The sequence below is a fragment of the Simplicispira piscis genome (genome assembly GCF_054783455.1).
The window spans coordinates 222,037-278,226 of record NZ_BAAGQN010000007.1 but is presented as its reverse complement, the minus strand read 5'-3'; the positions used below and the strand labels follow the sequence as shown (position 1 = coordinate 278,226).

At 60.6% G+C, this 56,190-nt stretch carries 58 protein-coding genes and 1 pseudogene (2 of these 59 cut by a window edge); 9 read left to right on the top strand and 50 right to left on the bottom strand.

Annotated features, from left to right (window positions below; genetic code table 11):
• The 4 genes from ACYVOC_RS04715 to ACYVOC_RS04700 all read right to left on the bottom strand — a co-directional run.
• Positions 1-170, bottom strand: the 5' end (the start) of a protein-coding gene (locus ACYVOC_RS04715) for a response regulator (RefSeq protein ID WP_116002686.1). Its footprint begins 529 nt before the window's first position; 170 of the gene's 699 nt are visible here — the first part of the coding sequence; the start codon lies at positions 168-170; its stop codon lies off the left edge, out of view.
• Positions 171-362: 192 nt separating this feature from the next.
• Complete coding sequence (argB, locus tag ACYVOC_RS04710; protein WP_116002684.1) at positions 363-1,256, bottom strand: acetylglutamate kinase; 894 nt, start codon at positions 1,254-1,256, stop codon at positions 363-365.
• Between the two features lie 69 nt (positions 1,257-1,325).
• Positions 1,326-1,592, bottom strand: coding sequence for a cytochrome C oxidase subunit IV family protein (locus ACYVOC_RS04705; RefSeq protein ID WP_116002682.1), 267 nt, complete (start codon positions 1,590-1,592; stop codon positions 1,326-1,328).
• 12 nt (positions 1,593-1,604) lie between these two features.
• A complete protein-coding gene (locus ACYVOC_RS04700) occupies positions 1,605-2,222 on the bottom strand; it encodes a cytochrome c oxidase subunit 3 family protein (protein WP_461161027.1) in 618 nt (205 codons plus the stop codon).
• A 194-nt stretch (positions 2,223-2,416) separates the two neighbouring features.
• Here ACYVOC_RS04700 and ACYVOC_RS04695 point away from each other — a divergent pair, with 194 nt between their 5' ends.
• The 5 genes from ACYVOC_RS04695 to ACYVOC_RS04675 are packed head-to-tail and all read left to right on the top strand — an operon-like array spanning position 2,417 to position 8,093.
• Positions 2,417-2,842 (top strand): c-type cytochrome, encoded by a 426-nt coding sequence (locus ACYVOC_RS04695; RefSeq protein WP_116002678.1) that lies wholly within the window; start codon positions 2,417-2,419, stop codon positions 2,840-2,842.
• A 47-nt stretch (positions 2,843-2,889) separates the two neighbouring features.
• On the top strand, positions 2,890-4,323 hold the full coding sequence (locus ACYVOC_RS04690; RefSeq protein WP_461161026.1) for a cbb3-type cytochrome c oxidase subunit I: 1,434 nt from the start codon (positions 2,890-2,892) through the stop codon (positions 4,321-4,323).
• Positions 4,324-4,325: 2 nt separating this feature from the next.
• Positions 4,326-5,174 (top strand): CbbQ/NirQ/NorQ/GpvN family protein, encoded by an 849-nt coding sequence (locus ACYVOC_RS04685; protein ID WP_116002674.1) that lies wholly within the window; start codon positions 4,326-4,328, stop codon positions 5,172-5,174.
• On the top strand, positions 5,128-6,246 hold the full coding sequence (locus ACYVOC_RS04680; RefSeq protein WP_233521051.1) for a 4Fe-4S binding protein: 1,119 nt from the start codon (positions 5,128-5,130) through the stop codon (positions 6,244-6,246). The genes ACYVOC_RS04685 and ACYVOC_RS04680 overlap by 47 nt, the downstream gene beginning before the upstream one ends.
• Positions 6,246-8,093 (top strand): nitric oxide reductase activation protein NorD, encoded by a 1,848-nt coding sequence (locus tag ACYVOC_RS04675; RefSeq protein ID WP_461161025.1) that lies wholly within the window; start codon positions 6,246-6,248, stop codon positions 8,091-8,093. Before ACYVOC_RS04680 ends, ACYVOC_RS04675 begins: the two co-directional genes overlap by 1 nt.
• A gap of 78 nt (positions 8,094-8,171) precedes the next feature.
• Here the strand turns inward: ACYVOC_RS04675 and ACYVOC_RS04670 are convergent, their stop codons facing one another.
• The 32 genes from ACYVOC_RS04670 to ACYVOC_RS04515 all read right to left on the bottom strand — a co-directional run bounded on the left by ACYVOC_RS04670 (position 8,172) and on the right by ACYVOC_RS04515 (position 39,570).
• Positions 8,172-9,272, bottom strand: coding sequence for an MraY family glycosyltransferase (locus ACYVOC_RS04670; protein ID WP_461161024.1), 1,101 nt, complete (start codon positions 9,270-9,272; stop codon positions 8,172-8,174).
• Between the two features lie 84 nt (positions 9,273-9,356).
• Positions 9,357-9,974, bottom strand: coding sequence for a lytic transglycosylase domain-containing protein (locus ACYVOC_RS04665; protein WP_461161023.1), 618 nt, complete (start codon positions 9,972-9,974; stop codon positions 9,357-9,359).
• An 82-nt stretch (positions 9,975-10,056) separates the two neighbouring features.
• Complete coding sequence (locus ACYVOC_RS04660) at positions 10,057-10,596, bottom strand: acyltransferase (protein WP_461161022.1); 540 nt, start codon at positions 10,594-10,596, stop codon at positions 10,057-10,059.
• Between the two features lie 110 nt (positions 10,597-10,706).
• Positions 10,707-11,675 carry a methyltransferase domain-containing protein gene (locus ACYVOC_RS04655; protein ID WP_461161021.1) on the bottom strand — a complete coding sequence of 323 codons (969 nt, stop codon included), beginning with the start codon at positions 11,673-11,675 and terminating at the stop codon, positions 10,707-10,709.
• Positions 11,662-12,576, bottom strand: coding sequence for a lysophospholipid acyltransferase family protein (locus ACYVOC_RS04650; RefSeq protein WP_461161020.1), 915 nt, complete (start codon positions 12,574-12,576; stop codon positions 11,662-11,664). Before ACYVOC_RS04650 ends, ACYVOC_RS04655 begins: the two co-directional genes overlap by 14 nt.
• Complete coding sequence (locus tag ACYVOC_RS04645) at positions 12,558-13,781, bottom strand: ABC transporter ATP-binding protein (RefSeq protein ID WP_461161019.1); 1,224 nt, start codon at positions 13,779-13,781, stop codon at positions 12,558-12,560. Before ACYVOC_RS04645 ends, ACYVOC_RS04650 begins: the two co-directional genes overlap by 19 nt.
• A gap of 3 nt (positions 13,782-13,784) precedes the next feature.
• On the bottom strand, positions 13,785-14,609 hold the full coding sequence (locus ACYVOC_RS04640; protein ID WP_461161018.1) for an ABC transporter permease: 825 nt from the start codon (positions 14,607-14,609) through the stop codon (positions 13,785-13,787).
• A complete protein-coding gene (locus ACYVOC_RS04635; protein ID WP_461161017.1) occupies positions 14,606-15,529 on the bottom strand; it encodes an NAD-dependent epimerase/dehydratase family protein in 924 nt (307 codons plus the stop codon). The genes ACYVOC_RS04640 and ACYVOC_RS04635 overlap by 4 nt, the downstream gene beginning before the upstream one ends.
• Complete coding sequence (locus ACYVOC_RS04630; RefSeq protein WP_461161016.1) at positions 15,517-16,476, bottom strand: glycosyltransferase family 4 protein; 960 nt, start codon at positions 16,474-16,476, stop codon at positions 15,517-15,519. Before ACYVOC_RS04630 ends, ACYVOC_RS04635 begins: the two co-directional genes overlap by 13 nt.
• Positions 16,477-16,763: 287 nt before the next feature.
• Complete coding sequence (locus tag ACYVOC_RS04625; protein WP_461161015.1) at positions 16,764-17,741, bottom strand: glycosyltransferase family 2 protein; 978 nt, start codon at positions 17,739-17,741, stop codon at positions 16,764-16,766.
• Between the two features lie 137 nt (positions 17,742-17,878).
• A complete protein-coding gene (locus ACYVOC_RS04620; RefSeq protein ID WP_461161174.1) occupies positions 17,879-18,751 on the bottom strand; it encodes a peptidyl-prolyl cis-trans isomerase in 873 nt (290 codons plus the stop codon).
• Between the two features lie 25 nt (positions 18,752-18,776).
• On the bottom strand, positions 18,777-19,880 hold the full coding sequence (locus ACYVOC_RS04615; RefSeq protein ID WP_461161014.1) for an FG-GAP repeat domain-containing protein: 1,104 nt from the start codon (positions 19,878-19,880) through the stop codon (positions 18,777-18,779).
• A gap of 126 nt (positions 19,881-20,006) precedes the next feature.
• Positions 20,007-20,888: a hypothetical protein gene (locus ACYVOC_RS04610; protein WP_461161013.1), complete on the bottom strand. Its 882-nt coding sequence runs from the start codon at positions 20,886-20,888 to the stop codon at positions 20,007-20,009.
• A 170-nt stretch (positions 20,889-21,058) separates the two neighbouring features.
• Positions 21,059-21,508, bottom strand: a complete 450-nt coding sequence (locus tag ACYVOC_RS04605; protein ID WP_461161012.1) for a hypothetical protein — start codon at positions 21,506-21,508, stop codon at positions 21,059-21,061.
• A 59-nt stretch (positions 21,509-21,567) separates the two neighbouring features.
• Positions 21,568-23,913 (bottom strand): type II secretion system secretin GspD, encoded by a 2,346-nt coding sequence (gene gspD, locus ACYVOC_RS04600; protein ID WP_461161011.1) that lies wholly within the window; start codon positions 23,911-23,913, stop codon positions 21,568-21,570.
• 26 nt (positions 23,914-23,939) lie between these two features.
• On the bottom strand, positions 23,940-24,440 hold the full coding sequence (locus ACYVOC_RS04595) for a hypothetical protein (RefSeq protein WP_461161010.1): 501 nt from the start codon (positions 24,438-24,440) through the stop codon (positions 23,940-23,942).
• The gene (locus ACYVOC_RS04590; protein ID WP_461161009.1) at positions 24,437-24,979 is read right to left on the bottom strand and encodes a GspMb/PilO family protein; all 543 of its coding nucleotides are present in this window, start codon (positions 24,977-24,979) and stop codon (positions 24,437-24,439) included. The genes ACYVOC_RS04595 and ACYVOC_RS04590 overlap by 4 nt, the downstream gene beginning before the upstream one ends.
• Entirely contained in the window at positions 24,976-25,722 is a 747-nt protein-coding gene (locus tag ACYVOC_RS04585) for a PilN domain-containing protein (protein ID WP_461161008.1), read from the bottom strand. Before ACYVOC_RS04585 ends, ACYVOC_RS04590 begins: the two co-directional genes overlap by 4 nt.
• Positions 25,723-25,973: 251 nt before the next feature.
• Positions 25,974-26,885, bottom strand: a complete 912-nt coding sequence (locus ACYVOC_RS04580) for a type II secretion system minor pseudopilin (RefSeq protein ID WP_461161007.1) — start codon at positions 26,883-26,885, stop codon at positions 25,974-25,976.
• Complete coding sequence (locus ACYVOC_RS04575) at positions 26,882-27,493, bottom strand: prepilin-type N-terminal cleavage/methylation domain-containing protein (protein ID WP_461161006.1); 612 nt, start codon at positions 27,491-27,493, stop codon at positions 26,882-26,884. Before ACYVOC_RS04575 ends, ACYVOC_RS04580 begins: the two co-directional genes overlap by 4 nt.
• A complete protein-coding gene (locus tag ACYVOC_RS04570) occupies positions 27,490-27,918 on the bottom strand; it encodes a prepilin-type N-terminal cleavage/methylation domain-containing protein (RefSeq protein WP_461161005.1) in 429 nt (142 codons plus the stop codon). The genes ACYVOC_RS04575 and ACYVOC_RS04570 overlap by 4 nt, the downstream gene beginning before the upstream one ends.
• Positions 27,915-28,400: a prepilin-type N-terminal cleavage/methylation domain-containing protein gene (locus ACYVOC_RS04565; RefSeq protein ID WP_461161004.1), complete on the bottom strand. Its 486-nt coding sequence runs from the start codon at positions 28,398-28,400 to the stop codon at positions 27,915-27,917. Before ACYVOC_RS04565 ends, ACYVOC_RS04570 begins: the two co-directional genes overlap by 4 nt.
• A gap of 41 nt (positions 28,401-28,441) precedes the next feature.
• Positions 28,442-28,891 (bottom strand): type II secretion system major pseudopilin GspG, encoded by a 450-nt coding sequence (gene gspG, locus ACYVOC_RS04560; RefSeq protein ID WP_461161003.1) that lies wholly within the window; start codon positions 28,889-28,891, stop codon positions 28,442-28,444.
• 24 nt (positions 28,892-28,915) lie between these two features.
• Positions 28,916-30,124: a type II secretion system F family protein gene (locus ACYVOC_RS04555; protein WP_461161002.1), complete on the bottom strand. Its 1,209-nt coding sequence runs from the start codon at positions 30,122-30,124 to the stop codon at positions 28,916-28,918.
• Positions 30,117-31,835, bottom strand: a complete 1,719-nt coding sequence (locus ACYVOC_RS04550) for a GspE/PulE family protein (protein WP_461161001.1) — start codon at positions 31,833-31,835, stop codon at positions 30,117-30,119. The genes ACYVOC_RS04555 and ACYVOC_RS04550 overlap by 8 nt, the downstream gene beginning before the upstream one ends.
• A gap of 63 nt (positions 31,836-31,898) precedes the next feature.
• Positions 31,899-32,852 carry a glycosyltransferase family 2 protein gene (locus tag ACYVOC_RS04545; protein WP_461161000.1) on the bottom strand — a complete coding sequence of 318 codons (954 nt, stop codon included), beginning with the start codon at positions 32,850-32,852 and terminating at the stop codon, positions 31,899-31,901.
• Between the two features lie 37 nt (positions 32,853-32,889).
• Positions 32,890-34,023 carry a DUF1972 domain-containing protein gene (locus ACYVOC_RS04540; RefSeq protein WP_461160999.1) on the bottom strand — a complete coding sequence of 378 codons (1,134 nt, stop codon included), beginning with the start codon at positions 34,021-34,023 and terminating at the stop codon, positions 32,890-32,892.
• 50 nt (positions 34,024-34,073) lie between these two features.
• The gene (rfbC, locus tag ACYVOC_RS04535) at positions 34,074-34,616 is read right to left on the bottom strand and encodes a dTDP-4-dehydrorhamnose 3,5-epimerase (RefSeq protein WP_461160998.1); all 543 of its coding nucleotides are present in this window, start codon (positions 34,614-34,616) and stop codon (positions 34,074-34,076) included.
• 8 nt (positions 34,617-34,624) lie between these two features.
• Entirely contained in the window at positions 34,625-35,521 is an 897-nt protein-coding gene (gene rfbA / locus ACYVOC_RS04530) for a glucose-1-phosphate thymidylyltransferase RfbA (RefSeq protein ID WP_461160997.1), read from the bottom strand.
• A 10-nt stretch (positions 35,522-35,531) separates the two neighbouring features.
• On the bottom strand, positions 35,532-36,422 hold the full coding sequence (rfbD, locus tag ACYVOC_RS04525) for a dTDP-4-dehydrorhamnose reductase (protein ID WP_461160996.1): 891 nt from the start codon (positions 36,420-36,422) through the stop codon (positions 35,532-35,534).
• Positions 36,419-37,486, bottom strand: coding sequence for a dTDP-glucose 4,6-dehydratase (rfbB, locus tag ACYVOC_RS04520; protein WP_461160995.1), 1,068 nt, complete (start codon positions 37,484-37,486; stop codon positions 36,419-36,421). The genes rfbD and rfbB overlap by 4 nt, the downstream gene beginning before the upstream one ends.
• Positions 37,487-37,584: 98 nt before the next feature.
• Positions 37,585-39,570, bottom strand: a complete 1,986-nt coding sequence (locus tag ACYVOC_RS04515) for an SDR family oxidoreductase (RefSeq protein WP_461160994.1) — start codon at positions 39,568-39,570, stop codon at positions 37,585-37,587.
• A gap of 227 nt (positions 39,571-39,797) precedes the next feature.
• Between ACYVOC_RS04515 and ACYVOC_RS04510 the strand changes: the two genes are divergently transcribed.
• The 3 genes from ACYVOC_RS04510 (at position 39,798) to ACYVOC_RS04500 (ending at position 42,127) form a co-directional block, all read left to right on the top strand.
• A complete protein-coding gene (locus ACYVOC_RS04510; RefSeq protein ID WP_461160993.1) occupies positions 39,798-40,472 on the top strand; it encodes a phasin family protein in 675 nt (224 codons plus the stop codon).
• Between the two features lie 185 nt (positions 40,473-40,657).
• Positions 40,658-41,317 (top strand): TetR/AcrR family transcriptional regulator, encoded by a 660-nt coding sequence (locus ACYVOC_RS04505; RefSeq protein WP_116005881.1) that lies wholly within the window; start codon positions 40,658-40,660, stop codon positions 41,315-41,317.
• 36 nt (positions 41,318-41,353) lie between these two features.
• Positions 41,354-42,127, top strand: a complete 774-nt coding sequence (locus ACYVOC_RS04500; protein ID WP_461160992.1) for a tetratricopeptide repeat protein — start codon at positions 41,354-41,356, stop codon at positions 42,125-42,127.
• A gap of 135 nt (positions 42,128-42,262) precedes the next feature.
• On the opposite strand, the gene ACYVOC_RS04495 is transcribed toward ACYVOC_RS04500, so the two are convergent.
• Positions 42,263-43,030 (bottom strand): type III pantothenate kinase, encoded by a 768-nt coding sequence (locus ACYVOC_RS04495; RefSeq protein WP_116005879.1) that lies wholly within the window; start codon positions 43,028-43,030, stop codon positions 42,263-42,265.
• Between the two features lie 122 nt (positions 43,031-43,152).
• On the opposite strand from ACYVOC_RS04495, the gene lysM reads away from it, so the two are divergent.
• Complete coding sequence (lysM, locus tag ACYVOC_RS04490; protein WP_116005878.1) at positions 43,153-43,656, top strand: peptidoglycan-binding protein LysM; 504 nt, start codon at positions 43,153-43,155, stop codon at positions 43,654-43,656.
• Positions 43,657-43,825: 169 nt separating this feature from the next.
• On the opposite strand, the gene ACYVOC_RS04485 is transcribed toward lysM, so the two are convergent.
• The 13 genes and pseudogenes from ACYVOC_RS04485 to ACYVOC_RS04425 all read right to left on the bottom strand — a co-directional run.
• Positions 43,826-44,299 carry a rhodanese-like domain-containing protein gene (locus ACYVOC_RS04485; protein ID WP_233521270.1) on the bottom strand — a complete coding sequence of 158 codons (474 nt, stop codon included), beginning with the start codon at positions 44,297-44,299 and terminating at the stop codon, positions 43,826-43,828.
• Between the two features lie 138 nt (positions 44,300-44,437).
• Positions 44,438-44,938 (bottom strand): annotated as a pseudogene (locus ACYVOC_RS04480) (MBL fold metallo-hydrolase); the annotation flags it as partial.
• Positions 44,939-45,019: 81 nt separating this feature from the next.
• Complete coding sequence (locus ACYVOC_RS04475) at positions 45,020-45,943, bottom strand: M48 family metallopeptidase (protein WP_461160991.1); 924 nt, start codon at positions 45,941-45,943, stop codon at positions 45,020-45,022.
• A gap of 15 nt (positions 45,944-45,958) precedes the next feature.
• Positions 45,959-46,531: a D-glycero-beta-D-manno-heptose 1,7-bisphosphate 7-phosphatase gene (gene gmhB, locus ACYVOC_RS04470; protein ID WP_461160990.1), complete on the bottom strand. Its 573-nt coding sequence runs from the start codon at positions 46,529-46,531 to the stop codon at positions 45,959-45,961.
• A 10-nt stretch (positions 46,532-46,541) separates the two neighbouring features.
• Positions 46,542-47,186 (bottom strand): hypothetical protein, encoded by a 645-nt coding sequence (locus ACYVOC_RS04465; RefSeq protein WP_461160989.1) that lies wholly within the window; start codon positions 47,184-47,186, stop codon positions 46,542-46,544.
• A gap of 30 nt (positions 47,187-47,216) precedes the next feature.
• A complete protein-coding gene (gene glyS / locus ACYVOC_RS04460) occupies positions 47,217-49,472 on the bottom strand; it encodes a glycine--tRNA ligase subunit beta (protein WP_461160988.1) in 2,256 nt (751 codons plus the stop codon).
• Between the two features lie 191 nt (positions 49,473-49,663).
• Positions 49,664-50,569 carry a glycine--tRNA ligase subunit alpha gene (gene glyQ, locus ACYVOC_RS04455; RefSeq protein WP_461161173.1) on the bottom strand — a complete coding sequence of 302 codons (906 nt, stop codon included), beginning with the start codon at positions 50,567-50,569 and terminating at the stop codon, positions 49,664-49,666.
• 182 nt (positions 50,570-50,751) lie between these two features.
• On the bottom strand, positions 50,752-51,969 hold the full coding sequence (fabB, locus tag ACYVOC_RS04450) for a beta-ketoacyl-ACP synthase I (RefSeq protein ID WP_461160987.1): 1,218 nt from the start codon (positions 51,967-51,969) through the stop codon (positions 50,752-50,754).
• Positions 51,966-52,490 (bottom strand): bifunctional 3-hydroxydecanoyl-ACP dehydratase/trans-2-decenoyl-ACP isomerase, encoded by a 525-nt coding sequence (gene fabA, locus ACYVOC_RS04445; RefSeq protein ID WP_461160986.1) that lies wholly within the window; start codon positions 52,488-52,490, stop codon positions 51,966-51,968. Before fabA ends, fabB begins: the two co-directional genes overlap by 4 nt.
• 82 nt (positions 52,491-52,572) lie before the next feature.
• Positions 52,573-54,162, bottom strand: coding sequence for an apolipoprotein N-acyltransferase (gene lnt, locus ACYVOC_RS04440; RefSeq protein WP_116005869.1), 1,590 nt, complete (start codon positions 54,160-54,162; stop codon positions 52,573-52,575).
• Positions 54,162-55,040, bottom strand: a complete 879-nt coding sequence (locus tag ACYVOC_RS04435; RefSeq protein ID WP_116005868.1) for an HlyC/CorC family transporter — start codon at positions 55,038-55,040, stop codon at positions 54,162-54,164. The genes lnt and ACYVOC_RS04435 overlap by 1 nt, the downstream gene beginning before the upstream one ends.
• An 88-nt stretch (positions 55,041-55,128) precedes the next feature.
• Positions 55,129-55,824, bottom strand: coding sequence for a GNAT family N-acetyltransferase (locus ACYVOC_RS04430; protein ID WP_461160985.1), 696 nt, complete (start codon positions 55,822-55,824; stop codon positions 55,129-55,131).
• A gap of 125 nt (positions 55,825-55,949) precedes the next feature.
• On the bottom strand, positions 55,950-56,190 hold the 3' end of the coding sequence (locus tag ACYVOC_RS04425; RefSeq protein ID WP_461160984.1) for an Lrp/AsnC family transcriptional regulator. The gene runs 242 nt beyond the window's last position; the window shows 241 of its 483 coding nt (coding positions 243-483); its start codon lies off the right edge, out of view — the gene reads right to left on this strand; the stop codon is at positions 55,950-55,952.

The window sequence follows — 56,190 nt, the reverse complement described above, 5'->3', positions numbered from 1 at the left end:
ATGCCAGGCAGACCGATATCCACCACCGCCACATCAAAAGTCTCCCGCTGGAGCACTTCTTCGGCCCGCTCACCGCTGCCCACCCAGTCCACCGCGTAACCGGCGTCGGTCAAGCCCAGCTTGATGCCGCTGGCGACCATGATGTCATCTTCGACCAAAAGGAGGCGCATGGTTCATCCCCTGCGTTTAATGAGGCGCATTGATGTGGCCCATGCAACAGGTACAGCGCTTGCATTGCGCGCGGCCCAGGCCAGCAACCGCCGCGCAAGGGCCGCCCCGCCGCGCTGGCGGTGTCCCCCCTCCGCATTGCGCAGCAATGCAAGAGAGGGGGGAAGGCGCGCAGCGACTCAGGGGGGTGCTCATCAATGGCTTCGGATCATGGTGCCGTAGGCCTGATCGGTCAGGATTTCCAGCAGCATGGCATGCGGCACGCGGCCGTCGATGATGTGCACCGCGTTCACCCCGGCCTTGGCGGCGTCCAGCGCGCCCGCGATCTTGGGCAGCATGCCGCCCGAGATCGTGCCGTCGGCGAACAGCTCGTCGATACGGCGCGCCGTCAGGTCGGTCAGCAGGTTGCCCGCCTTGTCCAGCACGCCCGGGGTGTTGGTCAGCAGCATGAGCTTTTCGGCCTTGAGCACCTCGGCCAGCTTGCTCGCCACCACGTCGGCGTTGATGTTGTAGCTCTCGTTGTTCTCGCCAAAGCCGATGGGGCTGATGACGGGGATGAAGGCATCGTCCTGCAGCGCCTTGACCACGCTCGGGTCGATCGACACGATGTCGCCCACCTGGCCCACGTCGTGTTCGACCTCGGGGTTCTTGTTGTCGAGCATCTTGAGCTTGCGCGCCCGGATCATGCCGCCGTCACGGCCCGTCAGACCCACGGCCTTGCCGCCGGCCTGGTTGATCAGGCCCACGATGTCCTGCTGCACCTCGCCGGCCAGCACCCATTCGACCACCTCCATGGTCTCGGCATCGGTCACGCGCATGCCCTGGATGAATTCGCCTTTCTTGCCCAGGCGCTTGAGGGCCGTCTCAATCTGCGGCCCACCGCCGTGCACCACCACCGGGTTCATGCCCACGAGCTTGAGCAGCACGACGTCCTCGGCAAAATCCTGCTGCAGGGCCGGGTCCGTCATGGCATTGCCACCATATTTGATGACCATGGTCTTGCCATGGAACTTGCGGATATAGGGCAGCGCCTGGGCCAGGATTTCGGCCTTGTCGCGTGGAGCAATCGAATGAAGGGTGTCGGTCATGGCACAAGGGCGTGAGCAGTAATGCGCAAATTGTGCCGTATTCCCCCGGTGGGCCTCAGGCGCGCAGGTTCATGGCAGGCCCAGCGCATACGCCAGCACAATCAAACCCAGCACCAGCACCAGCCAGCCAGCAATCAGCCAGCGCCAGAGCGCGGGCGCTTCGCGCAACTCCAGAAACTCCAGCGCTACCACCAGGCCCTTGACGAAGGCCTGCCCCAGCACCGCCAGTGCCACCGCCAGGCTGCCCACCGAAGACCCGCTCTCGCCCATCCAGAAGGTCACACCCGTGATGGCCAGCAGCAGCAGCCAGGCGCGGTTCAGTCGTGATTCATGCATATTCAGACCCTTTCAGCGCAGCACATAGACCAGCGGGAACAGCACGATCCACAACAGATCGACCATGTGCCAGAAGGCCGCGCCGGTCTCCAGGGCATGGCAGTCGTGGCGACCGTAGGCGCCGCGCCGGGTGCGCCACCACAGGTAGGCGATGGCCAGCATACCGACCACCACGTGCAGGAAGTGGAAGCCCGTGAGGATGAAATACAGCATATAAAAAGTGTCGTCGTCACCCATGTCCGCCCAGGCCTGCGCCTTGCCCGCGTATTCGGCCAACTTGACCACCACAAAGCCAGCGCCACAGACCAGGGAACCCACCAGCCAACGCGCCCCGGCCTGCACGGCATCGCGCCGCACCGCCTGCACGGCGCGCGCCACACACCAGCTGCCCGTGATCAGCAACACCGTGTTGAGCGCGCCCGAATGCAGGTCCAGCGTGGCCTGCCCCGCCTGGAACAGGGCAGGCTCGCGGTTGCGCGCAAAGGCGTAGGCAACGAACAGGATGGCGAAAGTCAGCAGTTCCAGCAGGATGACAAACCACACGCCCAGGTCACCGCGCAGTCGCGGGCCTGCGATGGTGTCGGTTTTAAGCAACAGATGATCGGAAGTCGAAGAAACAGTAGAAGTCATGGTTTCAGTGCCGTGCAACCTACAAACGGCCATGGGGCCTACCTGCAGGAGATTGTGCGACGCAACAACTGTGGCGAGCGAGGCGTCGCTAAAAAGAGTCACGTAAAATTCATCTTATTGATTATAGTCAACCACACCGAGGGTTATCCCGGTAATGTTCAACCTGTATTCATCGCAACTCCATAAGGAACCCCATGAGCCAAGGCTTCACCAGCCAGATGGCGCGCAATATCTTCTACGGCGGCACGATGTTCTTCGTACTGCTGTTTGCCGCGCTGATCTTCCACACCGAAACCAAGATTCCCGAGCGCTCGAAGTCGGGTGAGATCACAGAGTCCGTCGTGCGCGGCAAACACCTGTGGGAAACGCGCAACTGCATCGGCTGCCACACGCTGCTGGGCGAAGGTGCGTATTTCGCTCCTGAACTGGGCAACGTATACGAACGCCGCGGTCCCGATTTCATCAAGGGCTGGATCAAGGCCATGCCGTCCAACACGCCCGGCCGCCGCCAGATGCCCAACTTCGACTTCAGCGACGCGCAACTTGACGACCTGGTCGAGTTCCTGCGCTGGACAAACGGCATCAACACCGAGAAGTGGCCACCCAACATTGAAGGTTGAGCGCGGCTATCCCACCCGCCGCCCACCCTCCCTTCAAGGATTCAAACATGAATATTCCAACGCTTAAATACCAGTCGCAAGCGGTCTCCAAGCTGTACTTCATTGCGGCCCTGTGCCTCTTTACGGGCCAGATCCTCTTCGGCATCACGCTGGGCCTGCAGTACGTCATTGGCGATCTGTTCTTCCCCTACATCCCGTTCAACATCGCGCGGATGGTGCATACCAACCTGCTGATCGTCTGGCTGCTGTTCGGCTTCATGGGCGCCGCCTACTTCATGGTGCCCGAAGAGAGCGAAACCGAGCTCTGGAGCCCGCTCTTCGCCAAGATCCTGTTCTGGGTGTTCCTCGCCGCCGGCGTGGCAACCATCCTGGGCTATCTGTTGGTGCCCTACGCATCGCTGGCCGAATGGACCGGCAACGACCTGCTGGCCACCATGGGCCGCGAGTTCCTGGAGCAACCCCTGCCGACCAAAATTGGCATCGTGGTGGTCTGCCTGGGCTTTCTGTTCAACATCAGCATGACCGTGCTCAAGGGCCGCAAGACCGCCATCAGCCTGGTGCTGCTGCTCGGCCTGTGGGGCCTGGCGCTGATGTTCCTGTTCAGCTTTGTCAACCCCAGCAACCTGGTGCGCGACAAGATGTACTGGTGGTTCGTGGTGCACCTGTGGGTGGAAGGCACCTGGGAACTCATCATGGCCTCGCTGCTGGCCTTCGTGCTCATCAAGACGACCGGTGTGGACCGTGAAGTGATCGACAAATGGATGTACATGATCGTCGCCTTCGCGCTGATCTCGGGCATCCTGGGTACCGGTCACCACTTCTACTTCATCGGCCTGCCAGGCTACTGGCACTGGGTGGGCGGCGTGTTCTCTGCGCTCGAACCCATCCCGTTCTTCATGATGACGCTGTTCGCGTTCAACATGGTGCAGCGCCGCCGCCGCGAACACCCCAACCAGGCCGCCGTACTGTGGGCCGTGGGTACTGCCGTCATCGCCTTCCTGGGCGCCGGCGTCTGGGGCTTCATCCATACCCTGAGCTGGGTCAACTACTACACGCACGGTTCGCAAGTCACTGCAGCGCACGGCCACCTGGCCTTCTACGGTGCCTACGTGCTGGTGGTGCTCGCCATCATCAGCTACGCAATGCCGTTGATGCGCGGTCGCGAAGCCAACCCCATGCGCGCCCAGCGCTTCGAAATGTGGAGCTTCTGGATCATGAGCATCGGCATGGCCGTCATGGTGCTGGCCCTGAGCGGCGCAGGCATCTTGCAGGTCTGGTTGCAACGCATGCCTGCTTCTGGCACGGCGATGTCCTTCATGGCCACGCAGGACCAGCTGGTGTTCTTCTACTGGGTGCGCGTGTTCGGTGGCGTGATGTTCCTTGTGGGCCTGGTCACCTATCTGTCGAGCTTCTTCATTGGCCCTGCCGCCAATGAGCAAGAAGTGGCTGCCATCCCCGGCAGCCGCATGCAAAGGGCCTGAACATGAACAGCGCCGAACAAGCCTTCGTGTCGGCGCCTGCCGCCCCCCAACGGGTGGCAGGCGGGGCCTCGGTGCCCTGGTATGCCGCACAGGCGGGTGAGTGCGCGCTGTTCGAGCACTGCTTCGCCCAGCAGCTCCCGCTGCTGATCAAGGGCCCCACGGGCTGCGGTAAAACGCGGTTCGTGGAGCACATGGCGGCGCGCCTGGCGCGCCCGCTCATCACCGTTTCCTGCCATGACGATCTGAGCGCAGCCGACCTGGTCGGACGCCATCTGATCGGCCATGGCAATACCGTCTGGGCCGATGGCCCGCTGACACGCGCCGTGCGGGAAGGCGCCATTCTTTACCTGGACGAGGTGGTAGAAGCGCGCAAGGACACCACCGTGGTGCTGCACCCGCTGGCCGACGACCGGCGCGTACTGCCCATTGAGCGCACAGGCGAACTCATCGCCGCGCCGCCAGAGTTCATGCTCGTCATCTCGTACAACCCGGGCTACCAGAACCTGCTCAAGGGTCTCAAGCCCAGCACGCGCCAGCGCTTCATCGCGCTCACGCTGGATTACCCCGAACCCACGGTCGAGCGCGCCATCCTCGAGCGCGAAGGCCGCGCCACGCCCGAGATTGCCGCCCGCCTGGTGCAACTGGCCCAGGCGCTGCGCCGCCTCACCGACCACGACCTCGAAGAAACGGCCAGTACCCGCTTGCTGGTGATGGCCGCGCGCCTCGTGGCGTCGGGCCTCCCTCTGGTTGACGCCTGCCGCGCCGCCGTGGTCGATGCCCTGAGCGACGATCACGATACGCTGCGTGCGCTCGACGAAGTGGTACGCGCCGTGGTGGGTGATGGGGACTGATTGCTCCAGCTGCGCCAGTGCCGCCGCATGCGGCACGGGCAATGCAGCGCAGGCCCCCCTGGCACACACCCAGGTGCTGCAGCGCCGTCGCCGGTGGTTACAGCTGTCGTTTTTTGCTGTTTTCCTGCTCGCGCCGGCACTCAACCTGCTGCGCTTTGATTTGAATGAAACTCAGCTGTGGGTGCTCGGTTTCCGCTGGTCGCTGGGCATCGACGCCTTTGTGCGTGGCGAGGCCACCGCAGCACAGACCGCCTGGTCCATTGTCTGGCGCGGCATCCTGCCCGTGTTATCGCTGGTCATCGGCTTCCTGGCGGTGGCGTACCACTACGGGCGCCTGTACTGCGGCTGGCTGTGCCCCCATTTTTCGCTCGTTGAGACCCTCAACGACCTGCTGCACCGCGCCACCGGCAAGCTCAGCGTGTGGGACAAATCCCCCACGCCCCGCCCGGGCCGCAGCGCCGACAAACGCTGGTGGCCCGTCTTCCTGGCCGCATGCCTGGTGTTTGGCTTCGTCTGGGCCATCACGCTGCTCACCTACCTGCTGCCTCCCGCCGAGATTTGGGGCAACCTGGTGCACGGCACTTTGAGCCCCAACCAGGCGCGCTTTCTCGGTGTGGGAACGCTCGTCTTCACCCTCGAATTCACCCTGGCACGGCATCTGTTCTGCCGCTACGGCTGCGCTGTGGGCCTGTTCCAAAGCCTGGCCTGGATGGCCAACCCCAAAGCCATGGTGGTGTCGTTCACCCGCAGCCGCGCGCGCGAATGCAAGACCTGTGAAGTCATGCCCACCAGCCGCTCGAAAACGCTGTCCGCGGAAACGCCACGCGCGCAACCCCATCCTCTCGGTCAACGGCCGGTGCCCAGCGGCAGCGCCTGCGACCATGCCTGCCCCATGCGCCTGAACCCACGCAACATCAAACGCATGATGTTTGCCTGCGTGCAGTGCGGCCAGTGCCTTGACGCCTGCGACGCCACCCAGACCGATCAGGGGCGCACCCCCACGCTGGAGTGGAAAGTGGGCCTGGACGCCGTGCGTGAAACCCTGCGCCAAAAACGCGAGGGGATTCACTGATGGAAGAATGGGTAGGCCAGTGGTGGCACAAGGCCATCACCCGCATCGCAGCCGCACCGCCCAACGCCGAGCGTGTATTGCTGGCCGATATGCAGCGCAGCATCGCCCTGCTCTACCGCGCAGGCGGCGGCGACCCTGCGGTGCGCGTAGCGCCCGCTGCAGCCTCGCGCCATGGCGGCGCGCGGCGCTTCCTGGAGCGCGTCGCCGGCAGCAACCAGCGCAGCGCACAAAGCCGCCTCGATCCCGAGGTGCTGGCGCTACCGCCCGAAATCGGCGTATTCAACCAGCACGCACTCAACCACGACCTTTATTTGTGGCTGGCGGCACTGGCCGCCGTGTTTGAACCCACGGGCGACTGGATTGCCGACAACCGCGCCGCCAGCAGCCGCGCCCTGCAACGCTTTGCCGGCCTGCGCAGCCGCCACGCCGCACTGGTAACAGCCCACCTGGCACAGCGCCCGGCGCTTTCCAGCCTGCGCGCTGCGGCTGTACCGTTTGAAGCCGCGGTACAAGCCGCCCTGCGCGGAGAAGACCACGGCGCCCTGTTCGTGCAGCCTGGGCAAGTGGCGCCTGTGTGGCTCTGGCTGGCCGCTGACGCACCGGCACAGATCGAAGCCACGCCCATTTCAACCAGCACAGCAAGCGACGGCCCAGACCCCGACATCGAGCAAGACCCCACCGCGCAGGACGAGGCCAGCAAGCGCCGCCGCCGCGCCAAGCGTGCCGACACGGGTGAGGAGCGCAACCCCCTGCTCGTGGCACCCAAAACAGAATCCATCACCACCTGGAGCGAATTCGTTCGCCTGGCACGCGGCAGCGACGACGAACCCGACCCCAACGCCCAGGCCGCCGCTGACGATATGGATACGCTCACGCTGGCGCGCGGCAAGCAAACCACGGCCTCGCGCGTCAAGTTCGACCTTGACCTGCCCAGCGCCAGCGCCGACGACCGCCCCCTCGGCCCCGGTCGCAAAACCCCTGAATGGGACTGGCGCCGCCGCGCCCTGCTGCCCGACCACTGCGCGGTGCAATGCCTGGTCACCCAGCCGCAAGCGCCTTTCGTGCCATCGCCGCACCTGCGCGCCACGGCCCACCGCGTGCGCCGCCGCCTTGAAGTGCTGCGCGCCGCACCGCGCAACATCAAGGCCCAGCACAGCGGCGACGAACTCGACCTGGACGCCTGGGTGCGCTTCCAGACAGAGGCGCGCGGCGGTGTGCAGCACAGCGACGCACCGCCCATCTACACCCGCCGCGAGCGCGGCGAGCGCAGCCTGGCGACCTTGCTGCTGGCCGACCTGTCGCTCTCCACCGACGCCTACGCCACGTCAGACGCCCGCGTGATCGACGTCATCCGTGATGCGCTGTATGTGTTTGGTGAGGCGCTTGCAGCCACTGGCGATGCGTTTGAAATGCTGGGATTCAGCTCGGTGCGCCGCCAGCACGTGCGCATCCAGCACATCAAGGGGTTTGGCGAGCGCTGGGGCGAGCCGGTGCGCGCACGGGTTGGCGCCCTCAAGCCCGGCTTCTACACCCGCATGGGCGCGGCCGTGCGCGATGCCACCCGGCGCCTCGCCGCCCGCCCCGAGCGCCAGCGCCTGCTGCTGGTGCTGACCGACGGCAAACCCAACGACCTCGACATTTACGAAGGCCGCTATGGCCTGGAAGACACCCGCCACGCCATCCAGGAGGCGCGTGACGCAGGCCTTACGCCGTTCTGCGTCACCATCGACCACGAAGCGCACGATTACCTGCCCATGCTGTTCGGCAGCAACGGTTACGCCCTGGTGCGCCAGCCACAAGAGCTGACACGCAGGCTCACGCAGGCCTGGATCACGTTGGCGCGTTAAACCAAAATGCTACCAAATAAATAGCTTGCAGCGCTTACTGGATAATCGCTAGAGGCCAAAAACACTTAATTTTTATCTTTAGCGGCGCAACCAGGTCGGCACCTTGAAACGCACAATGGCCAGGTACGCCGCCACATAGCTCACCACAAACAGCGCGCAAAACACCATCAGCACGGGTGTGTTGTTCCAGAAGAGCACCGCCGGCACGACGGTGAGCAAGGTAAAGCCCCACAGATAAGGCGAGGTGCGGTTATTGCGCATCAGCATGCGGCGCGACTCGTCGTCATGGAACACGCTGCGCACGATACGCCGGTAGATCAGCTGGTGGAAATGCAGCGCATCGGCCACGCCCGGCGACACGCCACGCGCCAACTTGCGGTAGATGGAAAACACGGTCTCCCAGACCGGGTAGATCAGCAACAGCAGCGGAAACCAGGGCGACACCAGCACATTGCGCTGCACCAGCGAAACACTGGCCAACGCAATTACCACGCCCCAAACGTAGGCTCCACCATCCCCGGCAAACAACATGCCACGCGGGTAATTCCACACCAAAAACCCCGCCGTGGCCGCCGCCGTGGACACCAGCAGCGCCGCCAGCGCCCGGTCGCCCACCTGCAATGCCACATGGGCCAGCGCCAGGCACACAATCAGCGCCACCATGCCCGCCAGCCCGTTGTAGCCATCAATGATGTTGAATGCATGGGGCAGCCCCGCCACCGCCAGCAGTGCAATGGCAAACCCGATCCAGGGCACATTCGCCAGCAGCATATCGAGCCAGGGCAGATCCAGCCGCGGCACTGCCAAACCCAGCAAAGCCACGGCCAGCACCCCCGAAGCCGCCGTGAAGGCCAGCCGGTAGCGCACCGTCAGGCGCTGCGTCATGTCCTCGGCAATGCCCCCAGCCGCCGAGGGCAGCAGCACCAGCAGCCACGCCCCCACCCACGCCCCCAGCCCCAGCGACGCCGGATCGCCTTGCCAGGTCTGCACCATGCCCAATGTCCAGCTCGCCCCCAGGCCCAGCAGCACCGCCGCACCGCCGAGCCGGGGCACATCCCCAAAATGGAACCGCTGCGGCATGCTGTTGCCATACGCAGCAGCATGGCTGCGCATCCACCGCACGATGAACCCCGCAGCCAGCGCTGCTACGAAAAACGCCACCACGGACAACAGAATCATGAGACGCCGATGGTACCTTCAAGACACCGCAATCCAGTACAAACCGCTGGCTCAGAATGCTGGTTGCTGTCCACAAGCATCACATCACCGGGCAAGCGTGCGGTAAAACCGCATCACTCGCTCCACATACTGCTGGGTCTCAGGATAGGGAGGGATTCGCTTGCCGTACTTCATCACAGCCCCCTCTCCGGCGTTGTATGCCGCCAGTGCCAGTTCCTTGTCCCCATCGAACAGGCGCAGTAAATCCGCCAGATAACGGCTGCCAATCTGCGCATTCACCTTGGGTTCCATCATCGCCCTGCGGCCTTCCGCAGTAGAGTGGGCGGCAACCCCATAGCGCTCGGCAGTGGCCGGCATCACCTGCATGAGCCCCAAGGCCCCCTTGCGCGATACGGCCTCGGTGTTGAATGCAGATTCTGCTGCAGCCACCGCAATGACCAGCGCAGGATCAATCGCCGCAGACAGCGCCGCCGCTTCCAGATGGGGCTTCGCATCCTTGTAACCAGGCAACCTGAGCGCACCCACGCCCCGCTCTGGCGCCTGGCCCGCTCGTGCCAGCGGCAGCTGACCAATCCAGACCAGTCCCCTGGACTGCGGTGGTGCGGCGTTGCCCATGTGCACCACGCCGTCGCGGTCCACAAACTGCCAGACAGCATCGGCCAATGCAGCTTGCGGGCTGCATAGAGCGAGGCAAAGAAACATCCGTCCATGCCGATTCGCAACCCGTCGCCGCAACGCCAGCCACCATGGAGCAACCTCAAAACTGCGCATTGGTACTTTCATCTCATGGTTGTCGCAAACTGTGCCAAGCGTCCTTTAAACGAACCGCCCAGCCTCTCTTTTGCAGCACCTTCGGTTCCATGTCCTCTCCCATCATGCGCCGCGACCGGATGATGCGGGCCGGTATGCCAACTGCAACCATGCCTTGCGGCACATCCTGGCGCACCACGGCCCCCGCAGCCACTACTGCACCGCGCCCAATGCGCACGCCCTCCAAGACCGTCGCACCCGCGCCAATCCACGCACCATCTTCCACCACAATCCGGCCGCGGGAAATGGCGTTGCGTGCAATCACAAGGTCTCCGCCGTCGATGGCATGCCCGGCAGACAGAAGTTTGGCATGCGCTCCAATCAGCACATCGTTCCCAATGCTCAAACCACCTTCACCCGACAAATAAGAACCTACGTTGATGATGGTACGGGAACCAATCTCGATACCGACGGCAGGATCGGCTGCCACATCCCCCAGCACCAGACGCACATACCCATAGATGCTGACCTCGTCAGCCAGACACAGCCGTTCCGTCGGCGGGCCAAAGCGCATTACAGACACCGTTGGGTCAACGCGGCACCGTACACCAAGGCGGTCAATGCCCTCGTGCGAGGGCGTGAAATCAGGGACTCCAAGCAGCATAGCGAGGCAACGCCAACAAACTATCCGAGCCGCCGCCGAAGCCTGTCCCGCCACGTCGGCGGCGCAGGAGGGGGAGCCGCCAGCACCGCCAGCGCCTCCTTCTCGGCCTGCAGCTTTTCTACTCCTGATTGCAGCGCCTTCAAATCCGCCTGCTGCGATGCAATGATCTCTTTGGCCTCCGCAAAGGCTTTCTGGTGCTCCAACAGCGAAGCGTGTTCCTGCGCATGCACCAGCTTCAATGCCTGCATTTCATCCCGCAGCTTCTCCATCTCGGAATGCGCACTCTTGAGCTCCCAGGTCGGCGCATCCAAGGGAAGCGTGGCGACAACCATCCACTCATACACATCAAAGTCAGAGCAGACGCTACTGAGGTTGTGGCGCATAGCCCCTGGCAACACACTCCAGAACCGGCCAAACTCGCTCCGCTCGATCGGCAGTCTGCAGGCTTCCCATGAGCGTGGCGACCAGCCACACTCAAACAACATGCGTTCGATGCTACGCCGTGTAAAAAAGTGCAGATGCGTGCGATCCAGCAAGCCCTTTTCGGTGTAGTCGAACATGCCGAGCGTCAGTCCTGCCACGATACCGGCATAAGCCACATTCGGAACAGAGATGATCAACTGCCCCATGGGCTGCATCAACTTGGCCAACGCATCGAGCACCCGATCTGGTTGACGAAGATGCTCCAGCACATCACACGCCAATATGGCGTCAAAACGCCGCCCTTCCAAGCGCTCAATCCAGTCATCGGACTCCAGATCCGCTGCAATGACCTCCACCCCCAGGGCTTGGAGACACTGGAGTGCACCGGGATCGTTCTCGACGACAGTCACCCGATAACCCCGATCAATCATCACCCGGGTCATGGCTCCAGGACCAGGGCCCAGCTCAAGCACAGCCCCCTGCGCTGGCAAACGGCGCAGCAAACGGGCAGCCCAGTCATCCCCTTCAGGATCGAAAGCATAGTTGTATCGTTCAATATCGCTCAAGTGAGACCTCCGGAGAAGACTTCTGCCATAGATGATCCCATACACCCCACTGCCACCACGCCCATGGACGTTCCCGGACATCGTGGTGCAGCCGCTGAATCACCGCGTCCATTGCATTTTTCGGATGGTCTGGCAAAGGCTCTACCACCACCGAAAACCGATCTGGTCCCTGCGAATAAGTGATCGCATGCAGCAGTGGTACACCCGTCGATTGGGCCAGACGCTCAATACCTGTGGGAAGACTGATCTCCCCACCCAAAAAAGGGTGTTTGCGCAGACGGTTGAACTCTGGACTCCACACATCCGCCAGAATGATCCAGACCTGCCCTGCACGTAAACCTTCATGGACAGGTCGCAAGCTGTCACTGGAACTGCGGTACTGCCCACGAATCACCTGGGTAAAAGTTTCGATTTTGCGCATCAAAAACCGTCGGTGCGCTGGGCTGAGTTCCGGGTTATCCAGCACAGGCATGGTGAGCGCATTCATGGCAAGGCCTTTGCGCGCCAGCGCGATGGGTGCGGTCAAAAGTCGATCAAAGTGGGTGAGCACCACAATGAACCCCCTACCCCCATCCACCAATGACTGCGCGTGCTCCCAACCCGTGAGTTCTATTGAAGGACCACCCGTTGTCCCGATCCGTGACACTGCGGCAGAGTCCATCAATTCCAGGGCCAGCATATCCATATGCGCCGCAGCCCATTGGCGCCGTTGAGTCTCGTCGACCCCAGGAAACACCTCACCAAAACGCATGACCAGATAGTCCGCCGTCGCACGACGAATCGCCGCTGGATCGCGCCCCAACCGGGGAGCCAGCTTCCAGGGGAGACTCCCAGGAAGCTTGGCCAACGCTGGGTATCCGTATTGCAGACGCCAATCGCTCGTCATGTCACGGAAAGCCATTCATGCTCGAGCCACACAAGACCAAATTCACGGTTTTTCTGGTTCAGAACCGTAAAGGGCTGAATCAACTCAGCCATGTCAAGCACCTGAATACCGGTGTCGTCCAATGTGTAGACATTCCAGAGATACTCGCCCGAGAGCAGGGGCAACGCTGGAAAGCGTATACGCAAACGGTGCATCCCAGCACCGCTCATCGGACGCAAGGCGTTCTGAAACTGCGTACTGGTACCAAACACATTGTCTTTATCGGGGCGAACAATAGAAAACCCCACGTGAAAAGCCGCATCGTTGTAGGCCTCCACTTCGATTTCCACCGTCATGTCCTGAAAAGAATCCACCTGCGCCGGATTGATGCCATCGGCAGTTTCTATCGTCAGGCGCACAATTTTTGCCAGTGGCACATCTGCAGACGACGCCACGGGCCTGTCAGATGCCACCTGCTGCGCCCCCGCATCACTGTCGGCGGCACGCAGATGGGCATACCGCCTGCGCTCATGGGCCTCATACGCCGTCACCACATCCTCGGTGGCACCGATGGCCTGTATGCGCCCCCCATGGATCCAGGCCGCGCGCTGGCAAAGACTGCGCACCTGGTACAGATTGTGGGAACAAAAAAGAATGGTCGCTCCACGCTCGCGCATTCCCAAAATGCGGTTCAAACTCTTTTTTTGAAAATGCATGTCCCCCACGGACAGTGCTTCATCCACGATCAGCACATCCGGCTCTATGGCCGTAGCTGCCGCAAACGCCAAGCGCATGAACATGCCAGAGGAATACGTCTTGACCGGGCGTTCCAGTGTCTCCGCTGTCAGTTCTGAAAATGCGATAGCCCGAACGACAAAGTCTTCCATGGCCATGCCTTCCAGCCCGTGCAAGGCTGCCATGAACCGGATGTTGTCATGGCCTGATTCTTCAGGATGAAACCCCGCGCCCAATTCCAGCAAAGCTGTTACACGCCCTTGCAGGCCGACCCCCCCCCGGGTGGGCCGGATGGTACCCGCTGCAATCTTCAACAATGTGCTCTTACCGGCGCCATTCTCGCCAATCAAGCCAAAAGTCTCACCCGAATGCACTTCGAAATCAATCCCGGCCAAAGCCACATGCACCCGGTGACGTTGCTGCCTCGTTACCCACTCCCACAGACGGTCCTGGGGACGGGCATACACCATGTATGTTTTTTCGATATTCTCAAAACGGATGGTCATGCTTCACAAGGCCTCGCCCAATGCCGACTTCATCGAACGGAAGAACCACCACCCTCCGCCACCGAGCAAAACCACCCACGCCAACAAAGCCCAGGGAGTGCCCGCAGGCATAGGCATGTTGAAGACACTGCCCTGCACGGCCAACACCAGGCAAGCCAGCGGGTTGAACAAAAACCAGGCATGAAACCGCTCAGGCACTTGGGCCAAGGGGTACACGATCGGCGTAAGGTAAAACCACAATTGCAACGCAAAAGCCACCGCCGAGCCCACATCGCGCCAGAGAAAATGCGCCATGCTGAGTAACAAGGTCAAGCCAAACGTCAACACCACCTGCCCCAGTACAAGTAGAGGCAACCATCCCCACGAGGCGGAAGGCCCAACCCCCTGCGCCATCGAAAGCACCAGCAGCAAGCCATAGCCGATGGCCATTACCAGAAGGCTCCCACCCACCGAGACGGCGGGCAAAATTTCTGCAGGCATGGGCTGCTTGCGCAGAAAATCTTCATACGCCACCAGGCTGCCGACACCCCGCCCGATGGCATCGGTGAACGGCAACCAGACCGCCAGACCCGCCAGCAAATGCAGCAAGTATCCATTGTTCACGTCCAGGCCAGGCACGCGAACCGCCAGCACCAGGCCAAACAAAACGTAAAAAATCGCCAGGCTGGCCACAGGCTGCACAAACGCCCAGGCCAGACCGAGGACTGAGCCGGCATAGCGGGTCTTGAATTCACGCACCATCCAATACCGCCAGAGCACCCACAACTGGCGTGGGCTCCTTGGCGTTCCATGGGGCTGCGCTACCGGGCGGGAAGATGCCTGCGTCATGGCACAGTCCTCAGCCAGTCAAGCGCTCTGGCCACACCCTCGTCAAAAACCACTGTCGGACTCCAGTGCAATTCATCGTACGCCCGCCGGATGTCCAGCACATTCACCGGGGGATCAAAGGGACGCGCCGGGAACACCCGCCGCTCCACTGCGCGTCCCAGCAGCCGCTCCAGGGAGTCAATGATGTCATTAATGCTGTGCCCCGTGCCACCGCCAATATTGAACACCCGCGACGCGCCCTCGTGCTGCGCCGCTGCCACAAACGCACGCCCCACATCGGCAGCGTGCACGAAATCGCGCACCACTGAGCCATCGCCCCAGACATCCACAGACCGGGCTTGCAACGCACGGTGCGCAAATACAGCAATTACGCCTTGAATACCATGAGGCTGCTGCCACTCGCCATAGGGATTACTTAAACGCAAGACGCGGTGTGGCAAACCATGCTGTACCTCCTCGATGCGCAAGTGGTGCTCAAGCGCCAGCTTGGTAACGCCATAGGCCCCCATGGGAACTGTCGGATGCGACTCCGCCAACGGTACTGCCTGGGGACGCCCATACACTGCCCCACCTGACGATGCAAACAGCAGCCTGGGCCGCGCAGACCTTACACGCAGTCCTTGTAGCAAACGCAGACTCCCCACCAGGTTGGTCTGCGCATCCTGCACTGGATCTGCGCTTGCCGTGGCCGGAACGGTAGACGAAACCAGGTGCACCACCACATCTGCACCACCGCACTGATCCCACCATGCGGAGACATCGAAACAGTCGGCCTCAATAGCGCCAGCCAACCAGGAAGCATCGCCCGACAACGCCGCTACCGACAGATCCACAGCCCAGACATCCCCACCGGCAGCGGCCATGGCGCGCCCGATATGGCGCCCTAGAAACCCCGCCCCACCAAGAATCACGCAACGCATCTGGCGTCACTTCGCACGGGTTGCCCTCGTGCATGCAGCAAACCTGCCTCAAACTCTTCAGCGACAGCGCCCCAAGTTTGTGCACGGGCAAAAACCTCTGCGCGCGCACTCAAGGCATGGCGCCGTCGATCGTCTTCCAGAAGGGCACAAACTGCAGCCGTCAAATCTTCAGGTGTCGCATCCACCAGCGCGGCCACCTCGTCGTTCAGCAGCCAGTCCACATTCGGACCCCGGTTGGATACAACTGTGCAACCACAGGCCATCAACTCCAACGGCAGCAAGGATGCGTTCGTGAGAGACAACACCAACGCCACATCGCACTGGCTGTACAGATCAGGTAACTGATCGAGCGCCACCGTACCGCAGGCCAGGTGCGGAAAAGGAATGCGGTACCCCGCCGTATCCCATCCTGCCAGTACAAACTGCGTATCAGGCATGCGTTTCCAGACCGCATTCAGAACCAAAAGACCGATCTCGAACGCACGCCGTGGAGTGGGAGGCCGTGCGTAAAAAAACACGCGCCGCACTTGGGGTTCACGACGAGGCATCCGGCGATAACGATCCAGCTCTACGCCAAAACCGACCGCATGCGTCTGCATGCCATATTCCAACGCCAGTTTGTGGGCAAGCCAGTCGCCCGCTGTGATGCCAAAAAAACCAAAACGATAGGTGTTTTCTGCCAGCACCGACTCGGTACCCACCGGATAAAAAGAGGGCTCGTAGTCTTGCACAAAGTACAGCTTGTGTTGCGCACCGCTGAACGCACGAACCGGGTACGCTGTATCCCACCCCGTGGCCACCGCAAACTCGCAGGGAGGCAACTGCTCCAGTCCCAGTAGCACCTGTGCCTGCAAGGGAAAGAAATGCTCGCGAATCGCTGCACGCGCCGCCTCTGCATCGTGGTGCATCGCAGGCCTGCCAATCACGATGCTGGAGGTGTATCCCATTTGCTCCAGGTGCCAGATGGTACGAAAGATATTCAGATGTCCGCCCGATCCCACATTGAAATCGGGAATAAACCACAGGAGTGAGCCCTTTTGGGGCTGCCCTGGCAGCGCTGCCAACACCGAGGGCAAGGCAAAATCGTAGTGCTGAAATACATCGGTGCGAGGCCCGCTGGCCGAGCCATGACGCAAGCGACGCCAAACCATGCGCGCGGTTCTTGCCACGCCATCGCTACGAACCATTTGGCGCACGCGCCGGATTCTCTGCATGAACGCAAGGGCCATAATACTTAAACAGCCCCCGCGCGTTGCAAGTGCTCATCGCGTGAGACTGAACGCAACACGAAGTGCGGCAAACGCTCATGCTGCGTACCCAGATACTGTCCGGTCACCCTGGCCAGCTCAATGAAAGCCATGAATACCGTCTGCCGTACCAGATGCCAGCCACCCAACCCCTGCTCACGAAGCCACGCAGCGTCGCGTCGCGCCAGCTGCACGCCTGACGCCAGCGCACGGTGCAAACTGGCTTGCACCTTGTAGCCAAAATAGCGGTGAAACGAGCGCGCTTCGTCAAAATTGCGCTGCAGGGTTTCCCATATGCCGAAATCGTGCGAATGGTACACCGCTGCATCGGGCGCATATGCCTTGCCATACCCGGCCTTGATCGCGCTCAACGCCCAGGTCTGATCCTCGGCAAATGCGACCTCGGGCAACGGCAGGTGCTCCCATACAGAGCGTCGTATGCAAGCGTTATTGCTGGAGAAGAAATGCAACCACTGCCGGTAACCCGGATCGCTGTCAAAGCGGGCGCGGTCTTCCAGCCTCACCACACTGGGCAGCTGCCCAAACCCGGCAAAATGCTGAACCAACTCCCGTTGCGTGACATAGCGCGCACCCGGGTGTGCCAGGTGTGGGCCAAAAGCTCCTGCCACGGAAGGCTCGGCACTGCAAGCCTCCACCATGTGTCGTAGCCAATGGGGACTGGCAGGCCTGGCATCTTGTGTAATAAACACCAAAAATTCACCCTGCGCCATAGAAGCCAAAAGATTGCGCGTACGGCCATGCCCAAACTCAGAAGGAGCAATGGTATGCACTTGCACACCACGCTGGCGCGCCATTTCAACAGAGCCGTCTGATGAGCCGGAATCCACCACAATGATCTCGAAGGCCCATGGAGCCTCCTGCGCCAAAACGGTGTCCAATACGTCGCCCAGCAAACTCCCGCCATTTTTGACAGGTATCAGAATAGAAGCGCGGATAGGATTCATGTCTAAGGAGTTGCGTACGCGCCTGCTCAAAAACGCCCGCTCGCTACCGAACACAAGGCACCCGGCGTTCTCAGCAAAGCAGGCAACCGAAGATTGTACTTCGCTCGTCACCGATACAACATGTGGGCGCTACATGGTTACTTCTTGTCGAACATAGCCTTGATTGCCGCCTGATCTGGCTTGAATCCATATTTTTTCAGCATCGCGTCTTTGATGTTTTCGTTCGCTTTTTGTCGGCAATAGGTTTCTGCACGCTGGGGCACTCCTGCGGCCGCTTCGTCCCAGGCCAGTTGGCGAGCTTCCCGTTTTTGCATGACCAAAAATAGATAAACAAAATCACCCTCCTGTACAGGGCCGATCATTTCACCCTGGCTGGCAGAAGCAAGTGCTCGCATGATGGCCAAGTCTTCGGTCAACGTAACCCATCCCAAGTCGCCCTGCGGATCAAGCCCGTTCACTTTTTCCGCGCGTAGCGCCGCTTCTTCAAATGTTTCTACTTTTGAGCTGATGGACTGCGCACGTTGGAGCATCCACTCTGAAGCAGGCAGCCCCTCAATGCTGGCAGCCTTTGGCAGCATCACACGGCTCAGGCGGGCCGTCGGTGGGACACGGAAAGCATCGGGGTGTTCATCAAAATACTTGCGTATCGCTACTGGATCATCCGGTCGCTTGCAGGACGGAAGCAAGGTTTGGTAAATGGCTTGCCCATAGACATCATCAAAACGATCGCCCTCTTTTCCGTTACGCCGGGGCACACCTTTGCTCTCGCCCTCCATCGACAAGGCACGGGTCAGGGCCATTTCACCCAGCACCGACTCCACGCCATAGGCGTTACGAACCGCTCCCCTAAGATCAATACGTCGTTCAACATAGGCCGATAAGTCATCTTTGGTGATGGCTTCACCGTTCAGAAACGTACCTAGCTTTTCACTGGTTTGGGCTGACGCCCCTGCGCCCACAAAGGCGACGGCCAAGCTAAAAACAAGGTTTTTAAAAAACTGATGCATCATTTCCACAGCCTCTTTATTTCAAAACTCAATGGAATGCTTTTTTGGCGGCACGTTCCCACAAAGGTCCATAAATCACATCCATCTTGTCTCCCGACGAATTGAAAACGACGAGGTCTTGTACGCCATCGTGGTCTGCATCAACCAGCTGCAGGCCGGTAGAAAATCCGCTTGTTTTGAGCCAGCGTGTCTCTTGGACAGCGCCTTGATCATCAAGCTGCTGGAGGTGCAGCTGACGATCATCCCCCCAAATCACCAGATCATCATCTATGGGAGCGGCTGCCACACTGCCCGTCGGTGGAGCAACAATCCATTGGAGCACCCCTGTTTCCATATTGATACGCGCGTTGCGACCACCCGTTTCAAGTGCGGCATAAAGCCACAGTCCAGAGGGCGACGGCCTCACCTGTCGCGCAATACTGTCAAACTGCGCCAAGACGCGTGGCTGTGCAAGCCAATCGGTCTCCGAAACGGCGACCACTTTGCGGCTGTCGAGACAGGCAACCACCAACCCGCCGCTCGCCTGTCCTGGGATTTTTTTCACCTTGACGGGGTGCCATGGAGCCTCGCACCACACTGTGTGCTGAACCTTGACCGCCTCACGGCCATCTTCATGCCATTGCACCCATGCAACCTTTTGACCAGTGTATGGCGTGGCCAACAGGGTGTGAACGCCTGCAGCGGACTGCACAACTACAACGTCACGTGGCGCAAAGCCAATAGGCACCTGTTGCAAACGCGCCAACCGCTCTCCCTCTACCCGGAAGATATCCAGGCTAGTGGATTCTTCAACGGCGGCCACCAGTAATGAATCCGAAATCCAAGCAGCCGAATCAGGGTGATAGGCGACCGACTGTCGATCCAGAAGACGCGATTTGCGTCCGTCGAGCTTGTGCACAACGATTTTGCTGTTTTCGTGTTCGACAAGCCCGATCAGGCAACCTTGCACACCACAGCGCAACGCCCCTCCCCAAGCCATAGGCGCCTCAATGGTCAATTGCGTTGGAGCCACCACCGCCTCCAATGCAGCAACAGATCCATGAGAGGTCGATAAGGGCGCCATCTGGCATCCTCCTGCCAACAACACAACCACCCACAGAAACCCTCTACCCACCACTGAATCCAACACCATATCTAAAGCTCCAAAAAAAATAGCGCTCGAAAGCGCTATTTTTTATACTGTATCGCTGGCTCGACCCGTAGCCGAAGCAGCGTTAATTCAGGCGATACCACAAGGCATCGCCTGAATCAGATTACTTTAACGGTGTGCGCCCAGAACGGTTTGCACTGCGCCAAAAGCGGGAGCAACCATCACACTGTAGGTAAACACGCTTGCAGCAGTAGCAGGCGCAAAAGAAGCAGCCGTTGCGTTCCACTCGATGAAGCCATCGGTAAAGGATGCAGGGCGACCCACAATGGTTTCAGGATCGAACCAATCCAGTTCCGTGTGCGCCAGCGCGAAATTAACCGACTTACGGTTCTGCGCATTGTCGTACATATCGACCGTGTGCGTACGCTTTTGATCACCGGTAGACCAAACGACGATACGGGTATCGGTGCCGCCAGCTGCGCCATCAATGTAGTAACGCATGTTGAACGTAGTAGTCGTAGCAGCTGCCACTTGCGCCGCACCACCAACCGCCGTCAGAGTCGTAGGACCCATGGTGGTGATTGTTGTACCAGAACCAGCAAAATCAAGCGTCAAAGGACCATCGATCACTGGAGCAAATGCCACGTCTTGGGAAGCAACATCCACCTGGAAAGCATTAGCTGCGATCTTTGCCGTAGACGAAGGCGCACCAGCGGTGCAACTATCAGCAGCAACCAAAACCAAGTAGCCACGGACACCTGCAGTACCCGTACCCGAAATCGCTGGATCAGCCCAGGTAAAACCCTTGAACATGTTGTTGGTCACTGGAATGCAACCATCGGTAATGTGCTGAGAGTCCTGACCGAAGAACGTCCAGTACACGCCACCAGCGCCGTTAGAAATCACACCCACAGCGGTGGTATCAGTAGCGCCATTGTGGATCACGTTAGGAACCACAACACCGTTGCTGAATGTGCCCGAGGTGTACGCCTGTGCCACGCCGGCGGTCATTGCTGCTGCCGCGACGGCTGCCATTGCAAATTTTTTCATCTTCTAAGTCCTTAGATAATTGAAGGAAGCTTTCCCCACGATTGCGGGATATGCAACCCATCCGTCACTTCGTTTGGGTTGGTGCTATCTTAGCTGGAGAGTTTCACGTTTTCAATCAAAACTATCCAGAAATCGAATTCATCTGTTTTTGTTGCACTCGAACAACAAGCCTAGCGCTTTTCGTCGGGAAACATCGAGCTGCGCCGCTGCACATGGTGCCACACGCCATCAACGCGGCGCCATGCATCTTGCACAACACCCTCTTGCGTCTTGATACGCAGCAGGGGCAGGCTGTAGCGCATCCATACGTCTGCCACAGCGTCATCACCATCGATACTGCGCACACCGCGCACCTCAATGGCATCATATAGAACACCGCCGCGCTTGAGATAGGCGTCCAAAGTCATGCTCTGATCCTTGGACGCAAGCTCGAAAGCCCATGCAGGCACGCGATCGTTGGCCTGAATCAAATTCCAATAGGCTTTGGCACGCTGCTCCAAAGCCAAGCGGTCCGCTTCGGGTGACAGCTTGGCGGTGCTGGCGCAGCCACTGATGGCCAGTACCAAGGCAGGAACCCCCAAATACAGCATAAGTTGTCGGCGATTGGTCCACAAGTGCATGAATTCTTTCTCCTTAAGTATGAGGATACTGAAATGTATCCAAAACGCCTGCGCCAGGCTTATTTCTGGGATGCTGGGACTGTCACCGAGTCACCCGTAAGATCTCGGGGAAACGCCTGCAAAGACAGTGAGCGCATACGCTGACGCAGCTCAGCGCTGGCACTTCGCAATGCGTCGTCGTCCTCCAGGACGCGGGGCGTTATCAGCACCAGCAGCTCGGTACGCTCGCGTTTGTCGCTGCTGATTCCAAAAAGCGCTCCGAACAAAGGGATATCGGATAGAACCGGCACACCACTACGGCCATTGGTTTCGTTTTCCCGGATCATGCCACCCAGCACGAAGGGCTCGCCAGAGCGAACTGCTACCCGGCTCTGGATTTGGCGTGTTAAAAAGCTGCGCTGCTCGGTGGCCGCATCGATTTCGCCCACATCAGTGACCTGCTGCATGATATCCATCGTGATCAGGCCGCCTGCGTTGACGGAGGGGGTGACGGAGAGCATCACACCAGTGTCTTTGTAGGTGATGGATTCCGTCACAAGCGTTCCCGTGGCAGTGGTCGAACTCTTGACAGGCTGCTGCTTGCCGATCTGGATGGTGGCGTTGTGGTTGTCCAGCACTAAAACAGAGGGGTTGGACAACACACGCAACTGGGATTTTTCTGCCAGTGCATTGAGCGTGGCACGCACAACACCCGCCTTGTTAACGATGGTGTACGAGAACCCCGGCTGCTTGGCACCAATGCCGCCACTGCCATTCATGTTGAGCAAGGCCTGTCCTTCACGTCCGCCACTCAGAACATTCTGCAGATACCAATCCACGCCGTAGGCCAGATTTCCGATCAGGCTCACTTCGACGATGCTGGCCTCGATCAGCACTTGCGCTGGTGCCTTGTCCAGTTCTATCAGGGCTTTTTCGATGCGGCGGTATTCATTACGCGGGGCACGGATGAGCAAGGAATTGCGCTTGACATCGGCCACCACACGGACGTCGCCATCGAGTTGGCTGACCGATGTGGCCTGCGTGTTATTGGCGGGCATTCCCGCCAAACCTGAGCCAAAGGGAGCCGTAGCACCCGCCGAGGCATTGCTGCTAGCGCCCGTTTTTACGCCCGTGCCTGCGCCAGAACTGGCCAAACCTGCATTGGCAGTTGATCCAAACTGTGTTGGCGCAGAGCCTGACGCCACGCCCGCTTTCGCACCGCCTCCGGCGCCAAATAGGCCATTCAACATTTCCGCCAAATGGGCCGCGGAGCCGTTTTGCACGGGATAAACGAACAGCGCCGCTTCCAAAGCGTCCGATGGACGGTCAAGTCGCCGAATCCACGTCTCCACCTGGGCAAGCAAATGGCTACGTGGCGTAACAACGACCAGTGCGTTGAGCCGTTCGACAGGAATCACACGAATCAATCCCGCCAATGGGTTGCTGGCAGCAGTGGCCGCCGCCGCAGCCCCCCCTCCCGACGTCGGCGCCACTCCAGCAGCTGAAACGGCCCCAGAACTGGATGAACCATAAGGGTCAGATTGCTTGTCCGACCCTAGCATTGCCTGCAATGCATCACGCACCACATTGACGTTAGCGTTTTCCAGCACAAACACGCCCAGAGACATGCCGGACAGAAAATCGATGTCAAACGCCTCCACCATTTCCAGCCAGCCGCCCAGCTGCGCTTTGCTACCCTGCAGCACAAGAAGATTACGCATGCCATCCACATAGACAATGGCTTCTCGTGGCGCTATGGGCGCCAAAATCTTGGCCATTTCGGCAGCGGCAATGTAATTCAGCGGCACGATGACGGTGCCTGCGCCGGCCAGATCCTTGAAACGCGCCGCACCCACCACAGGACGGGCACCGACAGTGACCGTGCGTTTCGTAACGTGGTACACCCCCGCGTTATCGCGCACGATGGCCAGGTCGTGCGGCAATAGCACAGCGTCCAGTACATCCAGAACCTGGCTGCGCAGCAGTGGTTGCCGCGTGTGCAGACTGACTACAACATCGCCACCCGCGTCAATGGTGTAGTTGAGCTTGAGCAGGTCGCCCAGCAGGGCTGCTGCCAGGTTGCCGACCGTGGCATTCTCAAAATTGAGGGCGACCTTATCGCCAGTGGCCAGCACAGGGTCTACCCGGGGACCAATGTCACGCTTGAATAACTGGTCGTTTCCTGGGAAAAGCCGGGAGCTAGATGATGACTTCTTATCTACCGCCTTCTGCGAACCAGCGCCCCCTCCTGCGAGCGGTCCGGCGGACGGCTTTATGGCATCGTCCTGCTCTGGCCTCTTGTCTTCGTTGACCACGCTGGGGGCTGCCGCAGGCTCGGATCGAATGGTTACAGTGGGAGCATCGGGCACGCTGGCACAACCTGAAGCCAGCAAGGCCAGCAGTAGGAGGGATGGCCGAATATTCATAGTTGGTAACTCCGGTATTTGCGGTTTTATTGGTTTGCCAATGGCGGGCGCCCCATCCCTTGGATGGGCGCCTTGACCTGCGCAGGACTTCCAGCCTCCAGCGGTCGTTCAATGCGTTGTGCATCTGCGGACACGAAGACGGCATTGCGGCCATCGAATGATTCGATGCGCCAAGGTTGGGTATCGGTAGTGATTTTGAGTATGCTGCCGTCCTGGCGCCGCAAAATCGCTACGCGGGTACTGCCCGATTCCAGCACAAGCGTCAAACGAGACTGCGTCAACTCGTTTCCCAAGTCTTTCTTGGGTACCGCTGTGTCTACGGGGCGGCGTGATGTCCAGAACACCGGGCGCTGCACTGCATGCACCGCGCGAATGACCGGCATCTGGGGCATCGTTTCCAAACGAGGCAGTTCCGGCCGGCGTGCCGTCGGTGGGATCCAAGTGTTCTTTTCTGTGTGCCACCAATAGGCGCTACCGACGAGGGCTGAAACGGCCAACACAGGCACAAGAAACCAGGGTTTTATCATGGCTGCGCCTTTCCCGGTGCGAGGGGAGCTTCAAGCTGCAGGGTCACACGAGCGTTTTGTGGACCGGTTGCTACTCCTTCTCGCGAGAGCGTCGCAGAGCGCAGCCAGAAGGGGGGTCGATGGGTTTGCAACGTTTCCATGAAACGCACAAGCTTGGGCCACTCGCCTGAGATTGTCGCCGTCAGCCGGATGCGTGCCAGTTTGCCATCTGCCCCCGGCTCCAACGCCACTTGTGAAGACACAAGTGTGCCGCCAGCGGTTACGATCAACTCACGCAGTTTTTGCTGAACGTCGTTCGGAGCGTTCTCGCCAGCGGGATGCAGCAAAGGCGCAACCATGGAGCGCGCATCACCAAGCAGCGATTCGATATCGGGACCCGCCTCAACCACGCCATCGAGTCGTTCACTGCGCGATTCCAATTGCTGCAGTGCCCCGTCATACCGCGTCCAGAGTGCACGATAAACCAAACCTGCACCAGCGAGTCCTCCCAGTGCCAGCAAAATCAGAATACCAATGGCGCGGCGCGTCCAGGTGTTCATGGCTTGACCCCTTCCCCACGCCAGCGCATCTCAAATGTAAAGCGCTCTTTATTGAGGGTGTTGTCACGCACATTGGCCACTGTAGCGCGTACCTCAGCGAACGCAGGCTGGCGCCCCAGGTGCGCAATCAGCTCGGTGGCGTTACCGGTCAAGCCCGCAATCCGGATTTCGTTGTTATTGACTTCGATGCGATCCAGCGAAGCGTCGTCTGGCAACGCCTCAGATAATCGGTCTACCACGCTGGCAAGGGGTGGTACGGTACTCATGCTTTGTTGCAATTCTTGCGCCAGCTGTGCCTGTTGCCGCAGCTCGTCCAGTTGCTGGCGCAACGGCGCCGCCTTGGGCTCGAGCATGCTGACATGCTGTACGGCACGCACTACGGCCTGTCGCTGCAAGACCAATGGCATGAGTGCGGGCACCGACAACGCGCCCAGCATGAACAGCAATGAGCCGACGAGAATGCCATCGACCCAGCGCTGGCGCCCGAGCTGTCGTTGCCATGCCTTACCCCGCACAGCAAGGGCCCGCCCATGGTAGGTCAGGTAAACAGCCGCATCCGATGCGAGACCTTGCTGGGTCAGCAGATCATCCTGATCGCTGCGTTTACACACGCCCCACACGACGGCCCACCCGTTCTGGGGTGCTGGCACAGCATCCCAGGTTGCCACCACATGCTCTGGAGACAAGGGTGACACGCGCCACAAGGCCTCTTGCACGGCATCGTTGAGTTCCAATCTGGGCATGCTGGGCAATTGCATGGTGCCCCACAGGCAGTTGGTCTCTGGTACCAGAAGGCCGGTCGCTTTGCGTCGCTTTGCACTGGCGCGCAAACGGGTTCCGGTCACAGACCAATGCCCACCGTCGGCAGACACCACGATGCGAGCGCTTGCTGGCCATATTCCATGTTCCACCATTGCGCGCCTGAGATCGCTAAAACCCCAGGCCAGTCGATCCAGCGTGACGCGCACGCGAAGAGATAGCGGCCCCCTACCTGTCATGGTTTGAATTCCTGTTCCGGATTGTTAACACGGCGCGTTGGCTCGAGTGAGAGCGTTGTCCAAGGCATCAGCCCATCCGGGCGCTCGTTAAGATCAATCCACGCCTCGCGCTGCCACCATCGCCCGCCTTCAGTCTGCATAAAAACCCGCACCCTTAGAGCCTGCGCTCCACCGGCAGGGGCAGAAGTAAAAAATTCGGCAGCGATCCCAGAAAGTGGCACGCTTGTTTGCGTGTCAGAGGGAGAGGAATGGATACGCGCACCAAGCCCTGACTCGCCTGTGAGTGCATCGATCAGTGCGGAGGGCGCCGAACGGATGTCGATGCGCTGCTGTCCGTTGATGCTCAAATAGGGAAAGATTGTCTCATAAAGAGCTGGTGTCATTCCCAGCACTGCCTTCAGCTCAGACAAATCATCCAACCCTGTATTGCGGGGCACGGCGGGCCAATTTGCAGCCCTGTATTGCGCAGCTTCGGCACCACCAATGCCGCTGGGAACGTCATCCGGATCGATGAAATCCCGCACCCGCGACACCATTACGGCGGCCTCTCCCGGAGCAAGCCGCCCCACGTTCTGAAATAGTGCCTGGAAAAGAGCATCACTGGCGACATTTATATCCACCAGCCCATTCGCAGGAGTAATTTCGAGCCATATTGTGCTGCCCCCCAGAACCATGCGCTGGCGGCGGTATTGAGCAGCCGTGCCTTTTTCAGACACCATGCGTTGCGCAATAAGTTGCAAAGCGGCATCCAACACCGACTCTGAACGCAGGCGCTCAAGGCTCAGCCCCATATGCCGGGTTTGCTGGCGAATCCCATGGGCACTGGCCAATACGACCAGTGACAGCGCGGCCACCAGCCAGAGCACCAGTATCAGCGCCGCTCCCTGGTGTCGGCGTGGCATTTTCATCGTGCCCTCGCCAACGCAAAAACCAGGGTGGGCCAGTCACCGCGCTCATCGGCGATCTCAACCTTGATACGGGCGGGATACTGCGCTTTGGCAGCATCCCATTGCTGTACCCACTTCGCGGTGCGACCGTCCTGGTAATACCACTGCAACGTCCGAACATCTTTCAGCAGCGTCTCGCGCAGGGCGCGATTCCAGTCCAGCGCCGTGAGCACGCCATCGTATGGCAACGCCTCCACGGACAGATCGATTCGGCCATTCTCGTGCCGCAGGGGAGTGATGCGAAACACATACAACCCCCCGGCCTCGCCACGCTCGGGCAATGGTGCCACCCAAATGGCGCCTGCGGCAGTGCCACTGAAAAAGTTCACGAAAGCACCGCTGTCATTCCGACTGAGCAAACGCAGCGTGTCAAATTTACGCCCTAGCCACTGGCTTACCACCAGCATGTGCTCGGTACGATCGATCAGCCGCTGGTTGCGCTCTTCTGTGCGCCCGATCACACCAAAACCAGCGAACATCAATGTAACGACCGCAGCCGTGACAGCCAGGGCGACAAGCAGTTCGAGTAGTGTGAACCCACGGCTCTGTGGCCGGATGAAACGGGTCATGACGCTGCCCGATAGGGCTTCCAGGTCGTCCAAGTCAATACCACAGGCCCCTCTTTCGTACGCATGACATGGACTGTGACATTGGCTGCGCGCAAAACCCTTGCGGGCCGCCCATCTGCCTCCGTCAACTGCACTTGCTCAGGCGACACCTGCATACTCCAGTACCAGTCACCGGCCTGCCCAGTCGGTTGCCGCTCCAGGTCTTCTGCGTAGGCCGCAGCAGCAAGCGCTGACCGGGCCACCAACGCAGCCTCCACCCGTGCACCAACGTCCACCACGTTCTTCGAGCTTTGGCCCACAGTTCTGTAGAGCGTACTTAGCGCCATGGCGGCAATGACCATGGCAACCAGTGCTTCCAGCAAACTGAACCCTTGCTGGCGTGCTTCTCGACCCGAAGCACGCAGGGGATGGTGCGCCTGCATCATGCACTGGCCGCTATGGCGGCTTGCTCGATCGTGCCAAACAACCAGTTCACGCGGAAAACAACACCCAGACCTCCGCGCAAGACCGCCAGTCGGCCACCACGGGCACCACCGTCGGGATTGAATACAAAGAGCGCCTCTCCCACGGCGGGAGCGTCCTTGGTCGGGCGCTCGGCGGGGCTCCACTCCACCTCTAGTGACGCGGGAATTGCCATGGACGGCTTTCCATCCACCGAGAGTTGGCGGTTCTGTGGCTCGTAAGCCACAACCACGGCCCGCCCCTCCTGAATACACAGCGCACGCGCTTGGTTGAGTTGGGTGGCAACATCGCGGACTGCCTGGTGGTAGCGCGCGCGCTCCATGAAAGACTGGGCGCCCCCTCCCACCACGGACGCAGTAATAGCAGCAAGCACCAGCACTACCAGCAACTCCAACAGGGTGAACCCCATATTTCTCAGGCGCACTCCCGGTGTAAGGCAACGCATGCGGATCAGTTCACCGGATAAAAATCGAGGACGCTCACACTTCAGTTATAGATATCGGCGTTGTCCCCATCGCCACCGGCTTTTCCATCCGCACCCAGAGAGAAAATATCGGGTGCATTGTTGCGCCCAGGATTTTTGTAAAGATAGGTTGCGCCCCAGGGGTCGGCGGGCAATCCCTTTTTCAAATAGGGGCCGTTCCAGCCGGGCGCCGTGGCAGGGCGATCCGTCAGTGCGCGAAGACCCTCAGCATCATTGGGATAACGTCCCACGTCCAGCTTAAAAAGATCGATGCTTTGTTCAATTTCGGCGATTTGAACCCGCGCGGTCTTGGACTTGGCCCCCCCCAGTTGGTCGAGCACCTTGGGCCCCACCAGTCCCGCCAGCAAGGTCAGAATAACCAGAACCACGAGCAACTCGATCAAGGTAAAACCTGCGGAACGGCGCGCCTGCGTGGCGCGGCTGAAATAACAGCTGTTGGTATTGCTTTGCATGAAAAATCCTCGAACAGAAAATAATCAGATGGTGTCGTTGATTGACAGTACGCCGCCAAGAATGGCGATGATGATAAATGCGACGAATGCGCCCAGGATGATGATGATGAGAGGCTCCATTGCAGCCAGAACTCGCCCCATGGTGCGCCGACCTTCGTCTTCATAGCGGTCGGCCAGACTGAGCAATGTACTGTCAAGTTGCCCCGTTTCCTCGGCCACACGAATCAGCTGGGGTGCGCTCGTTTTATTGAAATAGGGAGAGGAAAACCCGGCAGACAGTCGTTTGCCCGTTTTCACAATGCCAACGAGCGGCTCAATGTCTTTGCGCAAGGCCACATTGGTCAAGGTATCAACCGCAATACGCAAGGCATCGACCATGGGTACGCCGCGTTGTAACAAAATTCCAAACGTTCGAAAATAGACGGCAAATTGGAGGTTTCGGACCACTTTTCCGAACAGCGGCATGCCGAGCAACATGCTGTCCACCTGCAACCGCCCTGCTGTTGTAGCCACCCAGCGAGACACTAAAAACAAAACCACCGTCATGCCGAGCATGATGGCCATCCAATGAGACCGTATCAGGTCACTGAGACGAACGACAAGCTGGGTCGAAAAGGGCAAGGCATCCCCCATCGAGTCAAAAATTTCCCGAAACTGCGGAACCACAAACGCCAGCAACAACACAACCGAAAGCACCGCGACGACCAGCAGGATGATGGGGTAGGTCATCGACGAGATCACGTAGTTCCGGAGTTTGTCCTGCGCCTCCAGTTGTACCGTGAGCTCCTTCAGAACCACTTGCAACGAGCCGGAGGTTTCCCCGGCCCGGATCAGAACGAGGTACTGGCGCCCAAGATCCCGCTCGAACGGCAGCAATGACTGATAGAGCGACTTACCACCACGCACGCCTTCTTCCACTTTGGCGATGAAGGCCTTCAGGCGGTCAGTTTCCGCCATGCCTTTGAGCATGGCCAACGCTTTGTCCAGCGGCATGTTGGCTTGCTTGAGGTGCGCCATTTCACGACTGAACAACAAGACCTCGCTGCGCGTGAGTTTGGCCCCACGGCGTTGCTCAGTCTGCGGCACGGGCGCAGCATCTCCCCCTGTAATTCGTACGGGCGTGATCCCCTGCCCGATCAGCCGCAACCGTGCGTTCTCAGCGCTCGGCGCGCGCACGCTGCCCTGGCACGGTTTGCCGTCGATCGTTAACCCATCGTATTGAAATTCAGTCATTTTGACGAGCGACGCGCAAAACTTCCTCTGCAGTGGTCAGGCCCAAGCAAACCTTGGTGATTCCATCCTGCAACAAGTTCCCTCCGGCATAGGTTCCGTCCTCGTCGCGGATGGAAGATCCTTGCTCAAGCACCCTTCTTTTCATGTCTTCCGTCAAAAGAAGTAACTCATGGATCGCCAGTCGTCCGCGGTAACCTGTGTTGCGACAATTGGGACAGCCGACCGCTTTGTAGAGCACCTGCCCTTCGCGCAGTGGCGCACCCAGTGACATCGCCGCTGCCTGCGCCTGGTCTGGCAAAAGCGGCGCCTTGCAATCGTCACAAAGCTTACGCACCAAGCGCTGTGCGAGCACCCCTATCACAGACGCCGTGATGAGATAGGGTTCAACCCCCATGTTGATAAGCCGGACAATGGCACCCAAAGCACTGTTGGTATGCAGGGTGGACATAACCATGTGGCCTGTCAGTGCCGCCTGGACTGCAATTTCGGCGGTTTCCCCATCCCGCATTTCACCAATCATGATGACGTCGGGGTCCTGCCGCAAAAACGAGCGCAGCACCTTGGCAAATGTCAAACCAATCTGGGGTTGCACCTGTACCTGATTGAGCCACTGCAATCGGTACTCCACCGGGTCTTCCACGGTGAGGATTTTCAGGTTTTCGCCTTCAAGCTGCTGCAACGATGCATAGAGAGTGGTGGATTTTCCTGACCCTGTCGGGCCTGTGACCAGCAAAATACCATGCGGCACACTCAGCAACTGGCGCAGGGACTGGAGCGTAGGCGGTGTGAAATGCAGGCTTTCCAAAGACAGTAAGTCAAAGTTCTTTTCAAGCAGGCGCATGACCACCGATTCACCGAATGCGGTAGGTACGGTGGAGACCCGCACATCTATTTCCTTACCATGCACGCGCAGTTTGGTGCGCCCATCCTGTGGCATGCGGCGCTCTGCGATATCCAGCTGCGAAAGTATCTTGATGCGCGATACGATGGCCGGAGCATCCTTGTTTTCGATGTCATCGATAGGAAACAGCTCACCATCGACACGGATGCGAACAACCGATCGATCTTCATAGTTTTCTATATGGATATCTGAAGCCTGAGCCGCTACGGCCTGTGACAAGATCTGGTTCACCCGCTGGATGATGGGCGCTTCGGAGGCCATATCACGCAAATGCTCAATGAACTCAGATGCCTCCTGCTGGCCCTCTCCATCTCCAAGGTCTTCCTCAGCGCCTTCAACATACCATTCGTTGAGTTGGCTTGATATTTCAGATTCAAGGCCAAAAACAATATTCGGGACAGCGCCGAAAACGAGACGCAAGGCATCACGCAATGGCGCACTTCCAGGGTCGGCGGACGCAAAATCTGGAATGGCTCCCGTTTCGTCCGTGTCGCCCAAAGGCAATAGGTTGCTGGCCAAGAGAAAGCTGGTATTGAGTTTCGATGTCTCGGGCCTGTTTTTAGGGAATGCCTCCAGGCGCAGCAAAGGCAACCCCGCTTGACGTGCAAGGGCCATGTACACGTCCACTTCAGAAACCAATCCGAGACTTATCAGCAGCCGCCCCAGGCGCCCACCCAAGGAGCGCTGAACCTCCAGCGCACGCTCCAGATCGTTGCGCGAAAGCTTCTGGGTCGATAACAGCATCTCCCCCAGCTTGAGAGCGACGACATCCGAACCATTAGCAACACCCGGCTCAGTCAAAGAAGTCATTGCCTGCACCTTCGGTAAAAATATCAAAAATACAAATATTGGACACTGTCTAAAACCAAAAAATCACCTGGACCACACAAGACACCGGCTCAATCGATCGAGCTCAGGTCCAGAATAATAGATCCTGTAACGAAAAACCCGCACAAACCAAGGCTTATTTCTCCAGGAGAGATAATCAGCAATATACGCACAATCAAAATTAAACGACAACAATCTATGTTGTAGCGCTTGTGCTTGGAGGAGCGTATCTTTTCCCAGTTTTTTTATTTTTCTATAAATTCCGGGCACATCAGAAAAAAGACGATTCAGCCGATTCATCAAACTCCGGCTCTTCGCACCGACCTGATTACCACCATGCTGTCTGTATAAAACAAGAGGGGTTGCGATAAAAAATCGTCGACCACTTCCACTGATGAGACCACACCACCAGTCATGCATAATAACTTCACTGGGCAATGGCAAAGCCATTTTCAAAAGAGTTCGATTCACCATCATTGCACAGCCCGTCACTTGATTGACACTCAACAAAGACAGTGGAGAGCAAGCATCTGGATTAATTAATTGATGCTTCGCAAAAGACGGCGCTATGATCCCCAGGTTTTCATCGACCACCTCCAGATCGGAATGAACCAGGCAAGGCACACTCTTGCCATCACACCCTTCTATTCGCGTCATTTCGGCCAGCATACGCTCTATTTTTTGCGGCAACCATACATCATCTTGATCGCAAAAAGCCATCCAGTTTGACTGGCCATCTTCCAGACTGAAATGCATCAAATTTTCAAAATTCCGGATAACGCCTTTTCCAGGAGATGCATTTTTCACAAGAACAAGCCGGTCTTTCAATTGCTCTCTATAAGACTCTAAAATAGCCATTGTTGCATCAGATGAACCATCATCACTGACCAAAATCCTGAAAGATTGGTGCGTTTGAGAAATTATGGAATCCAGCTGACTTTCAAGGTACCTGGATCCATTGTAAGTTGCCAACAATATATCAACCAGCATTGGTTTCATTTTGATATATTATTTATATTTGATCAGGCGCCGAAAACTAATCGGCTTCAACATGAGATGCGGCATGAATTTCACATTCTGAACGCATCAGCATTTCATAGGCATCGACAATGTGGTTCCAAGTGTAATGCTCCGCCACAATTCGGCGCGCACGACCACTGCGTTGCTGTTGCTCCGCCGCAGCGTGGTTCACCCGCTGATCCAGGTACTGCGCAAGCTCCTCTGGGGAGCGGAAATAGTCTGCAGCATCGCGAGCAACCTCCCGATTGAACGGGTTGTCATGTGCAATGACCCAGTTACCGCACGCCAACGCTTCCAGTAACGAGGGGTTCGTGCCACCCACTGAATGGCCGTGCAGGTAGCAAGCCGCATGCACCCTCAGGCTCTTGAGTTGGTCGGCATCGTAAATACCACCAATAAAAACGACTTTGTGACTGGCCATCTTTAGCAGCTGGCGTTGATAGGTGTTCGCACCACTCACGTTTCCTACAACCACGAGTGGCCAATCGCCCCCGTGTTTCAAATATCCTTGGATAATTTCCAGTACATGGTTTTCTGGCTCAGGGCGCGCCACCACCAAAAAATAGCGTTGCGGCTGCAAAGCCCACGCTGACAGTATGGAAGGGTCTGTTTCGGCCACGCGCACCTCGTCAGCCCCGTAGGCAATAAAGCTGCACGGCGCCCCGGAAGGATAGGTTTTGCGAAACCGATCCGCTATCGCCTGGGCATCGGCAATGACACGTGTCGCAACCCAGCTCGATGTCCACTCCATGCAGCGCAAATAGACACGCGCTCCGGCGCCCCATTTACTGCGCGCCCACTCCAGGCCATCCACATTAATCCACACTGGCGAACCAAAGAGCCGGGGTAGCCAGCAGGCCCATGCGGCCCCATATCCCAACATGTACACCAGGTCGTACCCTCGGCGCGCATCCCACAGACAAGCGACATCAAACGCCAGCGTCGAGGCGGCTCCCCAACGGGGGCGCCTTTTGTAACGAATCCTGACGCCTTGATAGCAACCGTCCTCTGCAGGCGCCCCAGTGCCCTCTGCGTAGACAGTCACTTCGTGCCCACGAGCCACAAGGCGCGTCGAAAGCTGTTCAGCGAATGTCTCAAAGCCCCCGTAATTGGCCGGAATACCTTTTGTGCCGAGGATAGCAACGCGCAAGGTACCCGTCGGCTGATTCCTGTCGGGTATGGCGTGGGAAGACGCCTCCCTCAAAGGTCTGCCTCAGCAAACCAGCGCCCGGCTTGGTCTTTGGCCGACAGCTGTTTGTCACCCCCCGTATCAGGCCAGACGATGGCAAGCTGGGGGTCGTCCCAACGTATGCAACGCTCATGTTGCGGACTGTAGTAATCGGTCGTTTTGTAAAGAAAATCCGCCGTCTCAGACACTACAAGAAAGCCGTGGGCCAATCCTGGAGGAATCCAGAGTTGCTTGTGATCGTCCTCCGTCAATTCCACGCCAACCCATCGACCAAAGGTGGGCGAGTTTTTGCGAATATCGACGACCACGTCAAAAACAGCACCCTGCACCACCCGCACCAGCTTGCCCTGGGGCTGCTGAATCTGGTAATGCAGGCCACGCAGCACGCCTTTGCTGCTGCGGCTGTGGTTGTCCTGCACAAACTGGTGGTCGGTGCCCGTAGCGTCGTTAAAGGCGCGCTGGTTGAAACTCTCAAAGAAAAATCCGCGGGCGTCACCGAACACCTTGGGTTCGATCAGCATGACGTCGGGGATGGCGAGGCGGGTGGCTTGCATGGCGGGGTTCAGTAAATTTTTTCCTGGAGCAAGCGCAGCAGATACTGGCCATAGCCATTTTTGGACAAGGGCTGCGCCAGCCGCTGGAGTTGCTCGCTGTCGATCCACTGCCCGCGCCACGCGATTTCTTCAGGGCAGGCGATCTTGAGGCCCTGGCGGTGCTCCAGCGTGGCAATGAACTGACTGGCTTCGAGCAGGCTTTCGTGCGTGCCGGTGTCCAGCCAGGCATAGCCTCGCCCCATGATTTCGACATGGAGTTGTGCCTGATCCAGATACAAACGATTCAGGTCGGTAATTTCCAACTCGCCACGGGGAGAAGGCTTGAGGCCCTTGGCCAGCTCCACGACCTGGTTGTCATAGAAATACAGACCGGTCACCGCATAGTTGGATTTAGGCGACACCGGCTTTTCTTCGAGAGAAAGCACCCGGCCCTGGGCGTCAAACTCGGCCACGCCATAGCGTTCGGGGTCGTGCACATGGTAGGCAAAAACGCTGGCACCCTCGGAGCGTGCCGCGGCACTGCCGAGCAGCTCATGGAAGTCATGGCCATGAAAGAGGTTGTCACCCAACACCAGTGCGCAGGGCGAATCGCCCAGGAACTGCTCGCCAATGATGAAGGCCTGCGCCAGACCGTCCGGGCTCGGTTGCACAGCGTATTGCAAGTTGATGCCCCACTGGCTGCCGTCGCCCAGCAACTGTTCGAAACGCGGCGTGTCCTGCGGCGTGCTGATGACCAGGATGTCGCGGATGCCCGCCAGCATGAGGGTGCTCAGCGGGTAGTAGATCATGGGCTTGTCGTACACCGGCAGCAATTGCTTGCTGATGGCCAGCGTGGCCGGATGCAGGCGGGTGCCGGAACCCCCGGCGAGGATGATGCCCTTGCGGGCCGCTGTGTGTGCGGTCATGGTCTGTGCGTCAAAGGATTTCGGTGAGCATGCGCGCCACACCGTCGCGCCAGTGCGGCAGCCGCAGGCCAAAGGTGGCTTGCAGGCGGCGGGTGTCCAGGCGCGAATTGTGCGGTCGCACGGCAGGCGTGGGGAAGGCGCTGGTGGGCACAGGCGCCACTTCAGTCGCTTTTAATTTGATAGCTGGTTGCGTTTGTGTAGCAAGCGTTAGAACCTCTTTTGCATACAAATTCCAGTTGGTCTCGCCTGCCGCCACGCAATGGTACAGGCCGCCGTCCTGGGGGTGCTGCGCCAGGTGCCGAATGGCGTGGGCCGTGACGTCGGCCAGCAGGTCGGCGCCTGTGGGGGCGCCCCACTGGTCGTCGATGACAGTCAGGCGGTCGCGCTCCTGCGCCAGTCGCAGCATGGTCTTGGCGAAGTTACCGCCGCGTGCCGCATAGACCCAGCTGGTGCGCAGAATCAGGTGCCTGGCGCCGGACTGCTGGATCAGTTGCTCCCCTTCGAGCTTGGTGCGGCCATAGCAACTCAGCGGCGCGGGTGTGTCAGTTTCCAGCCAGGGGCGGGTGCCGCTGCCGTCAAACACGTAATCGGTGCTGTAGTGCACCAACCAGGCGCCCAGGCGGGCGGCCTCCTCGGCCAGCACGCCGGGCGTGGTGGCGTTGAGCAGGCGTGCGAGATCGGGCTCGCTCTCGGCCTTGTCCACGGCGGTGTGCGCTGCGGCATTGACGATGACGTCCGGGCGCAGGGCACGCACGGTGTCGGCAACCCCGGCAGGGTTGGAAAAATCACCGCAGTGTTCCTGGCTGTCAAAGTCGAGTGCGGTGACATCGCCCAGCACAGCCAGGCTGCGCTGCAATTCCCAGCCAACCTGACCACCCTTGCCCAGGAGCAGGATGTTCATGCAGCTTCGCCTTCGTACTGCTTGGCGACCCACTCGCGGTAGGCGCCGCTTTGCACCTGCGCCACCCAATCCGCGTGATCCAGGTACCACTGCACGGTCTTGCGGATGCCGGTGTCAAAGGTCTCGGCGGGGCGCCAGCCCAGTTCGGCCTCGATCTTGCGGGCGTCGATGGCATAGCGCCGATCATGTCCGGGGCGGTCCTTCACGTAGGTGATCTGGGCGCGGTAGCTTTGGCCATCGGCGCGCGGGCGCAGTTCGTCGAGCAGAGCGCAGACCGTGTTCACGATGTCAATGTTGGCTTTTTCGTTCCAGCCGCCGACGTTATAGGTTTCGCCCAAGCGGCCCGCTTCGAGCACGCGGCGGATGGCGCTGCAGTGGTCGTTCACATACAGCCAGTCGCGGATCTGCATGCCGTCGCCGTACACCGGCAATGGCTTGCCCGCCAGCGCGTTGACGATCATCAGCGGGATCAGCTTCTCGGGGAAGTGGTAGGGCCCGTAGTTGTTGCTGCAGTTGGTGGTGAGCACCGGCAGGCCGTAGGTGTGGTGCCAGGCGCGCACCAAGTGGTCGCTGGCGGCCTTGCTGGCGCTGTAGGGGCTGTTGGGCTCGTAGTTGTGCTGTTCGGTGAAGGCAGGCGCATCAGGCGCCAGGGTGCCATACACCTCGTCGGTACTAACGTGCAGGAACCGGAATGCTTCTTTTTCGATAGCTGGAAGCGCTTGCCAGTATTGCCTTACAGCCTCCAAAAGCCTGAAACTCCCCACCACGTTGGTCTGGATGAAGTCTTCGGGGCCGTGGATGGAGCGGTCCACATGCGACTCGGCTGCAAAATTGACGATGGCACGCGGCCGGTGCTCGGCCAGCAAGCGCCCGACCAACGCGCTGTCACCAATATCGCCCTGCACGAAAACATGGCGCGCATCGCCTTGCACGCTGGCCAGGTTGTGCAGGTTGCCTGCGTAGGTCAACTTGTCGAGGTTGAGCACGGGCTCGCTGGAGCCGCCCAGCCAGTCGAGAACGAAATTGGCGCCAATGAAGCCGGCGCCGCCGGTGACAAGGATCATGGGATAAACCGATAGTTGTGCCCGCTGGCAAAGCCTCGGATTATCCCACTGCACCTTGTCGCCGTCAGTAACCGTTTACCCGCAAGCGCATCGCAGTATCAGAAGTGAATACCGCGCATCATCTGCTGCAAGGCCACCGCTTCGGCCGAGAGCTGCGGCTTGCCGCCTTTCTCGCCCTTGGCTGCGGTCGAATCCGGGAACATGCGGAAGCTGGCGTTCATGCCGATCTGGGCCACGCGCGGCACCAGCGCGTGCATGACCTGCCCCAGAATGCCCAGGCGCGTGGCAATGTTCACTGGCTTGAAGATACAGGCCTGCGCGATCATGTCGGCGGCCTCCTCAGGCGCCAGTGTGGGCACGTTGTTGTAGATCTGGGTGGGCGCGATCATGGGCGTGCGCACCAGCGGCATGTTGATGGTGGTGAACGTGACGCCCTGATCGGCAAACTCGCTCGATGCGCAGCGCGTCCAGGCATCCAGCGCTGCCTTGCTGGCCACGTAGGCTGAAAAGCGCGGTGCGTTGGTCAAGACCCCAATGGAGCTGATATTGACGACATGGCCCTTGCGCTTTTCCACCATGCCCGGCAGCAGGCCCATGGTCACGCGCAGGCAACCAAAATAGTTGAGCTGCATGGTGCGCTCGTAGTCGTGGAAGCGGTCGTAGCTCGATTCAATGGCACGGCGGATGGAGCGACCCGCGTTGTTGATGAGGAAATCCACGCCGCCATGGTCTGCGATGAGCTGCTGCACGAAACGATCGCAGTCCTGCATGTCAGCAATGTCTGCGGCATAGGCGATAAAGGCATACCCTTTGGCCTTGGCCTCTTTGCAGGCTTCGTCGAGTTTGGTCTGGTCACGCCCACAGATCAGGGTGATGGCGCCCGCTTCGGCAAACTTGTGCGCAGCAGCGAGGCCAATACCCGACGAACCGCCCGTTACCAACACCACCTTGCCCGCCACCGTGCCCTTGAGCGTACGGTCGATGAACAGTTCGGGGTCAAGGTGTCGCTCCCAATAGTCCCAGATGCGCCAGGCGTAGTTTTTGAGGTTGGGGCACTCCACGCCCGAGCCTTTGAGCGCCGCAAGCGTCTCGCGGCAATCAAAGCGCGTGGGGTAGTTCACAAAGGTGAGCATGTCCTCGGGCAAGCCCAGGTCCTTGAGCACGGCGTTGCGCACGCGGCGCACCGGGGCAATGGCCATCAGGCTTTTTTTGATGCCCTTGGGGATGAAACCCAGCAGCGCTGCATTGACAAACAGGTTCATGCGCGGCGCATGCGCAGCGCGGCTGAAGATGTCGAGCACATCGCCCACGCGGTAGCCCACCGGGTCCACCAGATGGAAACACTTTTTGCCAATGGCCTTCTGGTGGCTGATGACGTTGATGGCGTTGACCACGAAGTCCACTGGCACGATATTGATGCGCCCCCCTTCCAGGCCCACCGCGGGCATCCAGGGGGGCAGCAACTGGCGCATGCGCTGAATCAGCTTGAAGAAATAATAGGGACCGTCGATCTTGTCCATCTCGCCGGTCTCGCTGTCGCCCACCACCATGGCGGGGCGATACACCGTCCAGGGCATCTTGCAGTCCTGGCGCACAATTTTTTCGCTCTCGTGCTTGGTGAGGAAATACGGGTGGTCCAGCCCTTCAGCCTCTTCGAACATGTCCTCGCGGAATACGCCTTCGTACAGACCCGCAGCCGCAATGGAGGACACATGGTGGAAATGCCCGGCATCGATGGCTTTGGCGAATTCCACCGTGTTGCGCGTGCCCTCGATGTTCACGGCCGCCTGGCTCTCGGCATCGGCCGACAGGTCGTACACGGCAGCGAGATGGTGGAAATGGTCGATCTGGCCCTTGAGCTTCTTCACATCCTCGGCAGAAACGCCGAGCTTGCGGGATGTCAGGTCACCAAACACCGGCACCGCGCGGGCGGCGCTCACGCCCCAGTAGCTGCGCAGTTCGGCCACTTTACCGGCACTTTCCTTGCGCAGCAGGAAATACACCACGCTGCCCTTGCGCTCCAGGAGTTTTTTAACCAGCCGCTTGCCAATAAACCCTGTGGCACCTGTCACGAAATACTGCATGTTGAAAACTCCTGTTGATGGCTTTGATCATTCTTGCCTAAGCACACGCCCTCGGGCTTTAGCAAAAACCCGCGCCGATGCTACCGGCACGGCGCCCAGCTAGACGGCACGCTCTACGTTTTTAGGAGTGCGCGCCTACACGGCGGGCAGCGCAGCGCGTAAAGTTCTCTTCATGCCAGCAGCAGATCGCTCAGGCAAACACATCAACCCTTTCTACCGGAGGCCACATGGTCAAGAAACTGCAAAAACTCAGCAACGAAAAAAAGAAAACGGGCGCCCAGTTGTCGAACACCGTCAAGGACTCTGCCCAGCAAATCTGGCTGGCCGGCTTGGGGGCATTTTCCAAGGCCCAGGAAGAAGGCGGCAAAGTGTTTGAAGCCTTGGTGAAGGAAGGCTTGTCCATCCAACGCAAGACCCAGGCCGTGGCCGAGGAAAAGATTTCGGAAGCGACCAGCCGCGTTTCCAGCATGGCCAGCGACATTGGTTCACGCGCCGCAGGCCAGTGGGACAAGCTGGAAAACATTTTCGAAGACCGTGTTGCCACCGCCCTGACCAAGCTGGGCGTGCCGTCGTCACGCGACCTGGATGTGCTCAACGCCCGCATCGACGCACTGGCCAAGAGCCTGGGCAAGGCCCCTCCTGTGGTGAAGGCCGCACCCGCCAAGGCTGCGGTCAAGCCCGCGGCCAAGCCTGCTGCAAAGCCTGTGGCCAAGAAGGCTGCAGCCAAGCCTGCCGCAAAACCAGCAGCCAAGAAGGTGGCTGTCAAGTCCGCTGCAGCCAAACCGGCCGCAAAGCCAGCGGCCAAAAAATCGGTCGCCAAGGCCCGGACCCCCTTCCCCAAGGTCGCCCCCCGCAGCACCGACGCAGCACCCGCCGCTGACGGCGCCGCCAGCGCAGCCTGATTTCCGAACGGCATGACGCAGGGGCTTGCGCCCTTGCGCACAACGGCTGTCACACCGGTGGTGTGACAGCCGTTGTGCATTCAGTGCCCACAAAATGACGCGGTGCAGCATTTATACCCCCCTGAAAACGTCGGTTAGAGTAGCTACAAACACACATTCCAATCGATGCATGAGGGCCAGCACACATGGTGAAAAAAGCGCCGCGCCGCACCGCTGAACGCATACTGGAAGTCACGCTCGAACTGTTCAACCGGTTTGGCGAGCCCAATGTCTCGACCACCCTGATTTCCGCTGAACTGCGCATCAGCCCAGGCAATCTTTACTACCACTACCCAGCCAAGGACGAGCTCATCAATGCGCTGTTCGACCGCTACGAACGTGCACTCACCGAACTGCTCGGCGCCAGCAGCAGCGTGCGCAACGTTGAGGATGCATGGTTCTTCATGCACACGCTGTTTGAGCTGATCTGGCAATACCGCTTTCTTTACCGCGACCTCAACGATCTTCTGTCCAAGAACCGTCGGCTGGAGATGCATTTCCAGACAGTGCTGCAGAACAAGACGCACGCCGTGCGCACCCTGCTCGACGGCATGCAGCGCGCAGGTGCCCTGCAAATCGATTCGCGCGAAATCGAACCCACCGCCACCAGCATGGTCGTGGTACTGACCTACTGGCTGAGCTTTGAATACGTACGCGACCCCCGCCGCGCGCTCGAACCCGAAAGCGCCCAGGCTGCCTTGCTGCGCGGCGCACACCATGTGCTGAACCTGCTCATGCCCTACCTCGAACCCGGCCAGCGCGCACACCTGCTGCAGCTGGCCACGGCCTACCGGCCCGATGCCTGAACCCGTTCAGGACACCCCATACCAACGGAGACACACATGGCGAAATGGACCCCCTTTCCCCACGCGGGCGACTACAGCTTCGACGCTGCCAGCCTGAAAAAACACTGGGCACGCCTGCATGCCGGCGATGGCGAACCCTTGCCCAAAGATGCCGCTGTCCTGCAGGCCTGGGTGCATTTCCACAATGGCGACTTCCAGAAGGCGGCCGAAGCAGGCCTGGAGGCTGGGGGAGCGGGCACTACCGCCGCCAACAAGGCCACAGCCATTTACGCCACCTACCTGGAAAAGAAGGAAAAGACCCGTCTGGACCTTTATCTGCAGGTGGCCGAGCAGGCAGAGGCGCAAGCCGCCGAAGACCCGAAGAACGCCAATGCCTGGTACTGGCACGCCTATGCGCTGGGCCGCTACAGCCAAGGCATCAGCGTGGCCAAGGCGCTGGCCCAGGGGCTGGGCGGCAAGATCAAGGAGTCACTGGAAAAAGCCATCGCCCTCTCGCCCAAACATGCGGACGCCCGCATCGCGCTGGGGGCCTTCCATGCCGAAGTGATCGACAAGGTGGGCTCGCTGATCGGCGGCATGACCTATGGCGCCAAGAAGGACACCGGTCTCAAGCTGTTCCAGGAGGCCCTCAAACTCAACCCGGGCTCGGCCATCGCCATGATCGAATACGCCAATGCACTGGTCATGCTCGAAGGCGACAAAAAAATGAAGGAAGCCACAGCACTGTATGAGCAGGCCGCCGCAAGCACACCCCTGGATGCTATGGAGCGCCTGGACGTGGACATGGCACAGGCAGAGCTGGAAGAGTAATTCTGTTTCCAAATCATTCGTGTCTAGGCGCGAAGCCGCAGACAGTGCTGTAGCACGGCAAGGCGAAGCAACAACGACACGGATGATTTAGAAATGGAATAACCCCTGCGGCGGCCCCGTGAGCGGCCGACCGGACTAGGCTCCAAAGCGCTGCGAGGCGATGGTCAGCAGACCGTCAAAAATCAGGTTATCCACCAGCTCGAACGGCCTCGTCATGCTGGGCGCCATTTTCCAGCCGGCACCACCCGTCATGATGCAGGCGGGCTCAGCACCGCAGTGCGCCATGACATGCTGCACCATGCGCTCGACGGCCCCTGCAATGGCATAGGTTCCGCCGCTCGTCAGCGCATCGCTGGTATTGGTGGGGAACAACCGCACCTCCCCCGTCGGCACATGCAAGCCAGCCGTGCCAGACTCCAGCGCGCGCAGCATGATGCCGTGGCCCGGCAGAATCAGGCCCCCCAGAAACCGCCCCTGCGCGTCGATGGCCTCCACCGTGACCGCAGTGCCCACCATCACCACCACCAAGGGCCGCGCAGGACCTTGCGCCAGCATGTGGTGGCGCGCACCGATCATGGCCACCCACCGGTCGCAACCCAGGCGCGTGGGGTGGTCATAGCCATTGATCAACCCTGCTTCCTGGGCCGAGGACACGACCCACTGCGGTGCCACGTCCCACAACTCCATCTGCTCTTCGACACGGCGCTTGACGGCATCACCCGCCACCACACAGCCCAGCATGCGCGACGGCGTCGGCAGACGCGCCCAGGCGGTATCGGAAAGACGGTCGATATGGTCCAGAAACTCTGCGCCCTGCGCCAGCAAAGAGGCTCCCGGGCGGGGCGCCTCGTACAGCGCCCACTTCAGGCGGGTGTTGCCCACATCAATGGCCATGAATGTCATCCAAGGCATTATCCAGAGTTTTCATGTGCCTGCCGTCACTCTTGCGCCATTGTCTGACGACGAAAAACTCTGCACGCCGTTAGAGTAGACTCGTTTTACACACCACAATCAGGAGGTTCGACATGGGTCTTTTCAGCTTTATCAAAGAAGCCGGCGAAAAACTGTTTGGCGGCAAGGAAGTCGAGGCGGCGGTGGTCAGCGCAGCCAGCAACCCGGCTGCAAAGCCCTCACTGGACGAACTCAACGCCAAGGCGTCACGCGCCATTGAGGCCTACATTGACACCCAGAAACTGGGCGTGGAAGCGGTTCAGGTTGCCTTCGATGGAGCCACTGGTACCGTAACGGTTCAAGGCCAGGCCCCCACCCAAGAGGCACTGGAAAAGGTCACCCTGTGCTGCGGCAATGTGGCCAGTGTCAAAGAAGTGCACAACCTCATGGCTGTCGCCACCCCCGCACCCGAAGCGCAATACCACGACGTGGTGCGTGGCGACACGCTCTCGGCCATTGCGAAAAAATACTACGGCGACGCCAACAAATATCCGCGCATCTTTGAAGCCAACCGTCCGATGCTGTCGCACCCGGACAAAATCTACCCCGGCCAAAAACTGCGCATTCCAGCGCTGTAAGCCTCGCCTGGCTGCTTTTAGGCAATGCTGAACAAGTCCCTCACGCGCTGCGCATCCGTACCTCGGGCGGTCTGCGGCGTTGCAAATCCTGGCCATAGCTGCGGTTTGCGCCTTGCATCCCATCCCGATGCATGGCGCGCATCATCGCGGTGACTTGTTCAGCATCGCCTTAACCCTGCCGCCAGGGCAGGCCGTGAAAACGCCAACCGCCCCGCAAACCGCGCTGTGCCTGCTGGTTGGGATCGCCCTCGAAGCCTTCCAGCACATTCCAGGCTTCTAACCCCAGAGCAGTGGCGCGCTGTGCCGCGGCAATAGAACGCACGCCGCTGCGGCACAGCAGCACAGCTTTTCGGCCTGTCGGCACGGCCGAGCGAATCTGTTCGTCGAACTCCGCATTCATCAGCATGCCGGGCCATTGCTTCCAGGCCACGGCCACGGCGCCCGGCACCTCTCCTACCCATGCGCGCTCGGCATCGCTGCGCACATCGATCAGTACGGCATCGCCCGCCTGCACCCACTGCCAGGCCAGCACAGGGTGCACATCCCCCGCATAACCCCGATCGCTGCGCAACACCGGTTGGTCTGTAGCTCCCGCATCATGGCGCAGGCCCGAGCTGCGGTTCGCAGGCACCGCCTCGCCCATGCGCTCGGGCGCAGGCAGGTGCAGCCCCTCCATCAGCGCGACAAACTCGGCCTCACTGCGCCCGGCTATGCGGGCATTGCCAGCCTTTTCAGCGCCGATACTCGAATGGCTGCGCCCGTGATAGTCATGCCCCGGCCACACGGTGGTCTCGGGCGGCAAGGCGAACAGCACTTGGGTGATGCTGTGGTAAAGCTCCCGGGCGCTGCCCGACTGGAAGTCGGTGCGACCACAGCTGTTGATGAGCAGCGCATCCCCCGTGAACACCTGACCGCGCCACAGGTACGACATGCTGCCCGCCGTGTGGCCAGGCGTGGCCAGTGCGTACAGGCTCTCCCCCCCAAAGGCCAGCACATCACCGTCGGCCAGCTGCGCACCGGCCGTGCCAATGCCGCAGCCTGCGGGGGCCGCCGTGCGTGCACCCGTGTGCTCGGCCAGCAGGCCAGCGCTGGTGATGTGGTCGGCATGGTTGTGGGTTTCCACCGTCCAGCGCAAGGCCAGGCCCTGTGCTTGCAACACAGCCAGGTCACGCTCGAGCTGGGCATCCACCGGGTCGATGATGAGCGCCTCGCGTGTGGCGCGGTCGTGCAGGATGTAGGTGTAGGTACTGGAGGCCGGGTCAAAAAGCTGCAGAGGAATCATCGTCTTTCAGTCCTGTTTTTGATGAAAAGTGCCGCAAATGACCTATATACAAGCGTAATCAGCTACTTATTCAATAGCAAATCAATCCCACTGGGGCGCCGGTTCATCTTGCAGGTGGCGGCGCAGTTGCGCGTAGTCGGGCACCACCGTGCGCACCGTATCCCAGAAGCGGGGGCTGTGGTCCATCACGCGCAGGTGCGCCAGTTCGTGGGCAACCACGTAGTCGATCACCGCCGGCGGGTAGTGCAGCAGGCGCCAGTTGAGACAGATGGAGCCGTCTGCACGGGCGCTGCCCCAGCGCGTTTGGGCACTGGACAGGCGCAGCCGGGTCCAGCGCACCTGCAGCAGCGGCGCAAAGTGGTCCAGTCGCCCGAGGAAGTACCGGCGGGCATCGCGCATCAGCCAAGCCTGCACGGCATCGCGGATCTGCCCGGGCTGTGCTGCGCCGGGCAGGCCAATGTGCAGTTGCCGCGCGGCCACTCCTTCCTCCCTATCACGCAAGGTACCGGCGGCGCTATGCCCCGGGTCCAGCAGCACCCGCAGGGGGGCGCCCAGGTACGGCAGCAAGGTACCGTCGCGCCAGTCGATCCGCGCGTGTTCCAGCCGCCGCTGGCGCTCTTGCGCCTCGCCCAGCTTGCGCAGGATCCAGCCCGACTTCTCGCGCAGCGCAGCGTCCACCGCCGCCAGCGTGGCCCAGGTGGGCGCCCGTACCGACAGGCCATCGGCCCCGACAGTAAAGCCAATGCTGCGCCGACGCGCACGCTGCAGGGCATAGGCCACTACGGCATCGCCCAGCAGCACTTCGCGGGTGGCCTGCGGGTGGCGAAAATGCGTCGGCACCAGTATGTCTTGCAGGGGTGTCGCCTGTTCTTGCGGCTTCTGAACTATCAAATCAGGAGCTGCCAGCGCAATCCCATCAATCGCTGGGGCTGTTTTTTCTTGGGAACGGAGTGGCGCCGAGGTGCCAAAAAGGTCCAGCGCCAGTTGCACAAAGCTCTGTGCCATACGGGGCCTTGTGCGTCAGGCCGGGGGCAAGGCGTCTGCCTTGTTCAGCAGGACTTCGGCAAACGCCGCCAGATCGGCATACACGCGCACCCCTTCAGGCCACCCGGCGGGCAAAGGCAGGCCTGGGGCCAGATGGGCGGATACGCCGGTGCACACCAAGTGCAGGCGGGCTCCCAGCGCGGCGCCTGCCTGCAAGTGCACCTGGCAGGCGCCTACCACATGCACGTCTTTGGCATCCACGCCGTAGCGGTCGCAGATTTGCTCCAACAGACCGGGCGCAGGCTTGCGACAGGTGCATTCCTCACTGGGTGCGTGCGGGCAATAGAACACTGCGTCGATACGCCCGCCGCTGGCCGCCAGCTGCTTATGCATCGCGGCGTGGATTGCGTTGAGCGTAGCCACGTCAAACAGTCCCCGTCCCAGCCCTGGCTGGTTGCTGGCCACCACCGCATGCCAGCCAGCACGGTTGAGCCGCGCAATCGCTTCCAGCGCCCCGGGCAGCGCATGCCAGTCTTCAGGAGAGGCAATGAACTCTTCGCCCCCCAGGGCATTGATGGTGCCGTCGCGGTCCAAGATGACGATTTTCATGCTGCCATTATCAAAGATTCGGTACGGCGGCGTCGGTCTCGGCAGGAGCCAGGGGCACGCCCACCGCGCGCCATCCCGTGACAAAGCGGCCACTGCTGCGTCCACGCGACCACTGCAAGGTCAAACGCATACCGGGCTGCCACTGCGCGGCCTGGGGGTCGTCCAGCACCAGTTGCTGCACGGGCTCCAACCCCTCCACGCGCAGCAGCAGCTCCGTGCCGCCCAGGGAATGCAGATTGGGCATGCGGGGGCGACTGCCCAGCACCTCGGCCTGCACTGGCTCCAATGGCTCCAGACCTTGCAGATCCGCGTTCCGCCATAGCAGCGCAGCGCCGCCCACCACCCACAACGCGATCCAGGCCCACAGCAGCGCCTGGCGAACCCGGTGTCCACCGACGCGGCGCACACCCCCATACACACACAGGCCCAGCAGCAGCAGACCGGCCAGCGCCCACCCCAGGGGAGCCAGGAGTTGCAGCGGCGTAGCGTCCAGTGCGATCGGCGTGAGCGGCAGCGCCGTCGTTGGCGTACCCCGCTCGCTCTGCCACTGCAGCAGCCAGCGCAGCCCCGCGAGCACAGCGGGCGGGGCAAACAGCAACCAAGCCGTGCGCTGCCCTGCCGATGGGGCCACAGCTATCGGCGAGTGGTCGTCCATGGGCACTTGGAAACAGCGGCCCAACCGAACTCAGGCGACCAGGCGCGACAGATCGGCCACGCGGTTCATGGCGTCGTGCAGGCTTTTGAGCAGGCCCTGGCGGTTCAGGCGCAGGTCCATCTGTTCGGCGTTGACCATCACATCGTCAAAGAACGCGTCCACCGGGGCGCGCAGCACGGCCAGGGTTTGCAGGCTGGCGGTGTAGTCGCCCGCGTCGAACTGGGCATTGGCCTCGGGCACAAAGCGCTGCAGCGCGGCGTACAGGTCCTGCTCGGCTTTTTCCTGCAGCAGGTCGGGGTTCACATGGGCATCCACAGCGCCTTCGACCTCGGCCTTTTTGAGGATGTTGCCTACGCGCTTGTTGGCTGCGGCCAGGGCCGGGCTTTCGGGCAAGGCGGCAAAGGCGCGCACTGCCGCCAGCTGCTTCTCGACCAGGGCCAGGCGCTGCGGGCGCAGGGCCAGCACGGCGTCCACTTCCTGGGCGCTGTAGCCTTGCTCGCGCAGGCTGCCGGCGAGGCGGTCGTAGGTGAAAGTTACCAAGAGAGACTTCGCTTCGGGATCGAAAACACGCTTTGCGAACGCCGCTCCGTGCATCACGAACCCTCCGCGTGACTCCTTCTTCTTTCTTTCAAGTTCAACCTCTTGTTCTTTAGTCCACCAAGCGAGCTGAAGCGCCTCGTCGTCGAGAACGCTATAGGCAATCTCAACCAAATCGGTAGTGTTAAGTGCCAAGTCTCTTTCGACCAGCATGCGGATCACGCCCAACGCATGGCGGCGCAGCGCGAACGGGTCGCGGTCGCCCGTGGGCAGGTTGCCGATGCCGAACATGCCCACCAGGGTCTCCAGCTTGTCGGCCAGGGCCACCACCACACCGGCGGTGTTGCGCGGCAGTGTGTCGCCCGCAAAGCGCGGCTTGTAGTGGTCTTCAATGGCGTGCGCCACAGTCTCGCCCAAGCCGTCGTTGAGGGCGTAGTAGCCACCCATGATGCCCTGCAGCTCAGGGAACTCGCCCACCATGTCGGTCACGAGGTCGGTCTTGGCCAGTTGCGCGGCCTTGTCAGCATCCGCAACCAAAGCAGCGTCGCCCAGTTGCGTGGCAATGGCTTTGGCAATGGCGCGCACGCGCTCCACGCGTTCGCCCTGGGTGCCCAGCTTGTTGTGATAGACCACTTTGCCCAGGCCCTCGACGCGCGAGGCCAGCGTTTTTTTGCGGTCCTGGTCGAAGAAGAACTTGGCGTCGGCCAGGCGTGGGCGCACCACGCGCTCATTGCCGCCGGTCACAAAGCTGGTGTCTTCGGGGCTGATGTTGCTGACCACCAGGAACTTGTTGGTCAGCTTGCCTGCGGCATCGATCAGCGGAAAGTACTTCTGGTTGGCCTTCATCGTGAGGATGAGGCATTCCTGCGGCACGCCCAGGAACTGCTCTTCAAACTGGCAGATGACCACGTTGGGCCGCTCGACCAGGGCCGTCACTTCGTCCAGCAGCGCTTCGTCTTCGATGGGGCGGGCGCCGTTGCCTACCTTGGCAGCGGCTGCGGCGAGCTGGCGGGCGATCTCGGCCTTGCGCTCGGCAAAGCTGGCGATCACGGCGCCGTCTTTTTGCAGCGTGGTGGCGTAGCTGTCGGCGTCCTTGAACACCACAGGCGACACGGCGGCTTCAAAGCGGTGGCCTTGTGTGCTGTTGCCTGCCGTCAGGCCCAGCGCCTTCACGGCCACCACGGTGCTGCCGTGCAGTGCGACCAGGCCGTGCGCAGGGCGCACAAAGTTCACGCTGGTCCAGCCGGGCAGCTCGCAGTCGGTTTCGAGCTGGTAGCTCATGACCTTGGGGATGGGGAGCTTGCCAATGGCTTCTTCCAGAGCCTTCTGCAAACCGGCCTGCAGGGTAGCGCCGGTCACCACGCTGTCGTAGAACAGCGCTTCAGCCTTGCCATCCTGGGCGCGCTTGAGCGCTGCAACAGCGGCAGCGGGGTTCGATACGTCAGCGCCCAGGGCCTGCAGCTTTTTCAACAGCGCAGGGGTGGCATTGCCGCTGCCGTCGAGACCCACGGTCACAGGCATGAGCTTTTGCTGCACGGACTTGTCAGCGGCCTGGGCGGCCACCGCCGTCACATGCGCAGCCAGGCGGCGGGGCGAGGCAAAGGGCGTGACCACCGAGGCGGCCGTCGCCAGGCCCAGGGCCTTGAGCTGGTCGCCCAGTACGGTGGCAAAGGCATCGCCCAGCTTTTGCAGCGCCTTGGGAGGCAGCTCTTCGACAAACAGTTCAACGAGGAGGTTTTGGGTAGTCATGTTGTCGGCTCTATTCCGTAATCCATTTGGCATCCGCTACGCAAGCGATGCATGAAAACTGGCACGCCCCATGCGCGAGCAGCCGCGCAAGGGCCGCCCCGCCGCGCTGGCTACGTCCCCCTGCCCGCATTGCGCAGCAATGCGAGAGCGGGGGGAAGGCGCGAAGCGGCTCAGGGGGGTGTTCCTTCACTTCACGCAGCCTTCTTCGTCATCTGTTCCACCCACTCGCGCGGCGCCATGGGGAAGCCCAGGCGCTCGCGGCTCTCGTAGTAGCTCTGCGCCACGGCACGGGCCAGGTTGCGGATGCGGCCGATGTAGGCGGCGCGCTCGGTCACGCTGATGGCACCGCGCGCATCCAGCAGGTTGAAGCTGTGCGCGGCCTTGAGCACCTGCTCATACGCGGGCAGCGCCAGCTGCTGCTCCATGAGGTACTTGGCCTGTTTTTCGTGCGCGTTGAAGGCGGTGAACAAAAAGTCCGCGTCGCTGTGCTCGAAGTTGTAGGTGGACTGCTCGACCTCGTTTTGCTTGTAGACGTCGCCGTAGCTCAGGCCTTCGGTCCAGGTCAGGTTGTAGACGTTGTCCACGCCCTGCAGGTACATGGCCAGGCGCTCCAGGCCGTAGGTGATCTCGCCGGTGGCGGGCTTGCAGTCGATGCCGCCCACCTGCTGGAAGTAGGTGAACTGCGTCACCTCCATGCCGTTGAGCCAGACTTCCCAGCCCAGGCCCCAGGCGCCCAGCGTGGGGTTCTCCCAATCGTCTTCGACGAAGCGGATGTCGTTCTTCTTCAGGTCGAAACCCAGCGCTTCCAGGCTGCCCAGGTACAGCTCCAGAATGTTGGCAGGCGCGGGCTTGAGCACCACCTGGTACTGGTAGTAGTGCTGCAGGCGGTTGGGGTTCTCGCCATAGCGGCCGTCTTTGGGGCGGCGGCTGGGCTGCACGTAGGCGGCCTTCCAGGGCTCGGGGCCGATGGCGCGCAGGAAGGTGGCGGTGTGCGAGGTACCCGCGCCCACTTCCATGTCGTAGGGCTGGAGCAGTGCACAGCCTTGGTCTGCCCAGTACGACTGCAGCTTGAGAATGATTTGCTGGAAGGTCAACATGCGTGTCTGGCATGGCATCGAGGCCATGCACGGTTGGTAAAGGAGTACGCCCGGTGCCGCGCGCAAACCCTTGATTTTACGAGCGGAGCCCGCGCCCGGGGATTACAAGCAAAAAGAGCCGCAAGCGCTTATCAATCAAGCGCAAGCAGCTCTTATTTTAATAGCAATCAAAAATGAAAGGCTCAGGACTCCCAGCGGCGCAGGACCAAGCTGGCGTTGGTGCCGCCAAAACCGAAGCTGTTGGACAGTGCGGTGCGGATCGGCGCATCGCGCGTCACCGTCACCAGGGGCATGCCTTCGGCGGCGGGCTCCAGCGTCTCGACATTGGCCGAACCGGCGATAAAGCCCTTGCGCAGCATGATGAGGCAGTAGATGGCTTCCTGCACGCCCGTGGCACCCAGTGAGTGGCCCGTGAGCGACTTGGTGGAGGAGAACGGCGGGATTTTGTCACCAAACACGGCACGGATGGCGCGCAATTCCGGCACATCGCCCACGGGCGTGGAGGTGCCGTGCGTGTTGATGTAGTCAACGGGGCCGTCCAGCCCCTCGATGGCCTGGCGCATGCAGGCCATGGCGCCCTCACCCGAAGGAGCCACCATGTCTTCACCGTCGGAGGTTGCGCCAAAGCCCACCACCTCACCCAGAATGGTGGCGCCGCGCGCCTGCGCGTGCTCCAGGCTTTCCAGCACCACGGCGCCGCCGCCACCGGCAATGACGAAACCGTCACGGTTGGCGTCGTAAGCGCGCGAGGCTTTCTCGGGTGTGTCGTTGTACTTGCTCGACATGGCGCCCATGCCGTCAAACAGCAGGGCCATCCCCCAGGACAGCTCTTCGCCACCACCGGCGAACATCACGTCCTGCATGCCCCAGGCGATCTGCTGCGCCGCCACACCAATGCAGTGCGCCGAAGTGCTGCACGCCGAGGTGATGGAGTAATTGATGCCCTTGATGCCGAAGTTGGTGGACAGGCAGGCCGAAACCGTGGAGCTCATGCAGCGCGTAACCTGGTACGGCCCCACGCGGCGGATGCCCTTGCTGCGCAAGGTGTCGGCCGCCTCGATCTGGTTGGCCGGCGAACCGCCGCCTGAACCCATGATGAGCCCGGTACGCGGGTGCGAAACCTGTGCAGGTGTCAGTCCTGCTTCGGCAATGGCGTTGGTCAGCGCAATGTGGGCATACGCCGCTGCATCGCCCATGAAACGCAACTGCTTGCGGTCAATCAACTCTTCCAGGTTGATGTTCGGAATACCGGCCACCTGGCTGCGCAGGCCAAGCTCGACAAAGGCTGGCATGGCACGGATGCCCGAGCGGCTTTCGCGCAGCGAAGCCTCTACCGCAGCGTTATCGTTGCCAATGCACGAAACAATGCCTGTGCCAGTGATGACGACGCGCTTTTTCATGCCGCACCTCCCTGGCCGCCTTCCTCGCGCAGGAACAACCCCACACGCAGGTCGTTGGCCACATAGATTTCCTTGCCATCGGCCAGAAGGCGCGCATCACCGATGGCCATGTTGAGCTTGCGCTTGATGACGCGCTTGATGTCGATCTCGTAGGTGACCAGCTTCACGTCCGGGCCGACTTCGCCCGTGAATTTGACCTCCCCAGCCCCCAAGGCGCGGCCCTTGCCGGGAAGCTGCAGCCAGGTCAGGTAAAAACCAATCAATTGCCACATGGCGTCCAGCCCCAGGCAGCCCGGCATGACAGGATCGCCCCGGAAGTGGCAGTCAAAAAACCACAGGTCAGGCTTGACGTCAAGTTCAGCCACGATTTTTCCCAGCCCATGCGCGCCGCCATCGCTGTCGATGTGCGTGATGCGGTCGAACATCAGCATGGGTGGCAGCGGCAGGCGCCCGCTCTCGGGCGTGAACAGCCGTCCTTCACCCGAGGCAATCAATTGTTCATAGGAAAAGGAATCTGCCATTTTCAGTCGTGCTCCAGATCAGCGTGCATACCGCCGTGATTGACCATCGCGCCTATCGCTTTGTGTTTGATTGTAGGAACCATTATCCCGTATGGACGGCGCCATTCCAGCGACGGCGCATCCCTGCCGCCGCCAGCGCCAGCACACCGAGTGCCCACAGCGGCCACAGGCCAAAACGCGATACCCAGGCGGCATAGGGCGTGGCGGCGCCGCTGCGCCCTTGCACTTCACCTTTGAGCATGCCGCGCATGTGGCGCTGCAACTGGTGCGTGACGATGCCCCGGTGGTCGATGATGGCCGTGGCGCCGGTGTTGGTGGCGCGCACCATGGGCCGCTCGAACTCCAGCGTGCGCATGCGGCTGATGGCCAGATGCTGGTCGATGGCCAGGGTGTTGCCGAACCAGCCAATATTGCTCAGGTTGACGAAGATTGTGGGCGCGTTTTCGGCCTGCGCAAACTGCACAGCCAGCTCTTCGCCGAACAGGTCTTCGTAACAAATATTGGGGGCAATGCGCTCCCCTTGCCATGCGAACGGCGCCTGTGCAAGACTGCCCCGGCTGAAATCGCCGAGCGGGATATTCATGCGTTCGGTGAACCAGCGAAAAAAGGGTGGAATGAATTCGCCAAACGGCACCAGGTGGTGCTTGTCGTACCGGTACGGCGCCAGCAGGCCGGACTGAAATCCGAGCACCGAGTTGGTGTAGCCCGTCTCCAGGCTGCCCAGGGGTATGCCCAGCAACGCCGCCTGCCCTTTGCGTGCAAAGTGCTGCGCGATGGCATCGAGGTAGCCGGGCGTGAGTTGCTGGGGCAGTAGCGGAATGGCGGTTTCAGGCGCTACGACGAGCGCACCCTCCAGGCTGGTGAGCCGGTCTCCATACCACTGCAGCGCCATAGGCACACCGCTCCCTGGTTGAAACTTTTCGTCCTGCGGTATGTTGCCCTGCAGCAGGACCAGCGGCAGCGCAGGCGCGGCAGGTGCCATGGGCGTATGGCACAGATTCACGGCACAGTGGCGCTGCAGGGCGGCGCCGCCGCCCAGAATCAACAGCGCCAGCGCCAGCGCCCAGGCGCGCGGGTTGCGCAGGTCGCGGCGGCGCACCTGCACCAGCAGCATGGCCAGCACGGCCGCAGCACATCCGATGCCGTACACGCCCACGATGCGTGCCAGCGCAGCCAAGGGCCCTTCCACGTGGGCGTAGCCTGCGGCGCCCCACGGAAACCCCGTCCACCATTGGCCTCTGGCCAGTTCGGCCAGCAGCCAAACCATTCCAAAAAAGAGAGCACCTAGCGCCCGCCCCTTGGGCGCTAGAGCCTTAAAAAGACCGGAAATCACTGCATAGTAAACACCCAGAAACGCGGCCAACGCCAGCACCGCTGCGGCCGCGAGGGGCGCCGCCAAACCGCCGTAGGTGTGCATGGAGATATAGAGCCACCAGAACGTGCCCGCCAACCAGGCTGTGGCAAAAACCCAGCCGATTCCAGCAGCGCGGCGCCAGCCCATGGGGCGGTGCAGCAGCCAGGCCAGCACGGCCATCGAAGCCAGTTGCAGCCACCAGGCGGGCTGCCCGCTACCCGGTAAAGCCAATGAGGCAGCCTGTGCCAGCCCCGCGCACAGCGCCAGCGGCCATTGCCACGGTGCCGCGTGCGGCACTTGCACAGGGGCCAAGGCCATCAGGCGAGCGCCGCCGTATCCTGGTCTGCCGGTGACACCTTGAACCAGCGCACAGCCCCGCCCTTGGTATGCAGCACGACGAAGACCAGCCCCCACAGCACGGCCTCTTCACCGCGCTTGGGCACATGGCCCATTTCGTGGGCGATCAGGCCGCCAATGGTGTCAAAGCTTTCGTCCGGATCGCTGCAGGTGATCTGCGCGCCAAAGGCCTCGGCCACGCGCTCCACGGGCGTGTCGCCACTCACGCGGTAGGTGTGGTCGGCCAGGCCGAAAATATCGCCCTCGTCTTCAGGAATGTCGAATTCGTCTTCGATCTCACCCACGATCTCTTCGAGCACGTCCTCGATGGTGACCAGGCCGGCCACACGGCCAAACTCGTCAATCACCACAGCCAGATGGTTGCGGTTGCCACGGAATTCCCGGAGCAGATCGTGCAGGCCCTTGGTCTCGGGCACGAAGACTGCAGGGCGCAGCAACGCACGGATGTTCAAAGTGGGCGACCGCTGCAGCTTGAGCAAGTCTTTGGCCATGAGAATGCCGATGATGTTCTCACGCTCGCCCTGGTACACCGGAAAGCGCGAATGCGCCGTGTTGATGATGGTCTTGAGCAGTTCGTCGTAAGGTGCATCGATGTTCACGACGTCCATGCGGGGTGCAGCCACCATCACATCCCCGGCCGTGCGATCGGCCATACGGATCACACGCTCGAGCATCACGCGCGAATCGGCGCCGATCACATCGTTGTTTTCGGCGTCGGCCAGGGCTTCTATCAGTTCTTCGGGAGAATCCGGGCCAGGGTGGATGAACTCAACCACCTTCTGCAGGAATGTGCGCTTGTCTTCCTTTTCAGGCGCGCGCGCGGGGTGGGGGTCTGACACAGCCTAGGAGTGCAGGACGTGCGGTAGTGAAACAGACCGCTAGGATAACGGATTGCTGTGACAAGGCTCCACAGCCCCCGTCTGACGCTCACTCGGTTTCGTGCGCCCGTTGCATGCCCGCCAGAAAGTCCCAGAACTGCTTGGCCTGGCGCTTGATCTGGTAGTCCACCTCGGCGTACTGCTGTTCCACCATCTCGGTCATGCGTGTATCGAGGTTGGCGGGGGGCAGTTGCAGGAATGCTTCAGACTCGGTGCCATCGCGCTGCACCACCGCACCGGCGTTGCGTGCGATCTTGAGCATCGCGGCATTTTCAGACAACGCATGGATGAACACCATGCTCACGCCTTCATTGCGCGCATGCATCACGGCCCGCTCAAACAGGCGCGCACCATAGCCACGTCCGCGGGCTGACTTCAGCACGGAGACTCCGAATTCCGCGCAGTTCTGGTGCCCCGGCATCGTGGTGTAGGCCAGGTGTGCCATGGCGATGAGTTCCAAGCGCCGGTTGTAGATACCGAAGATGTCATCGCGATCGAAGTTGAGCTGGTCGGCATACCGGCGGATCTGATCGTCGCTCGCCGCATAGCCAAAGCGCAAATAGCGATCTGCCGGCTCCAACGCCAGCAAGTGCACCGCAATGCGCTCTCGGTAGCTGGGACCCAAAGACCGGATGGGCACCATCAAAGGGGCCTTGGTGTCGCCAATTTTGCGTTCGCTCGCCGGGCGCAACAGGCTGGAACCTGCATCCAAGGAAGCTTTGAGCCAGTCTTTGATTTCAGTCATGAGCTCAATATAAGGGTTTTCCCTGGGTATTCCAAGTCTTTTTTGCTGCACCGCAACAAATTAGAGCCTCCAGACCAATTCTTCAATGAAATCAAGCATTTGTTACAACTTAGCCAATACAACCTTCACACCGGAACGGCCGTGGTGGCCTTCACTCGGTCGAGCACAAAGCTGGTTTTGCAGTCTTGCACGCTGGGGTGCTTGAGCAGTGTGTCCATGATGAAGCGGCTGTAGTGCGCCATGTCGGCCACCACCACGCGCAGCAGGTAATCCATCTCACCCGTCAGCGACGCACACTCGACCACCTCGGGCCAGGTCTGAACACTCGCGCGAAACAAGTCCATGGGGTTGCGCTTGTGTGTCTCG

Bases quoted from the DNA above. Each gene is read 5' to 3' on its own strand.
- argB (WP_116002684.1), bottom strand. From the start codon at position 1,256: ATGACCGACACCCTTCATTCGATTGCTCCACGCGACAAGGCCGAAATC.
- ACYVOC_RS04705 (WP_116002682.1), bottom strand. From the start codon at position 1,592: ATGCATGAATCACGACTGAACCGCGCCTGGCTGCTGCTGCTGGCCATC.
- ACYVOC_RS04700 (WP_461161027.1), bottom strand. From the start codon at position 2,222: ATGACTTCTACTGTTTCTTCGACTTCCGATCATCTGTTGCTTAAAACC.
- ACYVOC_RS04695 (WP_116002678.1), top strand. From the start codon at position 2,417: ATGAGCCAAGGCTTCACCAGCCAGATGGCGCGCAATATCTTCTACGGC.
- ACYVOC_RS04690 (WP_461161026.1), top strand. From the start codon at position 2,890: ATGAATATTCCAACGCTTAAATACCAGTCGCAAGCGGTCTCCAAGCTG.
- ACYVOC_RS04685 (WP_116002674.1), top strand. From the start codon at position 4,326: ATGAACAGCGCCGAACAAGCCTTCGTGTCGGCGCCTGCCGCCCCCCAA.
- ACYVOC_RS04675 (WP_461161025.1), top strand. From the start codon at position 6,246: ATGGAAGAATGGGTAGGCCAGTGGTGGCACAAGGCCATCACCCGCATC.
- ACYVOC_RS04670 (WP_461161024.1), bottom strand. From the start codon at position 9,272: ATGATTCTGTTGTCCGTGGTGGCGTTTTTCGTAGCAGCGCTGGCTGCG.
- ACYVOC_RS04665 (WP_461161023.1), bottom strand. From the start codon at position 9,974: ATGTTTCTTTGCCTCGCTCTATGCAGCCCGCAAGCTGCATTGGCCGAT.
- ACYVOC_RS04660 (WP_461161022.1), bottom strand. From the start codon at position 10,596: ATGCGCTTTGGCCCGCCGACGGAACGGCTGTGTCTGGCTGACGAGGTC.
- ACYVOC_RS04650 (WP_461161020.1), bottom strand. From the start codon at position 12,576: ATGGCTTTCCGTGACATGACGAGCGATTGGCGTCTGCAATACGGATAC.
- ACYVOC_RS04645 (WP_461161019.1), bottom strand. From the start codon at position 13,781: ATGACCATCCGTTTTGAGAATATCGAAAAAACATACATGGTGTATGCC.
- ACYVOC_RS04640 (WP_461161018.1), bottom strand. From the start codon at position 14,609: ATGACGCAGGCATCTTCCCGCCCGGTAGCGCAGCCCCATGGAACGCCA.
- ACYVOC_RS04635 (WP_461161017.1), bottom strand. From the start codon at position 15,529: ATGCGTTGCGTGATTCTTGGTGGGGCGGGGTTTCTAGGGCGCCATATC.
- ACYVOC_RS04630 (WP_461161016.1), bottom strand. From the start codon at position 16,476: ATGGGATACACCTCCAGCATCGTGATTGGCAGGCCTGCGATGCACCAC.
- ACYVOC_RS04625 (WP_461161015.1), bottom strand. From the start codon at position 17,741: ATGAATCCTATCCGCGCTTCTATTCTGATACCTGTCAAAAATGGCGGG.
- ACYVOC_RS04620 (WP_461161174.1), bottom strand. From the start codon at position 18,751: ATGATGCATCAGTTTTTTAAAAACCTTGTTTTTAGCTTGGCCGTCGCC.
- ACYVOC_RS04615 (WP_461161014.1), bottom strand. From the start codon at position 19,880: ATGGTGTTGGATTCAGTGGTGGGTAGAGGGTTTCTGTGGGTGGTTGTG.
- ACYVOC_RS04610 (WP_461161013.1), bottom strand. From the start codon at position 20,888: ATGAAAAAATTTGCAATGGCAGCCGTCGCGGCAGCAGCAATGACCGCC.
- ACYVOC_RS04605 (WP_461161012.1), bottom strand. From the start codon at position 21,508: ATGCACTTGTGGACCAATCGCCGACAACTTATGCTGTATTTGGGGGTT.
- gspD (WP_461161011.1), bottom strand. From the start codon at position 23,913: ATGAATATTCGGCCATCCCTCCTACTGCTGGCCTTGCTGGCTTCAGGT.
- ACYVOC_RS04595 (WP_461161010.1), bottom strand. From the start codon at position 24,440: ATGATAAAACCCTGGTTTCTTGTGCCTGTGTTGGCCGTTTCAGCCCTC.
- ACYVOC_RS04590 (WP_461161009.1), bottom strand. From the start codon at position 24,979: ATGAACACCTGGACGCGCCGCGCCATTGGTATTCTGATTTTGCTGGCA.
- ACYVOC_RS04585 (WP_461161008.1), bottom strand. From the start codon at position 25,722: ATGCCCAGATTGGAACTCAACGATGCCGTGCAAGAGGCCTTGTGGCGC.
- ACYVOC_RS04580 (WP_461161007.1), bottom strand. From the start codon at position 26,885: ATGAAAATGCCACGCCGACACCAGGGAGCGGCGCTGATACTGGTGCTC.
- ACYVOC_RS04575 (WP_461161006.1), bottom strand. From the start codon at position 27,493: ATGACCCGTTTCATCCGGCCACAGAGCCGTGGGTTCACACTACTCGAA.
- ACYVOC_RS04570 (WP_461161005.1), bottom strand. From the start codon at position 27,918: ATGATGCAGGCGCACCATCCCCTGCGTGCTTCGGGTCGAGAAGCACGC.
- ACYVOC_RS04565 (WP_461161004.1), bottom strand. From the start codon at position 28,400: ATGCGTTGCCTTACACCGGGAGTGCGCCTGAGAAATATGGGGTTCACC.
- gspG (WP_461161003.1), bottom strand. From the start codon at position 28,891: ATGCAAAGCAATACCAACAGCTGTTATTTCAGCCGCGCCACGCAGGCG.
- ACYVOC_RS04555 (WP_461161002.1), bottom strand. From the start codon at position 30,124: ATGACTGAATTTCAATACGATGGGTTAACGATCGACGGCAAACCGTGC.
- ACYVOC_RS04550 (WP_461161001.1), bottom strand. From the start codon at position 31,835: ATGACTTCTTTGACTGAGCCGGGTGTTGCTAATGGTTCGGATGTCGTC.
- ACYVOC_RS04545 (WP_461161000.1), bottom strand. From the start codon at position 32,852: ATGAAACCAATGCTGGTTGATATATTGTTGGCAACTTACAATGGATCC.
- rfbC (WP_461160998.1), bottom strand. From the start codon at position 34,616: ATGCAAGCCACCCGCCTCGCCATCCCCGACGTCATGCTGATCGAACCC.
- rfbA (WP_461160997.1), bottom strand. From the start codon at position 35,521: ATGACCGCACACACAGCGGCCCGCAAGGGCATCATCCTCGCCGGGGGT.
- rfbD (WP_461160996.1), bottom strand. From the start codon at position 36,422: ATGAACATCCTGCTCCTGGGCAAGGGTGGTCAGGTTGGCTGGGAATTG.
- rfbB (WP_461160995.1), bottom strand. From the start codon at position 37,486: ATGATCCTTGTCACCGGCGGCGCCGGCTTCATTGGCGCCAATTTCGTT.
- ACYVOC_RS04515 (WP_461160994.1), bottom strand. From the start codon at position 39,570: ATGCAGTATTTCGTGACAGGTGCCACAGGGTTTATTGGCAAGCGGCTG.
- ACYVOC_RS04510 (WP_461160993.1), top strand. From the start codon at position 39,798: ATGGTCAAGAAACTGCAAAAACTCAGCAACGAAAAAAAGAAAACGGGC.
- ACYVOC_RS04505 (WP_116005881.1), top strand. From the start codon at position 40,658: ATGGTGAAAAAAGCGCCGCGCCGCACCGCTGAACGCATACTGGAAGTC.
- ACYVOC_RS04500 (WP_461160992.1), top strand. From the start codon at position 41,354: ATGGCGAAATGGACCCCCTTTCCCCACGCGGGCGACTACAGCTTCGAC.
- ACYVOC_RS04495 (WP_116005879.1), bottom strand. From the start codon at position 43,030: ATGACATTCATGGCCATTGATGTGGGCAACACCCGCCTGAAGTGGGCG.
- lysM (WP_116005878.1), top strand. From the start codon at position 43,153: ATGGGTCTTTTCAGCTTTATCAAAGAAGCCGGCGAAAAACTGTTTGGC.
- ACYVOC_RS04485 (WP_233521270.1), bottom strand. From the start codon at position 44,299: ATGGGCGAGGCGGTGCCTGCGAACCGCAGCTCGGGCCTGCGCCATGAT.
- ACYVOC_RS04475 (WP_461160991.1), bottom strand. From the start codon at position 45,943: ATGGCACAGAGCTTTGTGCAACTGGCGCTGGACCTTTTTGGCACCTCG.
- gmhB (WP_461160990.1), bottom strand. From the start codon at position 46,531: ATGAAAATCGTCATCTTGGACCGCGACGGCACCATCAATGCCCTGGGG.
- ACYVOC_RS04465 (WP_461160989.1), bottom strand. From the start codon at position 47,186: ATGGACGACCACTCGCCGATAGCTGTGGCCCCATCGGCAGGGCAGCGC.
- glyS (WP_461160988.1), bottom strand. From the start codon at position 49,472: ATGACTACCCAAAACCTCCTCGTTGAACTGTTTGTCGAAGAGCTGCCT.
- glyQ (WP_461161173.1), bottom strand. From the start codon at position 50,569: ATGTTGACCTTCCAGCAAATCATTCTCAAGCTGCAGTCGTACTGGGCA.
- fabB (WP_461160987.1), bottom strand. From the start codon at position 51,969: ATGAAAAAGCGCGTCGTCATCACTGGCACAGGCATTGTTTCGTGCATT.
- fabA (WP_461160986.1), bottom strand. From the start codon at position 52,490: ATGGCAGATTCCTTTTCCTATGAACAATTGATTGCCTCGGGTGAAGGA.
- lnt (WP_116005869.1), bottom strand. From the start codon at position 54,162: ATGGCCTTGGCCCCTGTGCAAGTGCCGCACGCGGCACCGTGGCAATGG.
- ACYVOC_RS04430 (WP_461160985.1), bottom strand. From the start codon at position 55,824: ATGACTGAAATCAAAGACTGGCTCAAAGCTTCCTTGGATGCAGGTTCC.